We start from the raw sequence: 47,075 nt of genomic DNA, 5'->3' as shown, positions 1-47,075 counted from the left end.
TTCGGCCGTAGGCTCAAGACCCTCAAGGGCCTCACGCCCTACGAGTTCATCTGCAAAGCATGGGCTTCACAACCCCAACGTTTCACCCTCAATCCGCTCCAGCAAATGCCGGGACTAAACATCTAGTACACCGACGTCAGATATTGGTAACAAAATGCGGGATCTTCGCGCAAATGCTTGCTATCGCACCGCGTTATTGAGTGAGATCCGCCTGACGCAAAGCCCGCCAGGGTTGACATTCTCTCGATGTCGCTTTGCCGCATTGGCCGCATACCCCGTCACCTGATTGTAGCAAACCGTTGCACAATGGATCGTTGTCGCTTGGCATTTAACGGGATTCTTCCTCAATTTCTGTGGTTAACAGAGTGTTAGCGCCACGACCGCTATCTGCGGCGATGCGAGCGCATGAACTGCCCCCACTCTCGACCGGACAGATCGGCATAAGCAGAAAGGCTCAAGCACAGGCTTGAGGACATGTGTGGACGCCTCCGGGCGCGCAGGCAGTGTCTCGTCCAAAAACGATATGGCTGAAGGGGCCAAGCACCATCGGGCGTACGTTGCCCCGCGCCCGACCGCTTTTCCCGTGAGCCCTGTCTGTCGAGACCATACGATTGCGAGCCGGCCGAGCCAGGTTATCGATGCTCTGTTGTGAATACGCTTTGAAATTTGAAATAAATTCGAAACACCCAAGAATGGTCAATGGCGCCGCTCCTGGTGCGTGTTACTTCGCCGATATGCAAAACGTCGGAGACTCAATCAAAATCTGCTGAGAAAATACGATCCGCTAGAGAGCGCAGCCCCCTCCATCTCGGGGAGGATGATCTATGCTGGGTTGAATTCCTTGCTCCGGATTGGCGCACTTGTCATCTTCTGCCGCGGTAGGCAGCGGTCATTACGCTATCGTGCGCTTGTGTCGGACACCCGTTAACTGTGATGGTTAGCCATTTGTTAAAAAAGGGATCTGAGCCAAGTGACAGTAGTCCGAATCCATGGCAATAGGCTTTGTGTGGAGTTGCTAAATAAGGATCGTCAATATCATCTGTAAGCTGCATAAGCAGATCTCGATTGAATAGGCGAAATTGGCAATCCGATACGGCACGTGAGCAGCGTTAAGCGACGTTCGCGTAGAGATTTAGAGGAAATGGGGGCCTTCAACATTGTCGACTTTTGATTACGCACACGAACTCAGTACGCCGGTTAACTCTAGCCAGTCTATTCAGGGCACGCTGTCTTCGAAATACACCACCTGGGCACAGAACCAGGTTCACGACGCCGCAGATGCGATCGCCTATCAGTGGTTTCAGGCGCATGGGGACCTCGACGCGGCCATTGCGATCCGTGACGCGCTGCAGGGCGGGCAGTTTTCTGTCGAGGACCTTTTCCTGTCCGCAAACGGTAAGTCCAGCCTCGGTTCCAACTTGGCAGGCGATCCGCATCCAAAGCTCGTGGTTGCCGGACAGGTCATCGACCTCACCTCTTTCTTCAGCGGCACGCATGTGACGGAGTGGACGTCGGGCAACGCTAAAAACGTGCAGTACCACGCCCGCGAATATTACACGGACTTCCATGCGGACAACGCGCCGGCCAACTGGGATCACCCGGTAACAGAGAACCATCAGCCCACGGCCACAGCGATCCATGTGGACGTGACTGAGACGCTGTCGGTCTATGATACCGCCCATCAGATCACCAACCTCGCCCCCGATGTCGAGACCGTCCAACTCATCAACGGCGTCGCCAACGATGTGGACGGAGATGTGCTGCACGTCGTTGACGGTAGCGTGAGCTTGGACGGCGGCGGAAACCTGCCCTCCTATATCACGGTGGTTGGGGATACGATCGAGATCGATAAGAACAGCCGTGCGCTCGACGAGCTCCTGAATGGTGGCGTCAAGGAGATCAAGCTCTCCTACCAGATTACCGACGGCCATACCGATCCGATCACCAACACGGTAACGATCGACATTACCGGCACGGCAGATCAATATCACGTGCTTGGCGAAGGCTCCGTTTCCGCTACTCATTACCGCTCAGATTCGACCACCGGCGGCGGAAATATCAATGGAAACGTCCTGTCCTTCGCCAATCCGCTTCCGAGTGACGCCTTCGATTTCCACTTCGGTGGAACGGTGACGGCGCAGGCGTCTGGTCTGGGTGACGGGCAAAAGGCCGGCGTGGCGGACGGCGATCCACTTGATTGGGGCACCAAAATAAATCTGACTTCGAGCCACACATCGGAGACGGTCAACCTGACCTCGACGGCGTTGGACGACCACCAGGTGAACTACAACGTGACCTTTACCCAGGCCGATTCCGCCGACTCGGTAAAAGTGACGCTCGATTATCAATACGATTACTGGCACTTGGCCTGAGCGAGGTCTTCAGCGGGCTTTGACAAGGGGCGCGTCTGCGCCCCTTGTTGCAAGTCCCGAAAATCAGCCAGCGGGGGCGGCCTGGGCCGGGCGAAGCGTGAGCGTCAAACCAAAATCCGAGGAATTGAACGCGGCCTTTTCGGCCTGCCGGCGCTATTTCGCAACGGCGGCGCTGTTCAGCCTTGCCATCAACATCCTGTATCTGGCCTCGCCGCTCTACATGCTGCAGGTCTACGACCGGGTCATCAATAGCGGCAGCGAAGTCACGCTGGCGATGCTGACGCTGGTTCTGCTTGTGGCGCTGGGCGCGCTTGCTTCACTCGACATGGTGCGCGCGCGCATTTTGTCGCGCGCCGGGGTTCGCCTGGACAGCCTGCTGGCGGGGCGCATTGTCGGCGCCACCTTCGACGGCATATTGCGGCGCGGGCGCGCAGCGCATCCGCCGCTGCGCGATTTCGACACCTTCCGGCAGTTCGTTACCGGGCCGGGCATCCACGCCCTGTTCGATCTTCCCTGGGCGCCGATCTACATCTTCGTCATCTTTCTGCTTCACCCATATCTGGGTGCCTTTGCCCTGTGCTGCGCTCTCATCCTGGTCGGCATGACGGTTGCCAACGAATGGCTGGTGCGCCAACCAATGGTCGATGCCAACGAGGCTGCCTCGCGCAGCTACAATTTCACCGAAGCCAGCCTGCGCAACGCGGAGGTAATCCAGGCCATGGGCATGTTGCCCGGCCTTCTCGTGCGTTGGCGGCGCGATCGCAACAGGATGATTGATCGCCAGCAGCTCGCCAGCGACCGCTCTGCGGCAGCGTCGGGTCTGATACGGTTCCTGCGGTTGACGATGCAGTCCCTCATTTTGGGCGTCGGCGCCTATCTGGTCATCGAGCGCATGGCAACCAGCGGCGCGATGTTCGCGGCCTCCATCATGCTGGGGCGTGCCTTGCAGCCGGTGGAACAGATGGTCGGCTCCTGGCGCAACCTCGTGGCGGCGCGCAGCGCCTATGAGCGCATCAAGCTCATGCTCCTCGACAACCCGGTGCAGGAACAGAATTTGAGCCTGCCGCGCCCGGAAGGGCATCTGGCGCTGGAAGCGGTGGGTTTCGCGTTGCCGGGCAACGGCAAGCCCATCCTGCGTGGCATCAGCTTCGGCATCGGCGCCGGCGAGGTGCTGGGTATCGTCGGCCCCTCGGGCGCTGGCAAGTCGACACTGGCCCGCCTCGTCATCGGGGTCACGGCGCCCTCCGCAGGCGTTGTCCGATTGGACGGCGCCGACGTTTCCGTTTGGCCGCGCGCCACGCTCGGCCGCTATCTCGGCTATCTTCCGCAGGATATCGAACTGTTCGCCGACACGGTTGCCGCCAACATCAGCCGCTTCCGCCGCGAGGGGGACATGCGCGTGATCGAAGCCGCCAAGCTGGCCGGCGTGCATGACATCATCCTGCGCCTACCGAAGGGCTACGATACCAATCTGGGGGAGGGTGGAGCTGTGCTTTCCGGGGGTGTGCGCCAGCGCATTGCCCTGGCGCGGGCCGTTTACGGCGATCCTAGCCTCGTCCTTCTCGATGAGCCGAGTTCGAACCTGGACGCGGACGGCGACGCCGCACTTCTTGCCTGCATCGCGGAGTTGAAGCGGCGCGGGACGACCGTTGTCATGGTTACCCACCGCCCCAATACCTTGTCGGTGGTGGACACACTGCTGGTGCTGAAAGACGGCATGGTGGAGGCCATGGGGCCGCGGCAGGAGGTGATGGCCCGGCTGGTGCGCCCGACCGTGCCCAATGCCTTGCAGGACGGCAACAGGCGGGGGGCATGAAGTGACGCCGACCAATATGAGCAATTTGAAGTCGCTTCTGGAACGCCTTGACAGCCGGCTGCGGCCGGCTGTGGTGGATTGCGTGCCTGCAGCGCCTGTGCAGGAGATGGCGGAGCAAGCCGGAGTGGACCGGGCGATAGCGGTGGTGCGGGCGGCCACTTCGCTGCCGGATACTCACCGCAAGAGCGTCCCGCAAATGGACCCCGGCGTGGTGGGCGACGACGGCCAAGACGGGAACGAACCGCCGCCGTCCGACTCCATCCGCCAGTTGTCGCTGTTCGGCTGGGCCGTCATCTTCCTGTTCTTCGGTGTGCTTGGTGGCTGGGCCCTATTCGCTCCGCTGCGTGGCGCGGTGGTGGCCAACGGCGTCGTTAAGGTGGAGGGGAACCGAAAGAGCGTCCAGCATCTGGACGGTGGCATCGTCAAGAGACTCTCGGTGAAGGAAGGCGACCACGTCAAGGCGGGCGACCTTCTGTTAGCGCTGGACGATAGCCAGGCGCGCGCCGAGTTCAAGGTGCTGCTGCAACAGCTCTACGCGCTGCGGGCCGCCAGTGCGCGCCTTAAGGCGGAACTGGCGCGCGCTTCCAGCCTTGTCATGCCCGCGGATCTGAAGGCCGCGCAGAATAAGGACGCGCAAGTCACCGATATCTGGAACGGCCAAGTGCAGCAGTTCGAAAGCCGGCAGGCGGCGCTGGAAGGGCAGCGCAGCGTCCTGCGGGCGCGGATCGCGCAATATGAAGCCCAGATCGACGGCAGCGAGGCGCAGGTCAACGCCTTGCGGGCGCAGCTGCAATCCGTTCGCGAGGAGCTGAAAAGCATCGACCCGCTCGTCAAGAAGGGATTGACCTCGAAGCCCCGCCAGCTCCAACTCGAACGCACCGGCGCCCAGCTCGAAGGCGAGGTGGCGGATATGATTTCCGCGACGGCAAAAGCGCGTCAGGCTATTGCCGAGCAAAATCAGCAGATCGCGCAACTGGACAACGAACGGCTTTCCGACGCTTCGAAGGAGTTGGAAGCCGCACAGGCCAAGGAGCTCGAAGTCTTGTCGCGCCTGGACAATGCCAGGGCCGTGTTTGCGCGAACCGAAATCCGGGCGCCCTATTCTGGGCAGGTGGTCGGGCTGACTGTGTTTTCGGTCGGCGGCGTGATCATGCGCGGAGAGAAGATCCTGGATCTGGTACCAGACCGGGATTCGCTGGTGATCGACGCACAGATCGCGGTTGACGAAATCAGCGATGTTCATCCCGATATGCTGGCCGAGGTTCACCTGACGGCATACAAGCAGCGCATAACGCCCATGGTGCAGGGCCGCGTCGTCAACGTTTCGGCCGACAGGCTGGTGGATAACCGAACAAACGCGCCATACTATGTGGCCGAGATCAGAATAGACCAGAACCAGCTTGCCGAACTTCCGCAGGTGAAACTGTATCCGGGCATGCCGGCGAATGTCATCATCCCGACTGTCGAGCGCACTGCGTTCGAATATATCGTCGGCCCGTTGACCATGACGTTCAACAAGGCGTTCAGGCAGAAATAGGTTTCAGGCTAGGGGCGCGCTCTGGACCACAAGCGTCAATGATGGTGGGGTCAAATCTAATGCCGTTGACGCGTGTCTACAAATGGCTTGCCGTTTCCGATCCGGCAAACGCAAATGCCCCTCCTCTTAGGCGGTAAGAGGAAGGGCCGGCGTCTGAGCGTTCCACTTCACAGACATTTCATCTGTGGCTGAAGTAACCAAGATATCAACCCCTTCACGAAATAATTAGCCAGCACAGGGTTTTGGGGACAGGTTTGGCTACTGATACACCAATGAAAGGTGAGGGCGTCGCATGGAGCGTGGTATGGTGGGCCCGGGCCGATAAGATCGCACAATGTATCGACTGGAGCGCATGGGCAGATCAAACCGCTCTCTTACGTCTCGTCGCATCCAGTTGCGTCGACCGCGCAGCTGCAGGCGGAGCTTTACGCCAGCGAGTACCACGATAACGAGACCTGAAGGCGCATGGTGCCCACCTTCTGGGACTAGGATCAAACGTCATTGAGACCGTTTCCGGTAAGCAGCTCGAGCAGCCGAGGATTGATGTAGAGGTTTTCACGACCAGATTTGACCTCTGCGAGAATATCGGCATCGACCAGCGCTTTTAGGTAGACTGCGGCGGCTTGCCGTTTTGCGATGCCTGCCGATACAACGTCTGAGATCCGGCAATAAGGGTTGACGAAAATGACTTCCGCGAGCTCGCGGGAATAGATTTTTGGCAATTCGCGACGCATCCGAGCGCCCGTATCGTCGAGAAGATCGCGGATCGCATGGATTTTTCTGTTTGACCATTCCGCAGTTTCGCGGATGCCGGCGAGCATGTAGAGGATCCAGTCCTCCCAGGCACCTTCCGTCGTCACCCGCTGGAGATGGTCGTAGTAAGCTCGCTTGTTACCGATAATATACCGGCTCAGATAAAGCACGGGAATGTTGAGCAACCCCTTGTCAACGAGATAGAGGAGATTGAGAACGCGGCCTGTTCTTCCATTGCCATCGGTGAAGGGGTGGATCGCTTCAAACTGGTAGTGCATGACTGCAAGCCGGATCAGCGGATCGATGTCTTCGGCCTCATGGATGTAGCGTTCCCAATTTGACAGCTTGCCCCTTAATAGATCGCGACCTTCAGGAGGCGTGTAGATGACCTTTCCCGTCGCCTCGTTGTAGAGCGCGGTCCCCGGGGTGGCGCGTATGTCGAGGTCAATACCCTTTATTGTCCGGCAGATTTCGATCGCCATTGCTGTTGAAACTGGTCGCTCTTTGAGCAGTTGGAAGCCTTGGTGCAGCGCGGTGCGGTAGCGTAGAGCTTCCTTTGTTGCAGGGTCCGGCGAATGCCCCACATCTCCAGCAAAGCGGAACATTCGGTCGGTCGTCGTAACGATGTTTTCGATCTCTGAGCTCGCCTGTGCTTCCAACAAAGGGATGGAGTTGATCAGCACAGACTGATTTGGAATGAGTTCTCCGGATACTTTGAGTTCTGCCAGCGCTGCGCGCGCTGTAATGCACGCTTTGAGAACTGCCTTCGTCTCAAGGTCCTGGTTGGGTGGTAGTGTTGGCAGATCGTTGTAGGGGCAGTCAGGCCGAAACGGCATTCTAGTTTCCTTGCTCCGGTCGAAACTGTGTCCGGATATGTCGCTGGCGGCGACATGTTGCATAAACGTGTCGATGGAATCGGATTTTATCGACATATGCCGTTTGATCAATCGAGAACTTGACCGCCCTTAATACGGTCCCGTAGTAGATTTCGCACCTTCCTCGAGAACTCATCGAGCGTCGCTCCAACGCGGTTCACCTGCCAGAGCGCGGGCGTGAGGTCGGGAACATACCTGGTCACGCATACTCTTTACCGTACGCTTGCGCAGGACAAGACCTGCATCCACCGCCATTCGGGCCCGCTCGCCAAGATCGTGCTTGAGGTCATGGATCGTGGCGGCGCCGGCGTTCGCTTCTCCAAACCGAAAGACTAACCTAATGACAGGGCGAGCCAGCAGGTACTCGTCTTTCAATAAATCTAGCGTGCACCGTGAATGCTGGTCGCCGGCGCCTCAGATAGGCGGCGCGTCGCATGCACCGCATGAGCCGCATGATTAGTATAGTGCCTGGGCGAGCCTTCCAGGTGCCGGACGACGGTCGCGACGGGTGAGCAGCGCGGCTACCGAAGCATTGGACTGACTCGAGGAGCTCCAGGCGTTCATCGCCTCACGTCTGGAGCTGTTCCCGGGATGTTCACGGTCTAGGCCATGCAGATCGCATAATGTATCGAGTGGAACCAAGGCGCCCGCCACCGCATGCCAGCGTCGTCCAATACGAGAGCGCAAGCGGAGTGGGTGCCCGGTGCGACCGTCGTCTCAATCAGCTGCGATTAGGTCGGCAAATCCGGCGCAATCAATGTCAATGTCGGGAAATAGGTTCGATAGCGACCAACATCACGCGTGAGCAACGGCAACCCGCTGACGGCTGCATGCGCACCGATGAAGAAGTCTGGGAGAACGCCGGTTCTCGTTCCCCCTGCTTTGCGGTATCGCGTGAAAACCTTGCTTGCTAGAAAGAGAGCCGCCCGCGGGACTGGCGCGAGTTCTAACCCGGCTTGATCAAGGAGCGCGTCGACTTCTTCGATCCGATCGTAGCGAACGGCCAGTTCTGCATAGACAATATCGTTGATCCATAGTGTCCCCCCAAGACTTGCGTTTTCGAGTTGCGCTATGGACCAATCGGCCCATGTCGGATCATCGGTTACGATGTCGAGAAGAACATTCGTGTCTACGAATATCACGGTTCGCCACGCGTGAGGGCCATGATCGCGTCAGTATCCAGCCCTTTGCCGGCGTGCCCCCGCAGTTGTGCGAAGCGGCTGGGTTGCTGTTTCTTAGCGGCATGGACGAGCACTATGCTTCCATCCGGTGCGCGACGGAAATCAACCTTGCTCCCAGGCACTATACCCAAGAGGTCGCGCACTGGTTTGGGGATCGTAATCTGCCCCTTCGCTGTAACAGTCGTCGTCATTGTCGAACCGATGTAAGGATTGATTTTTCGAAGGTATTACTTCGCGGCTCGGTTTTCAAGAGAATTGGATGACGAACAATCGCCAGGAAGCGCTCCGGCGCCAAAGTTAGATATTCGCGCAGGATCCAAAGATGCCGACCAGGCGATTCCGCGACCGCGATCTTAGCGCTTTTGCCGGCCGCGCTCAGACAGCCCAGCAGGCCAGTAATTGCAATTGGCGGATTCGGCAGGGAGGTGGCAAAAAGGCCTTGATGCGTTCACCAGCCAGCGGTTTCAATAAAGCGCCCCATGCGCCCACAATTGTCGCTGCTGACCGTAGCCTTCCCGTCAATTGCTGCTTCGCCGCGCGCTCCGGCGTTCTGGTTGCCTATTCCTGTCGAGGTCAAAATAATATGATAAGACGCCAATTTGATGAGCCGGTCGGAGGGACGCGAGGGCATGGCAACGAGCGAGACGATTATGCAGCAACGCGACCTGCGCGAGGAAACCGCGCCCCTTCGGGCGCGGATTCTCGGCATGCTCTCGCAACTGCCATGGGACGGCGTTCGCTATGGCCACCTTGTTCCGGGACTTTCGCTCTATCGCATCATCGAGCCAGCCGGCCCGTTTTCCAGCGTCTCCGAACCAAGCGTGGCGCTCATCATCAAGGGAAGCAAGCGTATCCATGTCGGAAACGAAATGCTCGTTTACGATGAATCCTGCTTCTTCATGACCGCCATCGGCCTGCCGATGACCGGCCAGATCTGCGAGGCGAGCGAGAGTGAGCCCTATGTGGCAGCCACGCTGCGCCTCGATCTCGAAAAGCTGCGTCGAATCATCTCCGATTACGACATACAGCCGCCGGATGCACCCGAACGCGATCTCGGCGTCGCGGTTGGCGCTGCCACACCGGAACTGTTCGACGCCTTATTGCGACTGATTTCGCTCGCGAACAGGCCAGCGGACATCCCGTTCCTGGCCAGTCAAATCCAGAGTGAGATCCTCTATCGGCTGCTGACCGGCGAGCAAGGCGCGCGGCTGCGGCGTTTCGCGCTCGCTGGCACGAACAGTAACCGGGTGGCGAAGGCCGTCGCGTGGCTGAAACAAAACTATGCGCGGCCGCTTCGTGTCGAAGAACTCGCGGAGATTGCGAACATGGGGATGTCCACGTTGCACCACCATTTCCGCGCGATGACAGCCATGAGCCCGCTGCAGTTCCAAAAGCACCTGCGGCTGCATCATGCGCGGGAACTGATGCTTTCGGAATCTCTCGACGCCGCAACCGCCGCGCTGCGCGTCGGCTACGAAAGCCAGACACAGTTCAACAGGGAATATCGGCGCGCCTTCGGTCATCCGCCGCTCCGAGACATCAAGGCAATCCTCAGCGCCAGCGACTCGAAAAGACGCGACTCCGTCGGTTGACGTGCTGCCGAGCATAAGTGGAGCGCCCGTTGGTGCGCTTGCGCATCTTTTGTCATGATCACAATTTCGTCAGGCCAAGAGGAATGGGCAATAATCTGACAGGATCGAACCTACCAGCGTGCAGGATGGTCTTCTAAGCTGCAGCCGTGGTCTGGCGAATGGGGTTTCCGGATAAGTATCCCGAGACCACGCGCCCGAACGCGAGGAGAGCATCATGGCAATTGTAACGATCAACGGCGTCGAACACACGGTCGAGGCCGAGGCGGATATGCCGCTTCTTTGGGTGATCCGCGATCTGGTTGGACTAACAGGGACGAAGTTCGGCTGTGGCATGGCGCAGTGCGGTGCCTGCACGGTCTATGTCGACGGTTCGCCGGTTCGGTCTTGTCAGACCTTGGTCGGTGACATCGAAGGCGCAAAGGTCACGACCATCGAGGGCCTCACGGGAAAGGTCGCGGAAACGGTTCAGGCAGTCTGGGCCGATCTCGACGTCCCGCAGTGCGGCTACTGCCAGTCGGGGCAGATCATGTCGGCGACAGACCTCCTGGCGAACAATCCGAAGCCGAGCGATGAGGACATCGACACGGCCATGTCGGGCAATCTCTGTCGTTGCGCCACCTATCACCGAATCCGAGCCGGCATTCACGAAGCCGCTAAGCGTCTGGAGGGTTGAAGCCATGCTGCCCAAACTCATGCAATCGGTTTTCCTTCCGGCCGCGAAAGCGCAGGCATCGCGGCGACAGTTCCTCATTGGTGCCCTTGCTGCAGGTACTGGCATAGCCGTCGGCTTTCGCCTTCTGTCCGCGTCCCCGGCGGTAGCGGGCGAGGCAGCGACGACCGGCGCTTCACATGCCTTTTCCCCCTACGTCACGATCGACGGCGACGGAAAAGTGACCGTCCTTTCGTCACAGTTTGAGATGGGCCAGGGCTCTTATAACGGCATTGCCACACTGGTGGCGGAAGAACTCGATGCCGACTGGTCCACGATCGAAGTGAAGGGGGCCGCCGGCGACGTGAAGGCCTATGGCAACCTCGCCTTTGGCGGCGCCTTCCAGGGCACCGGCGGATCCACGTCGATGGCGTCCTCGTGGGAGCGCTATCGCAAGGCGGGTGCCGCGGCCCGCTCCATGCTGGTCGCCGCCGCTGCCTCCGAATGGGGTGTTTCCGCGGCAGAGATCACCGTCGAGAACGGCACTCTTGCCCATCCATCCGGCAAGAGCGGCGGCTTCGGCGTCTTCGCCGCAAAGGCGGCGACAATGCCGGTGCCCACGGACGTGGCACTCAAGCAGCCGAGCGACTGGAAGCTGATCGGCAATGCCGGGCTGAAGCGTTTCGACAGCGCCCGCAAGGCAAACGGGACGGAGCAGTACACGATCGACATCAAGCTTCCCGGCATGTTGACCGCCGTGATGATCCATCCGCCGCTGTTCGGCGCCAAGGCAAAGTCCTTCGACGCCTCAGCCGCGCGCGCCGTCAAGGGAGTGGTCGACGTCGTCGAAACGCCTCGGGGCATTGCCGTCGTCGGTGAAAACATGTGGGCGGCAATCAAAGGCCGCGAGGCGGTCACCGCCAATTGGGACGAAACGGCGGCGGAGAAGCGCGGCACGGCTGAGCTGATGTCTGCGTATAGGGACCTTGCGAAGAAGACGCCGGCCGCGCTTGCGCGCAACGAGGGCGACGTCGAAACAGCCTTCGCGGGCGCAACGAAGGTAATCGAGGCAAATTTCGAGTTCCCTTATCTCGCGCATGCCGCCATGGAACCGCTGAATGCGGTGGCGCGCATGAACGAGGACGGCACGCTCGAGATTTGGGGTGGGCATCAGTTCCCGGACGTATACCAGATGCTTGCCGGACAAGTGGCTGGGATTGGCCCCGAAAAGGTACGGCTCAACGTCATGAAGACTGGCGGCAGCTTTGGCCGGCGGGCCGTGTTCGACGGAGACGTCGTCGTCGAGGCGGTGCATGTGGCCAAGGCCCTCGGCTTCCGAGCGCCGGTAAAGGTGCAATGGACTCGGGAGGATGACATGCGGGCCGGTCGCTATCGACCCGCCTATGTGCATAGTCTCAAGGCTGGCATCGATGCGGACGGAAAGCTCGTTGCGTGGAGCGACCACATCGTCGGCCAATCCATCATGGCGAAGACTGCATTCGACGGAATGGTCAAGAATGGCGTTGACCCGACCTCGGTCGAAGGGGCCAACAATCTGCCTTATGCCATTCCGAACCAAACGGTGGGCTTGACCACAACTGAGGTCGGCGTTCCGGTTCTATGGTGGCGCTCCGTCGGCTCAACCCACACCGCCTTCGCAGCCGAAACCTTCTTGGATGAGGTCGCCGAGACGGCGGGACGAGATCCGATAGAATTTCGTCTTTCGATGCTTGAGCCGCAGTCCCGTCACGCGACCGTCCTCAAGCTGGCGGCGGAAAAGGCGGAATGGCAGAAGCCCTTGCCCGAGGGGCGCTTCCGAGGGGTTGCCATCGCCGAGAGCTTCGGCTCCGTTGTGGCCGAGATCGCCGAGGTCTCGACTGACGGCAATGGCCAGATCCAGGTCAAGCGGGTCGTAGCCGCTGTCGATTGCGGTCTGGCGATCAATCCGGACCAGGTCCGCGCCCAGGTGGAGGGCGGAATCGGCTTTGGGCTGGGTGCGATACTCGGCGAGGAGATCACGCTGACGGACGGCAAGGTCGACCAAAGCAATTTCGACCTTTACACGCCCCTAAGGATCGATGCGATGCCAAAGGTCGAAGTTCACATCGTCGCCTCCGCCAATCCGCCCTCCGGCATCGGCGAGCCCGGCGTTCCGCCCATCGGCCCCGCAGTCGCCAACGCCGCCTACAGGGCGCTCGGCAAGCGGATCCGCGTCATGCCATTCGTGAGATCGCTCAACACGTGATCTCGCATGCCCGGCCGGCCGCATGGCCGGTTAGGCATGAGGCCAGACCTTCGGCGGTTTCAGCGCCTGCTCCCCGAAAGCAGTCCGCCGGCTAACGCTCCACAGGGGTCATTCCAACAAGCCAAGTTCAAGCGACGCCTTACAGAATCCAGCTGAAATGGGGAATTGGAACAACAGGTCGTTGGTTCGACCCCCTTCAAGGCAAGGATAGGATCGACATCCCCGGTAAGATTCCAGGCTCTTCGAACGGTTGCGTGACGGTGGTGATTCCGCCAAGCGTCCAAGGGCCTCGAGACACCCATGGAGCGTTACTTGAGAGAGGTTCGGTCGGTCCCGCCAGAGGTCCAGCCTCAGAAACTTCATCCCGTCTTCCTACGGCGGGAGACGCGACGATCCGTGACGATGACCGAGCCTTCGGGAATGTCGCCGGAGACGCGGGGCCGGCCGCGCAAGGGGTTTGCTTCCGCATAGATTGAGGCGAGCCTTATCTTTTCCGCGTCCAGGTTAGGCCAGGCTTCCATGATGCGCTCAACCGAATGACCAGCAGCTACGGATGCGGCAATATCGTAGACCGGTACGCGGGTGCCGCGGATAACAGGCGTACCGCCCGGTATGTCGGGCGAGGCTGTGACGATCTCTCGCGCTGCGACAAGGTCATCCAGCCGTTCGCTAGCACCTCTCATAAAGGGCATAAGATCGATCGTCAGAAAGTCGTGATGCACGGTCCAGTCCTGGCGCAACAGGGCCGCCCAGGAGAGGGGGCGCGCTTTTGCCAGTCGGGCCTCTGCTGTGCGAATGGCAAACAATCGCTCTTCCGACGTGAGGCGGCGCGCGCTCTCAAAATAGAAGGCGATGAGTGAACAGGCCGCCGCCAGGACGTGACGGCCATTGTCGAGCGAGACGAAGGCGTCTGGCAGAATGTGCTCGTCGATGACGCGATTGATGTCGCGCAGGCTCACGCGTGAGACGACGGCAGCCTCGCTCGCCTTCAGCATTTCTGCAACTGCTGCCATGTGAGCCTCCATATTAAGTCTTCCGATGTGTCGGAATATATAGCTGGCGAACGATGATATCAAAGCCTTATGATCTCTGAGTCTCCCAAAGACGAGAGCCGGCCTTGACGGCGGCCGTTCCGCTCCTGTTTTGTGCTTGGAAAGTCGCATAATGTATCGTCGGGAACCTGCGTCATTGCCATGCTGCGGATTCGGCATTGCGGCGCGGTTTCGTGGTTGAAGGGAAGCGAGCGGTCTTGCCAATTTTTGCCAAGGCCGGTATGGTCACTTGCATGAGCACAATGAACATTTCCCTGCCGGACCATCTTAAGAGCTTCGTCGATGAGCAAGTCGCCGGACGAGGTTATGGGACAAGTAGTGAGTATATTCGGGAGTTGATACGTCGAGATCAGGATCGTCTCGCGTTACGCAGGCTGTTACTTGACGGAGCCTCATCCGCACCAACTGAGCCGGTCAACGCGGAGTATTTCACCAGTCTGCGCGATCGAGTTCGTGGTCAGCACAGCAAGTGAATAATAAGACTATTATCCCGCGGCAGTTGGCGCGCAGCGACGTCGAGGCGGCCATTGACTATTATGCACGCGAAGCAGGAACCGAGGTCGCCCTCGGATTTATTGACGCACTTCAAGCGGCGTACGCTTTGATCGCAAGCCATCCGGAGGCCGGATCGTTGCGGTATGCATACGAATTGGGATTGCCTGACCTGCGGAGCGTCTCTTTGAAGGGATATCCCTATCTCGTTTTCTATCGCGACCAGCCACATCATGTCGATGTGTGGCGCGTGCTACATGCCAAGCAAGACATTCCGCAATGGATGCTGGAGCCGAACAATCACTGACCGCTTGGACATTCCCGCCGAAGCTATTGGTGGCCCGTGGTTCTGAGATTTGGGTGAAGGTTGTGGAGGCAGAGTTCGTGGGCAACGTCCTTCTAAGACAGCATCTCGATACCGTGTTTCCGGACGATCGAGATGCTTCCCATACCTGATTCAAAATCCTGGCAGCAAGCGCCGCCTTGTCCTGCGGGAAGAAGCGGCCGTAGTGATTGGCGACCATCTCCGGTGTGTGCTGGATGGCGTAGCTTGCTTGCTCGTAAGACCCGGTTTGCTTCAGGATATGAGTGGCAAGGACGTCTCGGACGTTATGCGGATCATGCGGAAGCAAGCCCTTGATGGCGCCGCGACCGGTGTACGGGTTGTAGATGCCATAGCGTTGGATCGCGGTCCGCCAAGCCTCGTAGAAGGTCGTCTGGTCGTAAGACGCATCCTTGGTCTTGGTTTTGACCGTCTTCACGAAAAGGGTGCCCGGATCTTCGCCGCCAGCAAGTAGCACGGCGCGATGACGCTCGATATACGCGTTCAGATGGGGATAGAGGTCCTGCAGGTTCGGAAGCACCGGACGGAAAAGCTTCGAACCGAAAAATGACGAGTTCGCATTCTTGAAGGCGTTAGAGGGGATCAGAACTTCCCAACCGCCATCGCGGTCGCTCCAGCGGATCTCACCACGCTTCATGTCTTCAAGACGACGCTCCGACGTCGGAAAATGTCCCCGAGGGCAAACAAGTAGTTGCCTGAGGTTCTTCTGGCGCAGTCCGAGATGGAGGCCAAGGCGCAGCATGAGGAAGGATCGAACGGATTCCGCCGCCGACCGCGGATAGCGATCCTCGTCCGGCATGCGCCGTATGATTTCGTCGGTGATCTTGCGATACTCGGCGAGCGGACTGTCAGCCTCGAGCACGCACATGATTGGCTCGAAAGGGTCGCGGTGAATGCGCGCGACCCGCTGGATCTCTCTCGAACGTTGCGACGCATGCTTGAAGACGATGTCGCACGACACATGCCAGTCCTTTTGCGCCGCAGCGATCTCGGCAGATGTCACCAGGCCGGGGATTGGTCTCGTGTTCTGGACGAGCTCCGGATGCTGCCACATCCAACCCGTTTCGGGCCGGACCATGCCAAGAAGTATGCTCAACATGTCTTCTTCCCATTTGGTGTAGAAGCCACGGCGCTTCTCTCGCCAATGCAGGTACCAATCCCAGATTCCGGGGAAGACAAGCAGACCAAAGGTCAGCTGGCTGAGCGGCACACCATAGCCTTTGACCGCGCTCTTTGGTGAAGCTGCCAAGGCGCCGAACATGAGGCCCAGATGCTCAATCTTCTGTGCTGCCGTCTCCTCTCCCCAGACGCCATTACGCTGGAACCCGAGCGTCGTCAGGGTCGCGGTCTTGAAGCGTACGAGATTAACCATCTCCATAGCGAGCCGGGGAGGGGCATCGACCACGCCAGCAAGCAGATCCGGATCTTCGATCGCCGCATGATCGGGTTCTCCACCCCACTCCGGATCGTTCGATGCAAGCCGCGGCGAAAGCGAGCTTCCATAAGGGATGCCAGGAAAGCGAATGGCATATCGCTGTCGGATCGCCGCTGCCAAGCGCTAACGGGAGGCCACAGGTTATGGCAGTCACATAGACGCTGTTGTCTGTGCCGAAGAAATGATCGATGGCCTTCGGCTAGGTTTGGTGGGCCCGACCGGACTCGAACTGCAACCAGTCGGTTATGAGCCGGCGGCTATTACCATTGAGCCGCAGGCCCCACCAGAAAGGTTTCATAGCGCCGAGACACGAGTTGGAAGAACAGGTGAGCGGCGTTGGCCTCAAAGGGAAGATAGCCTAGTTCGTCGATAATCAGCAGCTTCGGCCGCGACAGGATCGTTAGCTGCCTGTCGAATGTGCCGTCGCTGTGGGCCTCGGCCAGCATTGCCACCAGCGTCGCCGCCGTGACGAACTGCACGTTGTAATTCTGCCGGATCTCTTCCGCCGGCGCTGCAATTGCTGCAAATCTTTCGCGCCGCGACCGGCCGTCAACTGCGCAGAAGTCCGGACGGTGGCATCAACGCAAATCAGCAGTCGCTGTCTTTGGTTGATAAGGGCCATGTATCGTCAGGAACGAACCAATCGAACAAAGCCACCGACAAGGTGTTCCCCGCACTTTAAAGGCTCGGTTAAGCAGGCGATTGACGGACTGGATAACGGAAGTCAGACCGGCGGTCCGCCAGCTATTGTCTGCGATCGGGTGGTCTTGAGGAATTGTTTTCACCTTGTTGCTCGAAACAAGCGCCTTTCAAGCAATGACTGCATGTCTCGGCGTCCGTCGGCGACGCAGTAAATGATCACGTCCGATCCGAGGATGCGGTAGATCATTCGCCATGGTTTGTGATGTAGCTCGCGATATTCGGTGATTCCGATGGGTGCAAGTTCCTTTGGTACGTTCTCTCGAGCTGGCAGGTCTTTTAGGCTGGAGGCGGCGGCCTCGAGTTCGCCAAGTATCCGCTCGGCCGTCTCGACTCCGTCGCGGCCGGCAATGAAACTGTAGAGATCCTCAATATCTTGTTCCGCGTCTTCGGAGAGTAAAACGGTGTAAGGCATCAGGAGCGGGCAACGCGTTGCCGGATCCGCTTGAATGCTTCCGATGCGCGATCGACCTTGCCCGCTTCGACTTGCTTGTTGGTAAGCGCCAGCACCTTTAACAAAGCGATGGTCTCTTGGGTTTCCTCGTACACGGTAACGTCTTGGAGCACGGCTCTTGCTTCGCCGTGCACCGTAAGTACCACAGGCTCGCGATTTTCAGCCAGCGAACGAACGACCTCGGGCGCATGCGCCTTGAGATAGCTAATGGGTCTTACCTGCTGCGAGAGCTTCATGCATCGATCTCCAATTTGACCAAAATATAGACCTTTAAATGGTCGAAGGTAATCTCAGGCTGAGCTACCACCCAGCAACTGCCGCGCGACGATCGCGATACTCCTGCGCGTGTAAGTTAAAAAGCTCGTGCGCTAGCGCGGGTAGGGAGCTATCTGCCGCAATGCGCTCGAACAGATAACGCATCATCTGAAATTGTTGATCGACCGGCATTTGGTTTTCCAACCCTCGCGCAAGGGAGTGGACGGCCCGCGAACTCACCGACCTTCCAAAACCCGGCGAACTACGTCATTCGTTACTACTCCTTGGCTCACATCGACTGCTGTGCTCTGAGCCGACTCGGTGTTTGTCCGAAGGTCTTGGCAAACATCCTGGAGAAATGCCCCGCGCTCTCGAAGCCGACTTCGAGGGCGATTTCAATGAGCGGGGCATCGGTCTGGGTGAGAAGGTGCTTGGCGCGTTCCAGCCGGAACTTCCTGTAGACATGCGCCGGCGACATCTTCGCCTTTTCCATGAACAGGCGCTCGAGTTGCCGCCGCGACAGGCCGACGGAGGCCGCCAGCTCCGGGATCGAGATCGTGTTCTCGGTATTCTGCTCCATGATGATGAGGGCAGCGTTCAGGCGGGGATCGTTGCTCTCGATCGCGAGCGGCTTTCTCGGTTGCACATGAAGATGCGAGCGGGCCTTGTCGATCTGCAGGACTTCCAGCGCATTGCGCTCTGCCTCCCTGCTGATGTGGAGGCGCACGATATGGGCTGCCATGTCGGCTGCGCTGCTGCCGCCGGCGCAGGACCCGCGGGTGCGGTCGAGATTGAAGAGGCGGTCCGAGCGAACCTTCAGATCCGGGAAGCGCTCGCGGAACGCCTGATAGTGGAGCCAGCTGACGCAAACGACGTGCCCCGCCATCAGTCCTGCTTCCGCTAGTATGAAGGTTCCGGTGCACAGGCCGATCAAAGGAACCTTCTTCGCGGCTGCCTTCTTGAGGAAAGCGATCGTCTCGTCGTCGATCGGATGTTCGTTCTTGAGAAGGCCGCCGACCATCACGATGTAGTCGAACTGGCCGGGGTCGACGAGGCCAGACGTCGGCGCCACCTGAACCCCGCAACTGGATGCGATCAGATGGCGGGTGTTGCCGAGGACCTGCCAGTCGGCACGCACGCGGCCCGATTTGTCGAGCTCGTCGCTGGCCAGCCGAAGCGTGTCGATGAAGAGAGCGAAGGCCGAGAGCGTGAACGACCGCGCCAGTACGAAGCCGATCTTGAGACGGTTCGTCGCCGCTGCGTTGGATCTCATGGTCGTCGTCATAGCAAACCTATCTCGCCGCGCACGTGTTCACCGGCGTGCGCGAGCAGCGCATCGCGGTGGAGAAACGTCCAAAGCAGACGGTTCTTGCCTCCGTGTCGCCGGCGGTCCGCGCCGTGAAGCGACACAGGCATACACCTGCGTCGATTGGGACGGAAGTTACGAACACAAATGCGGGTATTAGCGGTGCGCATGCGAACCTCACTCAGATCTCTTATGGCCGCATTGGAACTTCTAATTTTGCTGCGACCGAGAACGTTCTTACCCTGCGCTTGTCAAACAGTGCGGCTGGCCGCCGGGAAGGAGATTTCACATGAACATGTATGCACGAGGGATGCCGAACCAGCTTCTGCGGCTGCAGGAGATGCACAATGGCGAAAAGGTGAAGCCGACATTCTCGGTGGGCGAAATGGAGCGGCGGCAGAACGCCATGCGCCGGATTCTTGAGGAGCTGAAGGTCGACGCGGCAATACTCACCTCCTACCACAACATCTGCTACTTCTCCGATTTCCTTTACTGCTCCTTCGGTCGTCGCTACGCTTTTGTCATCACACCGGAAAAGGCGACGTCGATTTCTGCGGGCATCGATGCAGGACAGCCGTGGCGCCGCACCTTTGGCGACAACATCACCTACACTGATTGGCAGCGTGACAACTTCTTTCATGCGCTGCAAACGCTGTTGCCGAAGGTTTCCCGCATCGGCATTGAGTTCGATCAGGTGAACCTCGATCTGCGCCGGCTTTTGGAGGATGCGTTTCCGCGCGTTGAGTTTGTCGATATCGGTGCGCCGACCATGTGGCTGCGCACGATCAAGTCTGCCGAAGAGATCGCCCTGATAAAGGAGGGGGCGGCAACAGCCGATATCGGCGGGGAGGCCGTGGCGCAGGCGGTCCGCGAAAATATTCCGGAATATGAAGTGGCGCTTGCCGGCACGCAGGCGATGGTACGCCATATCGCCAACCGTTTCCCCCATGCCGAGCTCATGGATACCTGGGTCTGGTTCCAGTCTGGCATCAACACCGATGGTGCCCACAATCCGGTCACGTCGCGCCGCGTTCAAAAGGGGGACATACTCTCGCTCAACTGCTTCCCGATGATCTCGGGCTATTACACGGCGCTAGAGCGCACGCTCTTCCTCGACCATGCCAGCGACGAGCACCTGCGCATATGGGAGATCAACTGCGCCGTGCATCGCCGCGGTCTCGAACTATTGAAGCCCGGCGCGCGCTGCGGTGACGTGGCGACAGAGCTCAATGAGATCTACCGCGAGCATGGCCTGCTCGGTTACCGTTCCTTCGGCTATGGCCACTCGTTCGGGGTGCTCTCGCACTATTACGGCCGCGAAGCGGGCGTCGAGCTGCGCGAGGACATCAACACCGTGCTTCAGCCTGGCATGGTCGTTTCCATGGAGCCAATGCTGACCATTCCCGACGGCATGCCGGGTGCAGGCGGCTACCGCGAGCACGACATCCTGGTGATGACGGAGACCGGCAGCGAGAACATTACCGGCTTCCCCTTCGGTCCGCAGCATAATATTCTTCCCGCCTGACCCGTCCGCGGGCAACTTGAAACGGGCCGTCTGATCGGCCCGTTTCCTTTTGGAAGCGATGCCACCGACGTGAGAAATATACCGACCGACCTTCTTCGCACGTTCCTCGCGGTTATCGACCTGCGCAGTCATACGCGCGCTGCCGAACAGCTGGGTCGCACTCAACCGGCCATCAGCCTGCAGATGAAGAAACTGCAGGAGCTGCTCAACGTTTCTCTTTTCGCCAAAGACGCGAGCGCCCAGCCGACCGAGGCCGGTGAGCTTGTCGCAAGCTATGCACGCCAGATGCTGGCACTGAACGACGAAATGATGCTGCGCCTCTCACGGCGTGACCAGCACGGAAAGATCCGCCTCGGCATCCCGAACGACTATGCAGACCATTTCCTGCCGAAGTTGATGCCCCGCCTTGCCAGCAGCGGCCATGACTTTCGCTTCGAGGTGGTCTGTGACCTGTCGCATGTTCTTTTGCAGGGACTGCGCAACGGCCTTTACGACATCGTCGTCGCGATGACGCCCGATGGACCGGCAGAAGGTGCATTCATGACCTGGAAGGAGCCGCTTGCATGGGTGGGCGACCGGGCGAGCTCAGTGGTCACGGATGAGAACGCCAACCTGCGCATTGTTTGTTATCCGGAGGGGTGCCTTTACAGACGAGCGATGCTAACTGCCCTGCAGCGTGACGGGCGCGGCTACGATCTCGTCTATACCAGCCCCAGCCTTTCAGGCCTCGAGGCGGCCGTCGGGTCCGGCTTCGGCAATACGGTGCTCGCTCGCCGTATCGTCCCGCCCAAGCTGGTCCGTCTTGACGATACCCTTGGTCTTCCGAGGCTGGCAGACGTCGTCGTCGGCATTTATCTGAGTTCTGACCGCAAGCGTTCTCCCGTTGCAGAGAGCTTCGCGGCGCATTTCGCCGACGCCTTTCTCGCTGATACGCGCGCGGAATAGTGCACTTGTTCTTTCTCTCGAAACGCTTCAGCGGGCGCCAATCCTGACGCCCGCTAGCACTGCAGGGAAACGGCTGCATTCAGGCCCGCCGCACCCGGCGGGCAAGATTCAGCGCCAGAAACAATGCGATGGAGACGGTGGTGAGCAGGCTCGCCGCCGCCATGATCGTCGGGTTTATCTGGTCGCGGATGCCGGAAAACATTTGCACGGGCAGCGTGCGTTGCTCAGCGCCTGTCAGGAATAGTGCGACGATCACTTCGTCGAAGGAGACGGCGAAGGCAAGCAATGCGCCCGATACGATGCCAGGCAGGATGAGCGGCAGCGTGACGGCGAAGAAGACACTGACCGGTCCCGCGCCGAGGCTCGAGCCTGCCCGCGTGAGATTGGCATCGTAGGTTGAAAGCGCCGAAAGCACTGTTACAACCACGAACGGAACCGAAAGAGCCGCATGGGCAAGAACCAGCCCTGTGCGCGTGTTGGTGAGCCCCAGCGCGCCGAAGAACATGTAGGCACCGACGGCGACGATGACGACTGGCATGATCATCGGCGAGATCATCAGCGCCATGACCGCCTTTCGGGCGGGGAAACCCGGCCGGCTGATGCCAAGTGCTGCAAGCGTGCCGAGAACGGTGGCAAGCGTCGTACTGAAAAGCGCTGCCACAAGGCTGTTGAGCAGGCTCTGCGTCCAGCGCGAATTCTCGAAGAAATCGGCGTACCAGCGCCACGAATATTCGTGGATCGGAAAGGTGAAGAACGGATCCTTCGCAAGGGAGAGCGGAAAGACGACGAAGAGTGGCCCGATCAGGAAGGCGAGCACGGCGAGGGCGAAGGTGACGGCAACGAAGCGACAAATCCGTTCGCTGCGGGTCGCGTAAGCGGGAAGCCACATGGTTTTCATCCGAGCTTGATGCGCTCCGCGCCGACGAGACGCAGGAACACGAGGTAAATGGAAAGCGTCATGACGAGGAGCAGACAGGCGAGCGCAGCAGCCATCCCCCAGTTCAGGTCGCGATTGATGTAGTTGGCGATAAAGTTCGATATCATCTGGTCGCGTGGGCCGCCGACCAGTGCAGGTGTAATGTAGTAGCCGAGCGACAGGATGAAGGTCATCAGGCAGCCGGCGGCAACGCCCGGCAAGGTCTGCGGCGCATAAACCCGCCAGAACGCACGGAGCGGCGGCGCACCAAGCGACCGTGCGGCCCGCATCTGTCCTTCCGGAATCGCCTTCATCACGCTGAGGATCGGAAGGATCGTGAAAGGCAGCTGGATATGCGTCATCGCGGTCACCGTGCCGAAGCGAGTGAGGATGAGCTGGAGCTTTTGCGTGGTGATGCCGAGCGCCAGGAGCGCCTGGTTGATCACGCCATCCGTCTGCAGCAGCACGACCCAGGCGGTGGTGCGCACCAGCAGTGAGGTCCAGAGCGGCAGTAGCACCAGCAGAAGCAGGAAGCTGGCTGTCCGTGCCGGTGCCAGCGAGATGATATAGGCCGTGGGAAAACCGAGAGCCAGCGTTGCAACGGTCACAAGCCCGGCAATCCAGAGCGTGCGACCGAGGATGTCGAGAAAGACCGCCTGGCTTTCTTCCACCCGTCCCACACCGCCTGAAGCGTCTTGCCCAAGGTCGACCGACGTCAGAAGATAGTAGGCTGTCAGAGGGCTCGCATTGCGCTTGATGATTGTCCAGAGATCGGGGCTTGCCCAGACGGGGTCGAGGGCCGCGAACTGCGGAGCGAGGGCACCGTCCTTGAAATTGCCGAGGTGGCGGACCACCGACATGATGCGGCTGCGCATGCCGGCGCTTTCGTAGTTCAGTCGCTTGCCGAGCGCGGCAGCCGTATTGTCTTTCTTGGCACGGGCAAGGTCGGCCGCTAGCGCAATGAAGGCCTCCTCGCCGGGTGTCGAACGCCCGTTCCAGCCTTCAAGAGCGACGAGGGTCTGCGGCAGCACGGCGCGAACCTCCGGATTGAACACGGCCGCGGTGAGGAAGAGACCGATCGGCGCGGCGAAGGTAACGATGAGGAAGATCAGAGCCGGCAGAGCCAGGGCGAATGCCCGCAGGCGGCTAGGCCGCTCGGCGCGGCGTAGCGCCGCGTCGAGGCTGGCGTGTGCAGCAGGAGCGGCGAGGGACAGGGTCTGTGTCATGGCTACCTCGTCAGTGTTCGGCAATCGGCGGCAAAACAGGCTATGCGAATGTGGCCTCCCGGTAGGATCGCCGCACCCTCGGCCGCCGGCACGGAGGCGACGAGACGTTCGCTGCCGAAGGCCTCCAACGTCAGCCGCATCCGGTCGCCGAGGAAGATCTTGTCGACAACCCGCGCGGTGATATGGTTTTCGGCACCCTTGCTGCCGGGGCTTTCCAGGTTCAATCGTTCAGGGCGAATGGATACGGAGAGGTTCGAGCGGACCTGGCCCAAAGGTCCGGTCGTGAAGAGCCGCGTTCCATCTGCCATCCGAACCACGCAGATGTCGTTTTCCGTGCCGGCGAATTCGCAGCAAAGCGTATTGTTGTCGCCGATGAAGCCGGCGACGAAGCGGTTTTCCGGCCGGTTGTAGAGCGTCACCGGATCGGAGAGCTGCTGGATGCGGCCCTCGTGAAAAACGGCAATGCGGTCAGACATCGTGAGGGCTTCGGACTGGTCGTGCGTTACATAGACCATGGTGATGCCGAGGCTCTGCTGAATCCGTCGGATCTCGACCTGCATGTGTTCGCGCAACTGCTTGTCGAGCGCGCCAAGCGGCTCATCCATCAGGATGAGTTTAGGGTTGAAAACCATGGCGCGGGCAAGTGCCACGCGCTGCTGCTGGCCGCCGGAAAGTTGTGCCGGACGGCGTTCGCCGAAACCGGAAAGCCTGACCATGGAAAGCGCATCCTCAACCCGACGCTTGGCTTCCACACCCCTGACGCCGCGATAGCGCAACGGAAAACCCACATTCTCGGCGACCGTCATGTGCGGAAACAGCGCATAGTTCTGGAAGACGAATCCGATGTCGCGGCGTTCGGGCGGCAGGCGCTCCACCGCTTGTCCCTCGAGCAGAATGCGCCCGGCAGTCGGCTGCTCGAAGCCACCGAGCATCATCAGCGTCGTCGTTTTGCCAGAACCGGAAGGCCCCAGCATCGTGAGGAATTCGCCGCGTCGCACCGTGAGGTTCAGGTCCTCGACAACAAGTGTGCGCCCGTCATAGGTCTTTTGCACGCGCTCGAACGCGACCATGGCCTGCGTGGCGGATGTGGTTGGCGGCGCCCCGTCGAGGCGCCCCCTCTCCAATGTGACGGTATTCATTTGCGCGCCCCTCAGTTGGAAAGCCAGGTGGTGAAGCGCTTGCGGATCTCATCGCCGTGATCTGCCCAGAAGGCGTTGTCGAGCGTCAGAGAGGTCGTCAGGTTCTCGGGGCTCGTTGGCAGGTTCTTGGCGTCTTCCGGCGCCACTTCCGCCGCCGCGCTCGTGCGAACCGGGCCGTAGGGGATGTATTTGGCGATGCCGGCCAGTACCTTTGGTTCAACGGCGAAGCGAATGAAGGCCAGCGAGCTTTCCAGGTCCTTGGCGCCTTTGGGAATGACCCAGTAGTTGGAATCAAGGATCTGGTTGTCCCAGACGATGCCGAAATGACGGCCCTCCTTGTTGGCGTTAAAAATGCGGCCGTTCCACGCCGTCGTCATGGTCACCTCGCCCGAGGCAAGCAGCTGCGGCGCCTGTGCCCCCGCTTCCCACCAGACGATCTCCTTCTTGATGGTGTCGAGCTTGGCGAAGGCTCGATCCAGGCCTTCGGGTGTTGCGAGCGTCGCATAGACGTCTTGAGGCTGCACTCCGTCGGCCAGCAGCGCAAACTCAAGATTGGTCGCCGGGTTCTTCCACAGCCCGCGTTTTCCGGGGTAGCTGGAAAGATCGAACAGGTCGGCAAGCTTCGTCGGCGGCTTTGCCAGCTTGTCCCCGTCATAGGAAAGGATCGTCGCATAAACGATCGTCCCAACACCGCAGTCCGACGTCGTGCCGGAAAGCCAATCCGATTTCGCTCCGATCTTCTCCCAGTCGATGATTTCGAAAATGCCCTCGTCGCAGCCCTGGAGCAGGGTCGGCGCGTCCACGTCAACCACATCGATCGTCGTGTTGCCGCTGTCGATCATGGCCTTGATCTTGGCGATCTCGCCACCGTATTCCTGCTCGGAGACCTGCCGGCCGGTTTCTTGCGCATAAGCGCCGAAAACGGCCTTGCGCTGAGCATCCTGATAGGCGCCACCGAAACTCATCACGGAAAGTGGTTCGGCAGCGAATGCCGGTAGGAACGCCAAACCATAGGCAAGCGTCGTCGCTGCCAGAACAATGCGTTTTCTGAACATGGAAATTCCTCTCTGGAGACAGATTTGACGTACCCGTCGCAGTGCCCGTCTTGCTTGCGGGCTATAAGGAAAGCCTATGTTGCGGCATGCCGTGGCGCAAATAAGTAGGTATCATGCGTGCATGAGCGGCGCTTATCAGGACGAGAGACGTGTTTGGCGCGCCCACGAGCCCAACAAGAATCTACCAAAATGATATCTCCGTCGCAGCGGCCTACTGCGACTCATCAGATGACGAAGAACCCGATCTTATCTTCACCACCACCGGCGGCATTCCGGACCCGGGCCGGTTGCAGGCAGCGAGTTCTGCGCGAGCGTCTTCGATGTGCTCGGCAATCCGGCAGAGATTGTCGATGACGTGCTGATCTACGACGCGACCGGCCGCCGCAGAAATCGCTGCAATGGGAAAGAGGGCGACACTCGTCGCCCGCGACCCCTCCATCGCGCCGGAAATAGAGCATCACCTAGGTGGTGTTGCGCCACTTGCTGACTGACCGGGAAATTCGCGAGTTCCCCGCACAGGTTATTGTCGAGCATGGGACGATCCCGGTGAACGACCTCTTTCGATAAATTGCGGCCTCAGCGAATGATGGCGTCACGGAGATCGAAAGACTGGTCGGTTCAACGCCTCTGCGGGCCCGGCCCGCCCTCCGGTATTGACTGCACAAGATCGGCGCCGCGGTAAGTAGCCGATGGGTTCATGCGGCCATGCTGGATGCCCTGCGGCTTGGGGTACAGTACTGACGACGCCGAATGTCTATGTGGGCGCGGCGGCCACGGAGGCGCGCTCGACGACTTCCGTCTTCAGGACGACGCGCGTCGCCTCCGCGCTGTTTCCGTTAAGCCGCTCGACCAATAGCTTGGCCGCCGCTTCGCCAAGGCCGTAGACGGGCTGGCGCACGACCGTGACGGGTGGTGTTGTGACGGATGTCCAGTCCGCGTCGTGAAACGACACCAGCGACAGGTCGTCTGGAATGGTGAGGCCAAGTTCGCGACAGACCTTGAAGACTTCGAGGCCGATCACACTGTCAGATGCGATGATCGCTGTCGGACGCTGCGAGGATTTGAGCATGACGGTGGCGATACGGTGAGTGTATTCCGATGTCACGGCGCCCACATGCACCCAGTCTTCCATTCGCTCGAGCCCGGCCTTCTGGCAGACATCGAGAAAGCCCTCGATCCGCCGGCGCACCGAGCCGGTATTGATGTCGGCCGGTTTGCCGAAGCGGTGGTCGGGGGTGTCACAGGCAGTGAGGTAGGCGATACGCCTATGGCCGAGCGCGATGAGCCGGCGTGTGATGTCTTCCGCAGCATGTCGGTCGTCGGCGATCACGGTATCGACGTCGAGCGTCTCGCTGCCGCGGTCGAGGAGAACAAGTGGCCGACCGGAGCGGGCGGCTTCACGCAAGTGGTCGGTGTCGCTCTCTTTGGCCGGTGAGACGATGAGGCCGTCCACCCGCTTTGCGAGCAGGGTGCGAATTGCCGCTCTTTCCGTGTCGGCGTCTTCGCCAGAATTGATCAGCACAACGGTGAAACCGGCCTGCCGGGCGACATCGGTGATACCTCGCATCGCCAAGCTGAAGAAGGGGTTCTCGATATCGCCCACGACCACACCGATCGTGCCGGAGCGCCCCGTCGTCATACTACGGGCCAGTTCGTTCGGCTGGTAGTTGAGGGCGCGGGCGGCCGCGGTCACGGCATCCCGCACATGGTCGCTCACGGTTCCATACCCCCCTAAGACACGCGCGGCGGTTGCCTTCGAGACACCTGCCTTGCGGGCAACATCGGCGACCGTGGCGGAGGGTGATCTGGGTGGGCTTTGGTCCATGGAAGTTAGCCATACAAGAGATATTGACGACTGGCAAATGCGAAGATAACAATTGAAAAAAGTCAAAGAGACCGGTCTCTTTTATATTTGAGACCGGTCTCAATACAAGAATAGCGAAATCCCGGCATGCGATGGCATGGGCCGGACGAGCGGTTCGTGCCGTCGTCCGGGTGGGACCCGTGCGGCTCGAAAACATCGCAGACAACACCACCAGAGGAGACGAAATCGATGAGACTATCAGAAGCCATCACTTCCCCCCTTGCCCGCATGCGGGCCATAGCCGTCGCAATCGCCTCGGCGTCGTGGCAGGCGTAACGGCACCGGCCCTAGCGGAGGATAATTCCCTCGGCCTGATCGATCCGGCGGTGATTAGCGTCGGCACGATGGGGGATGCGAAGCCCTATGCCTTCACCACCGCTGACGGCAGTTTCAGCGGCTTCGACGTCGAACTCTTCCTCAACGTCGCCGAGCGCCTGGGCTTCAAGAAGGAGCAGGTGATCTTCACCGGACAGGAATTCTCCGCCCTGATGCCGTCGGTGGCCAACAGCCGCTTTGACGTCGCCGCCGCCGCGATCGGCACGACGGACAAGCGCAAGGAGACCGTCGATTTTTCGGACGGCTATCTCGCCGGCTTTCTCACCGTGCTGACGCCGGATGCCGGCATCACCGATGCGGCCGGCCTCAAGGGCAAGCGTCTTGGGGTGGTGCAGGGTACGCTGCAGGAAATCTATGCCGAGAAGAATTTCACGGGTGCGGACCTGGTGAAGTTCCCGGACAACAACTCCGCCATCTCCGCGCTCAACAATGGCACTGTCGATGCGCATTTCCTCGATTACGAGGCGGCAAAGGATTATTCGGCGCGCTACCCCGAACTGAAGGTCGCCGTCAACATCCCGAGCTTCGACGCGCCGGCCGGATTCGTCGTCCGCAAAGGCAATGACGCGCTGCGCGAGGCACTGAACAAGGGCCTCCAGGCCGCCATGCAGGACGGTACCTGGAAAACCCTGCACGAAAAGTGGTTCCCCGGCACGCCGATGCCGGACGCCTATCTTCCCAAGCAGTGATGCCACCTTGCCGGTCCGGCCTCGCCGGTCGGACCGGTCTTTCTTCCAAGGGACCTCCTGATGAACTGGCTTGAAAACCTGCGCCGCAGCTTCCTCGACTGGAGCGCGATGGCCGAAGTGCTGCCGACGATGATCACGGTCGGCCTCAAGAATACGCTGATCCTTGCGGCGGCCTCGACGGTGCTCGGTGTCGTCATCGGCATGGTGCTCGCCATCATGGGCATTTCTCGTTCGCCCTGGCTACGCATTCCGGCCCGCGTGTATACGGACATCTTTCGCGGTCTGCCGGCCATCGTCACGATCCTGTTGATCGGCCAGGGCTTTGCGCGCATCGGCCGCGAACTGTTCGGCCCCTCACCCTATCCGCTCGGCATACTGGCGCTCAGCCTCATTGCCGGCGCCTATATCGGCGAGATCTTTCGTTCGGGCATTCAGAGCGTCGATCGCGGTCAGATGGAAGCCTGCCGAGCATTATCCATGAGCTATGGCCAGGGAATGCGGCTGATCGTCGTGCCCCAGGGCGTGCGGCGCGTGCTGCCGGCGCTGGTCAACCAGTTCATTGGCAATGTGAAGGATTCGAGCCTCGTCTATTTCCTCGGTCTGCTTGCTGCCGAACGCGAGATCTTTCGCGTCGGCCAGGATCAGGCGGTTGTGACCGGCAATCTTTCGCCGCTGCTTCTTGCCGGTGTCTTCTATCTCGTCATCACTGTGCCGCTCACCCATGTCGTCAACGCGATCGACAACCGGCTCAGGATTGGCAAGCAGCGTCCGGCCACCATCTCCAGCGGGCTGGAGGAGGTCAGTGAACTCGATGGAGCGAGCCGCGCTTCGCAGGTCGAATTCAAGGGTGGCAGCCTCGACATTCGCAATCTCGGCATGGCCTATGGTGAGCTCGACGTGCTGAAGGGGGTCAACCTTTCGGTCAGGCCCGGCAGTGTCACCTGCATCATCGGGCCGTCGGGCTCCGGAAAATCGACACTGCTGCGCTGTATCAACCGGCTGGTCGAGCCGAAGAGCGGCGACATACTTCTCGACGGCGACAGCATCCTTGGCATGAAGCCGGAGCGCCTTCGCCGACGGGTGGGCATGGTCTTCCAGCACTTCAATCTCTTCCCCGATCACACTGCGCTTGAGAATGTCATGCTGTCGCTGACGAAGATCAAGGGACTGCCAACGGACAAGGCAGAGCATACAGCCAAGGCGAGGCTTGCCGATGTTGGCCTTGCCAGCCGGCAGCATCACCGTCCGGGTGGCCTTTCGGGTGGTCAGCAGCAGCGCGTCGCCATTGCCCGCGCACTCGCCATGGAGCCGGAAGTCATCCTGTTCGACGAGGTAACGAGTGCGCTCGACCCGGAACTAGTCAAGGGCGTGCTCAATTTGATGGCCGACCTCGGCAAGCGCGGCATGACGATGGTCGTCGTCACCCATGAGATGGGCTTTGCCCGCCGCGTCGCCGATCAGGTCGTCTTTATGGACGAGGGACGCGTGGTCGAGGCCGGCACGCCGGCAGCGATCTTCGACAACCCGCAGAGCCCGCGTCTTCAGCGCTTCCTTGCGGAAGTGCTTTGAGGGGGACAGGAGAAAAAGATGACACGAACGATACGATGGGGCGTGCTCGGCTGCGCGGGCATCGCCGCCAAGGCCGTCATTCCCGCCATTCAATCCAGCCGCCTGGGACGGGTCGAGGCCATCGCCTCGCGTGATCCAGGCAGGGCGGGGGAGATGGCGGCGCGCTTCGGCATCGCCAGAGCCCATGGTAGCTACGAGGCGCTGCTGGCCGACACGGAGATCGACGCGATCTACAACCCGCTGCCCAACCACCTGCATGTGTCGATGACGATCATGGCGCTGGAGCACGGCAAGCCGGTCCTTTGCGAAAAGCCGATCGCGCTTAATGCTGACGAGGTAATAAGGCTAGCAGCCGCGCAGGAAGCAGCGCGCCTGCCCGTCGCCGAGGCCTTCATGGTCCGTCACCATCCGCAGTGGAAAAGGGCGCGGGCGCTAGTCGCTGAAGGGCGGATCGGCGAGGCTCGGGCCATACAGACGATCTTTTCCTACTATCTCGACGATCCCCAGAACGTACGCAACCAGGCCAGTATCGGCGGCGGGGGCCTTTACGACGTCGGATGCTATGCCATTAACACGGCGCGCTTTCTCTTCGGTTCCGAGCCGCTGCGGGCCATCGCGCTTCTGGAACGCGACCCGGCCTTCGATACGGACCGCCTGACCAGTGGCCTCATGGAGTTCCCGGAAGGCCGGCAGCTCGTCTTCACCTGTTCCACGCAGTTGGCCCTTACGCAGGCGGTCACGGTGCTCGGAACGTGCGGGCGTCTGGAAATTCCCATCCCCTTCAATGCGCCGGCCGACGCACCAACCCGGCTCGTGCTTGACGACGGCCGCGACCTCGCCGGTGGCGGGCGCCAGGAGATCGCCATCGAGCCGGTTGACCAGTACCGCGAGCAGGCCGATGCCTTCGCCGAAGCCATTCTCTTCGGCACCCCACTCGAGATAGGGCTGGAGGATGCAGTCGCCAACATGAAGGTCATCGACGCTCTCTTCCGCTCCGCCGCCAGCGGCCACTGGGAAGTGCCCTGACCATTTTATCCATCCGCATGATCAACCGACTGAAAGACATCCCATGACCGACAACATTATCTCATCGGCCGTCATCATTGGCGCCGGCATATTCGGGGTTTCCACAGGCCTTCAGCTTGCGCGGCGCGGCATGCGCGTCACGATCCTCAATGATGGCCCGCCGGCCAATGGCGCTTCCGGTCGCTCGCTTTCCTGGCTGAACTCGGCGCGCATGCGCTCGGACCCCTATCATCGACTTCGGATGGCGGGCATCGATCGCTACCGCACGCTTTTCGCGCGACACCCCGAAACGGATTGGCTTCGTTTTGACGGAGGCCTGACCTGGGATGCCGACGACAAGGGCAACGAGATTGACGCTACATTCCGCCACGAGGTTTCGCTCGGTTATGATGCCCGGCATGTTTTGGCCGCTGATGTCGCGACAGTGACGCCAGGCCTTGATGCGAAGGCGATCACGCCACAGGGGGCAATCTTCAACCCGGGCGAGGGCTGGGTCGACCTGCCGATCCTCATCGATCTGCTTCTCGAAGAGTTTGCCGAACTCGGCGGCTCGCTCGTCACCGATCAGGGCAAAGCAAGGATCATGGTCGAAGACGGCCGCGCTGTCGGTGCCGAGACGGCAACGGGTGGCCGCATCCTGGCCGATGCCGTCGTTCTTGCCACTGGTCCGGCTGTACCGAAAATGGCGGCGGACGCGGGACAGTCAATCGGTGATGGAACGCCGATCGCGCTGCTGGTGCAGACCAAGCCACTCGCCCATCCCTTATGCGCTGTTCTCAATACGCCGCGCGTTGCCGTCCGCCCGGCACCGGGCGGCACGTTCTCGTTGGATGCCGACTGGGCTGCGGACGAAGGGGTGAAGATGCGCGAGGACGGCGGGTACGAGATCGACGATGCCGTCGTCGACGCCCTGCTTGCGGAGGCTTCAAGGGTGATGGAAGGCAATCCCCGGCTCGAGATCGCCTCCATTGGCGTCGGCGGTAAGCCGATCCCGGGTGATGGCGAGCCCGTAGTTGGCGCCCTCAAAGCCATTCCCGGCGCCTACGTCGTCTTCAGCCACAGCGGCGCGACGCTCGGTCTCATCATGGGTGAGTTGTTGGGCTACGAGATCGCGACCGGTGCGGAGCATCCGATGCTCGCAACGTTCCGACCTGAACGCTTCGCATCACAGTAAGGGGGTAGTCATTCCGGTCCGGCCCGTCCGCTCAGGGCCAGGACCGGCGGTTGCAGACGGCATGTCGCTTTCCGCAGCGGCATGCCTATGCGAACCGACGCTACAAGGAGGAACGTGGTGGATCCTGCATGTGCGATGGCGAAGGGTGAAACCGGCGACCTTGAAAGATGTGGCGGCTTTGGCGAACGTGTCGCGTGCAACGGCTGCCCGCGCCCTGAACAGTTATGGCTATGTCGGCGACGAAACCGCGCAGAAGGTTCACGCTGCCGCGGAAAAGATCGGCTATCGCGGCAACCGCCTGGTACAGGCGTTGCGCAGTGGGCAGTTGCCGATCGTCGGCTGCATCCTCGGTGATATACAGAACCCGTTTTTCGCCCGCATCGCGCTCGACATCGAGGTTCTTGTCCGCGAATGTGGGCACAACCTCATCATCGGCAGCAGCGAGGAGGAGCTTGGGCAAGAGGTCTCCCTGCTTGCGAGCCTCCAGTCGCTGAGTGTCCGCGGCTTCATCGTCGCGCCGACGTCGGCCGACAGCAACGTCCATCTCCAGTGTTTGACCGCTGAAAACGTACCGTTGGTGCTCATAGACCGCGTTGCCGAGGGTGTCGACTACGACAGCGTCGTCGTCGACACCGAGGGTAGAGGCGCGCAAGGCTGTCGATGTGGGAGAGCCCGCTAGGCTGACCCCGGAAAGAAGCAAAACCCCGCGATGGAATCTTTACGGCTGAGAAGGAGCTCGGAGACGCTTGACCTCGACCCGCCGAAGAGAGAAGCGTGAAGGCTAACTGGGCAACTAGCGACGACCGACGCGGTTGACTGGACCACCTTGATTGATAGCTGTTCCGTGTGTCACTGTTCCGCGCGCTGCACGAGCGACCGGGCGCGGCCTAAGCACGACGCCGGGTCTTACGACGCAGCCCGCCGGATAACTGATATATTGACAATAAACAACGGCATTTGCGGTATCCATGGGCGGCGCTGTAAACCCGATCGTCAGAAAGGCAAATGACGCAGCGGCAATTTTTTTCATGCTCTCCTCCTATCGAGAGATCAGCAAGCGCGAACAACGGTGTTGATGTTGATCCTGACTCGATCAATTTGCAATGGTATTGAAAGCGCCGCGAGTTCAAGCCAGGTACGGAGGCTGCATTCCTCGATGCCCATCGACACATCTCGGGAAGTTGGTCGGGTTTACGTCACGCCAAGGGGAGAGAGGCGTTACTGCATCATCGCAGAATGGGAAAGTATCGAGGCGATAGCGGCGAACCGTCCGCAGATGATCGCCACTCTCGACAGTTTTCGATAGACCCTGGAGGATCTAGGCGGTGGATTGGGGGTCACCGACCCCGCCGCCGGCCCGGTGGTTCTGTTTGCGAAATAGCGCCCTCGGCGGAAACCTTGTAATTCTGAACAACGGGTGCGCATCATTGCATCTCTGCGCGGACGTCACTCGGCTGCGCCTCTAAGCCACGCGCGCGCGAGCAGGACCGACAGAACTGTGTGCAGGACGACTGCGGGCCAAAGCAGCACGCCCATCAGCCCACCGCCGAGGCCGAGGTAGGCAAGATAGAGGGCCACAACTGTGCTGTAGAACAGCATCCCTTCGAGGGGCCGACTGCGCCAGCAGGCGACCCCCAGTCCGATTAGCGCGATGCCGGCTACACGCGCGGCCGCAGCCGCCACGCCCACCAATGCTTCCCCAAGCAGTAACTCACCGACGAGCGCGGGAATCGCGACCAACGCGAGGCCGGTCACGATTTCACCGATGGCAGTGACAGCCAATGTTTTGTTCATGACGCCCGAACCTCTCTTTGACACTCAGGTCAAGACGACGCTTGGCAATACATGGTTTTCAAATTTACACGAAGACGGCGCCAAATCGAGTGCTTGGCCTCCACACCATAGTTTGTACACCAGCGCCTCATTATCAGGCGCTACAGCGCGCGGAATGGGCGGCGTGGCGGAGCACTATGAGCGGACCGGCGTAAGTCGACGCAACAGGCTCTCAGAAGCCCAAAGCAAATCTCTTCGCCTTCTTGTCACCGCGACGCCGTTTCCGTGGGTGTCTTGAATAGGCCCGGCGGAGCCTTTTCCCAGGAATGACCATTGCGGGCCTTCTGATAACCGTAATCAAACAGCGACTGCATATAGTTCTGATCGAACATTCCCGGATATGGCTCCGCGAAATCAGTACCAATGTAGGTCAAGTTGTAGTCGACATGGTCCCGCTGCGTGTTCGCGTACATCCGGTACATATCACCGATCCCGCTGGCGCTGATGAGCAGCGATATGGCCCGGCCGGCGATCGAGATGGTCTGCTTGTCCACTTTCTCCGGCGTCGGTGAAAGCCGCGAATTGCGGATGATATAGGCGACGCGCTTGCGGCCATTCTGCTTGAGATGGACTCCCGGCGTGTAAAGGAATGATTGAGCCATAGCGCCGCCATCCACATGCAGTTCCTGGTACGGTTTTCCATTATACTCGACGTTGAACATGACAGGTGGGAAGGCGGCCGGTATCGCGGCTGATGCCAGCAGGACTTTTCTGATGGTTTCGATCGCCTGTGGTCCGCCATGCTTCGCAATGGCCCCGATATTCCAGATGACCGACTTCGCGGCATCGAGATCGGTCGTCATGATCAGCAGCAGGCGACCCTTGTCATACTCGGCTGCGATGCGTGACATCATCTGTTCGTTCAGGTGCTTCGAGATCAGTGCAAAAAGCGGTGCGGTATTAGCAAGTGCGTCGTCGGTTAGCGCAGCCGTGATGAACCGTTTCTTAAACACGGAATCGGCATTGATCGTGGTGAAGACCTCTTTCAATTCCGCATCGTAGTTCGGCCCCAGGAAGGCGAAAGGCGCAATCAGGGCGCCGGTGCTGATACCCGTCACCAGCTTGAATTCAGGCCGTGTCCCTGCTTCCGTCCAGCCGTTCAGGAAGCCGGCGCCATAAGCGCCGTCGTCGGCTCCGCCTGACAGAGCCAGGAAATAAGCTGTCGGCAAATCGCGGTGCGCGGTTTTCTTGTAATATTCGAGCTCGCGAACAGCGGAACGATCGTATTCTGCAGCCAGACGCTCGGAGTCACCTGGCACGAAATAGCGGGCCTCGGCGATGCCAGGAATGACGGCTTGTGTTGCGACCTCCTCCGGAACCGGATCGACCCGAGTAGTCTCGCAGCCAACCAGTAGCGTCGAAAAGACGAGCAAGATCGACAACAAGGATTTTGACACGCTAGATCCCCGGCCAGAAGGGCGCGTTCCACATAATGATTTTAACGAGTTTGTCGCGCACGGCGCGGATTCTGCTGCAATGCAGTTGCGTCTCAAGCTAGCCTCCAAACATTACGTTGCCGGCGGCGTGTGTCCCCTAACGCATCCGCAATACTCAATGCCACACAGGATCAGCATTCAGCGTTCTGCCCAGTTCTGTCTGGAATTCCTGCAAGGACGACGTCCCGCTGTAACATGCAGCAGCGAGCTTGGCGGCGTATCATACCGTATAGAACGTCGTAAGGAGGCATCATCGTCACATTCCGGTACTCGGTCAGCGGTCGCACCGGTTCCTCGGGCTCTCCTGTTGTCGCTGTGGTAGCTAGAACAGGAGAGTCCCGACGCAACCCATTCACGCCAGCCTAGGCTTTCAGCGAAGGCTTCAAAATGTACGACAGCAATCCTCAAGGCATCGATCTCTTGGCTCACGGGGTGTACCAGATGGGTGACGTGTAGGCGCGCTCCGTGACCGTCATGGTGGCCCCCTGCGGCGGCTCGACCCCAAACCGTTTGGCATCATACGCGGTCCACCGTGGCGTCGGAATTTCGATCACCCTGCCGTAATAGAACGCGGGCTGGCTCGGATCGAATTCCGGATCCTTCCATACCTTGATCAGTTCTGGAGCGCCGATGGTATTGGTCCAGGTCGCGTTCGACACATCCACGGTGCTGCCCACGGAGGGAAGCTTGCCGTCGGCCCCCGGCTTGCGGTCGCCCGACCAGGCAACGTCGTAGATCTTCTCGTGCAGACCGCCTTCTTTGTCGAGCCACCCCTTGATGATCTGGTAACGGTCGAGGTTGGCGCCGATCGGGTCTTTCAATGCAGCTACGAGGAAGGTCGGCACCTTGCCTTGTGGTGCTGCGTGCAAGTCGCCGCCCATCGGCACCCCCTTGGCATAGCCGATCTGGGCGGGCAGGCGGTTGCCCGCGTCATCGTCGGCGAAGTCCCAACCGCCGAAGAAGCGCACGATCATGCGGGGTCCGGTCGTGGCATATGTCTCTTTGCGCTGCATTGCGTCCCAAAGGGATTGGCGCGTGTTCTCATTGGCCCATACGGCGGCATAGCCGGATGAGGAAACCTCCCAGTCCATGATCTTCACGCCGGTCTGCTTGTTGTCGATGAATGCTTCCTGCATGCGATGCGGACTGGGTTCCTGGGGGACAGTCTTGCCGAAGAAGTTGTCCTCCTCAACCGCAGTCAGGCCGGTATGCGCGTCGGTGCTACCGACCAGCCCGAACTTATACGGGTTCGTACCGAGCGTCTTTTCGAGCTTCAGGCCGTTCTTGTAGGCCGAACGAGTGTACTCGAACTCCAGCATTTCCTTCTTCTTGGGGACGCTGCCGTCGAGGTTGCCCTTGTCCCAGATTTCAAAATTGGCGAATTCGTCGGTCGGAGACAGCAACGGATGCGCCTCGCCGGTTCCCTTGGTCTGGGTCGTCTCGTAAAGGCGTTCCCATTTCGCGCGTGTCTGTGCGTACTCGCTGTCGAGCTTCTTGCCGAAGGCTTCGACTACCGGGAACATCAGCCCGTTGCTGAGATTGCCGTTATGGGCGATGGCGAGCACCCTTCCACCAGTCTTCTTCTCGTAACCATCCATCCATTTCCACAGATCGGCCGGGTTGTCGCTGCCATAGGGCGGATAGACCGTGAAGGGATCGACCTGGCTGGCCTTGTCGCCGTTGTCGCGGAAGATGACATTGCGGTGCAGATTGTTGCCACCGGTGTTCGACGTCCACTCGTAGCCGATAAACGCGGTGAAGCGGCCCGGCTCATTGTACTGCTCGGCCGCGGCAATCGTCTCTTGCCACGCCCCGCGATAGGCCGGCGTCCCCGGGAAATACATGAGGTCCTCGGGGAATTTGTTGTGCGAGAACGAGACGATGATGTCGATCGCGGCATCCGCTCCCTTGCCGGCCTGGATATCGTCGTACCATTGACGGCCCTTGGGATCTGCGAGCAGCTCGGGCTTGCCCGCAAAGAGATCCGGGAAGAAGCCCATATTGTCGGAGTGATCGCTGACGACCAGGAAGTCCAGCGGCCGCGACAGTTTCGCCGGCTGCCCCGTGTTGGACATCACCTGCTCGCCCCGCGCGAAGCGGTAAGCGTCCTTTGGACCAAGTTGCGCCCCGAAAGCGCCGGCATCCATGGAGAATGACGTGTGCAGATGGGTGTCACCAAAGAACGGCCGTGTCGGATATTCGCGATTGGCATAGGGCGAGTATGCGGGTTTTTGGAGGGTCTTCGCCAGATCGTCCGCCGAAGGTACTCCCGCGTCCTGCGCCACCGTGGGCGAAGTGAGACCGGCTATCATCAAGCCCGCAAGGGCTGTTCCCTGCAGCAAGGTTCTGTTCATCGATTTTCCTCCCGACACATGATTGTTTGCTCGCCTTCAGAACATCGCGATACGTTGAATGGTCCAGAACATCGCAAGGCTGCCTATCGCATAGGCAGGGATGCGAACCGTCCACGTCGGCAGCGAGAGATGAGCGCGTCGAACGATGGCCAGGATCGACAGCACCGCGCCGACGAAAATAAGCTGACCGGCCTCGACGCCGAGATTAAAGAATAGCAGCGCCAACGGAATATGGCCCTCCGGCAAGCCGATCTCGCTGAGCGCACCCGCAAACCCGAGGCCGTGCAGCAGACCGAAGCAGAAAGCCACCACCCATGGTGCCTGCGCCGCAATTCCTAGTTTGCCCTGGTCCCGGCGGATGATCTCGGCGGCAACGAACACGATGGACAGTGCAATTGTCGCCTCGACGGGTGCCTGCGGCACATGGACGAAGCCCAGCGTCGCGAGCGCCAGCGTGATCGAATGCGCGATCGTGAAGGCCGTGATGGTCTTGACCAGAAGCCATGTCCCGTGCGTGATGATGAGGAGCGCGAGCACGAACGACAGGTGATCGACACCGAAGAGAATGTGCTCGATGCCCAGGCTAAGATATACGCCGGCCACACTCGATGCCGTGTCCGCCGCAGGGATCACGGCAGCAGGCGCGCGGGGGGTGAACCGTCCCGTCCATGTCGTGCCATCCATGTATTCCACTTGCACCAGCGCATCGGTCATGGTGGCTTCAAGCCCGCCAATCGTGAGCGTCTGACCGCGCAGCGCCGGGGCACGCATGGTCCAGGTTCTGATCCGCGCGCCATTGACGTCCTGGTTGACTGCCGTCGAGGCCTCCTCCGTCTTGCCGGAGAATTGCGGCTCCAGGGCCAGCTTCATGTTGCCCTGCATCGGCACCTTCCACAGAACGCGGAATTCTCCCGGCCGCTCCTCATGCAGTTGCAGGTAGGCCGGGCGAACCTCGTGCGCGAAGGCTGTCGACATCGACAGCATCGTCAGCCACCCCAGAAGATTGAACGCGACCACGGCTAGACGGACGCTCTTCATCGCCTACTCCAGGTCGGTTTCTGGCGTGCCGACAAGCGCCTTGGCACTATCGTCTATGACAATCTGGTATTTTTTGAAGAGGTCATCAAAGTACCGCTTGCTGGCCTCCTGCCGTCGGACCTCGCGCCAGCGTTCGAGCACTCGATCCCTGACCTCGGCAAAGGGCTTCTGCTCCGCGGGTATGAACTCCTCGACGCGGACCAGATGCAGCCCGTAGCTCGACTCGATGGGACCGTTCCATGTCCCCGGTGAGAATGCGAATACCGCGTGGGCAAAGTCCTTCCCGAATTGCGCCGCGACGGAGGCCTCATCAGCGTCGCGGACCTCGGGCTCGATCAACAGTTGGTCTCCCTTGTCAGCGACAGGCGTCACATCGTCACCGCCGGCGAACTCGACCAGGGCTCGCCGCGCTCTGGCATCGGCTCCGGGCTGCGCGCGATCGAAAAAGACCTGCGTGAACGAAAGCCGGGCCTCGTTTCGGAATTCCTGGTCATGAGCCTGGTAGAATCGCTGCAGTTCCTCGTCGGTCGGCTCCGCCGATCCAGAGGTGTCCTCGATCAGGAAGGTCATTTTCTGCGCGAGGCGACGCCGAACCACGGCGTCGTCCTTGTCGAGCCCAAGCTGGTAAGCCTCGCGAGCAAGCACTTCTTCCCTGATCAGGTCCCGCACCAGCCCGCGAAGTTCTTCCGGAGACGGGCTTCTTTGCCACTGTCGCGTCCAGGTTTCCGCGGCCCAACGCACATCCGCCTGACCGATGCGCACCTGATGCTGGCTGGGCGTTGGCTGAGACGGTGCGCGATCAATCAACGCGTAGGCTGCGAACAACGCAGCGCCCGCGAGGAGGAAGTGAACAAGAGGCTCCCTCAGCAACTTCATTGGCAGTTCCCCTCTGGCCGCAGGCGAGCGGCCTGCAAGGCCAGCGAACCATCGGACAGCGCGAAATCTAGCAGCTAAAACAACCCTGCGGAAGTAAATTAGCTTGTCGAGAGATACTATTATTGGCTCGCCGCGGACAGGGTGAGAGCTCCGGGTCTTCTGCGACTGCAAGTTAATGGTTGCCAACCTCCGATAGAAACCCAGACGGGGCGAACCTGTCTGCGCGAATCTCGAAACATATCCCCTCTGCTCGACAGGAATTGCCATTCGCACAGCGCTCAAAACACTGTTAGCGTGCGCAGAATGCAAGCGCAGAGGCAACGGGCATGGACATGGAAAGAGAACGCATCGAGCGGCGACTGGCCGCCATACTGGCAGCCGATGTTGTAGGCTACAGCCGCCTGATGAGTACAAACGAGGTCGGAACCCTTCTGGCGTTGAAGACCCACCGCAAGGAACTGATTGATGTCCAAGTGGCTGAGCATGGCGGTCGCATCGTAAAGCTACTCGGCGACGGAATTCTGGTCGAGTTCCCCAGTGTGGTGAAAGCTGTCGAATGCGCAACGAATATCCAGCGCGATATGCTCGTCCGCAATTTGCAGGTGCCGGAAGACCGACGTATCGAGTTTCGTATCGGCATAAACCTCGGGGATGTCATCCTTGACCAAGACGACATATATGGTGACGGCGTCAATGTCGCCGCGCGCATTGAGAGCATCGCCAGGCCAGGAGGCGTCTCGGTGTCTGCCGTCGTCCGCGACAGCGTGCAAGGGCAGCCAGATTTGCTGTTTGAGGATGCCGGCGAGCAAAAGCTGAAGAACATCGATCGTCCGGTACGAGTATTCAACGTCTATTTCGGCGCTCCGACCGCACCGGTCGATGCCGCGCTGGCGGCTGATCAAGCATCGATCTCTGCGGTGGCTCCAGCATCTGGCAAACCGTCCATCGCTGTTCTGCCGTTTCTCAATATAAGCAACGATCCGGAGCAGGAGTTTTTTGCCGACGGGATCACGGAAGACATCATTACCGACCTCTCCAAGATTTCCGCGCTTTTCGTGGTCGGCCGCAATTCAGTATTCACCTACAAGGGAAAGGCAGTGAAACTGCAGGAAGCTGCGCGAGAGCTCGGAGTGAGATTTCTGCTTGAAGGCAGTGTGCGCAGGGCGGGGCAGCGGGTGAGAGTCACGGCGCAACTCATCGATGGCCGCGATGGTGGCCACCTGTGGGCCGACCGATATGACCGCGACCTGACCGACATTTTCGACGTCCAGGACGAAATCACCCATACGATAGTCGACCAGCTCAAAGTCAAGCTTCTGCCCGTGGAGAAGGACGAGATCGACAAGGCACCTACCCGTAACGTCGAGGCCTACACCCACTATCTGCAGGGTCGTCAACGCTTCCATGTCGGGACGAAGACATCCCTTACTTTGGCGCGGGCGCTGTTTGCCAAAGCGATCGAGCTTGATCCTCTCTACGCCCAGGCATATGCCGGCCTGGCGGACTGTGATTCTCGCCTCAGGTCAAAGCACGGCGGTACGGCTTCAATCGAGCAGATACTGGCTACTCTGGACAAGGCATTGTCGATCAATCCGAATCTGGCTGAAGCACATGCCGCGCGCGGTTTTGCCTTGATGGTTGCAGATCGGCGCGCCGAGGCGCAGTCGAGTTTCGAGACTGCGCTTTTGCTCGATGACGAGTGTCATGAGGCGCACTACCACTACGCCGATTACTGCCTCACGGGCAGCGACTTTGCCGGCGCGGCTCGACACTACGTGCGGTGTCTTGAGCTCAAGCCCGACGATTACCTTTCGCCCATGCTGCTGTTGAACGTGCTGCGCACGCTTGGGCGGCAACAGGAGGCAAAAGAATACGCCCGTCTCGGCGCAAGGCGAGCTGAGGAGGCCCTGAAACTGCATCCAGAAGACTCCAAGCCGGCGCAAATGGTTGCGGGAGCACTGGCAACGCTGGGCGAGCGGGATCAGGCATTGGAATGGTTGAACCGGGCCTTGTCGATTGATCCCGATGACAACGGTGCCCGCTACAACGCCGCCTGCGTCTATTCCCTGCTTGGCGAGCTCGACAAAGCGATAGACCTGCTGGCGGTTTATCTACGTCAGGTTGGACCAGACTTGAAGCGATGGTTCAAAAACGATTCCGATCTCGATCCAATTCGAGGACATCCTCGATATCAGGAACTGCTTGAGCTTGCCTGATCTGAAACCTTCAAACAGGCCACGCCGAGATTCTAATCACCGGATGAAACTTCGGTGGTCAAAACTATAGGCCCAGGATCGCTCTCTTCTTCTGATCGAATTCGTCGGCGCTGATGATGCCTCGATCTCGCAATACTGCGAATTTTGCAAGTTCATCTGCAGGAGGGAACGTCGCTGACAGTTGCAACAGCGGCAGTTCGAGCATCGCGTGAGTAATCACCGTCCCGACGATGCCACCGGCGATCTGCGCAAGGACGTAGAGCGCCGCGGCAGGTGCTTCGATCTCCCGTCGAGCCGCAAACGCCAGGGTGACTGCCGGATTGAAGTGCACACTTGTAGTTCAGCCCTTGAGACCTGGAGCGCCGGATCGCAGCCGAACGGAGAAGTGCACCCGCGGCGGGTCTTTCCCCATGCGGGCCGCCGTCCCTGACGCGAGCCTAGCGGCAATTAATATCGACTAGGGTGAAGACGGCCGCGAGACTTGGGATCTCCGCCCCATCTCGAAGCGAAGGTCGTTCTTTCCGCCAGGCAAGCATTCGGGCGACAATAGAGCGCGGTTCGGTAATGCTTGCTGGGGGTGCAGTAAGAAGCGGAGCACCGCAAGGGACTTGCGGGGTCACGTGTTCGGCGAAAATCTATGAGACATCTGCCTGCTTCACGTGCTCTTGGCGCGGCGGGCAGATCGATCACGATTGGGGGCGGGAATGGGCGATACTGTAGCGGATGGAGTGCCGCTGTGCCTGGTTTGTGCGCCTGGGATCGCATAATGTATCGACTGGAAAGGTGTGTCGAGTTGGCAGAAATCGCAGTGTGGCAGCCATAGCCAGCTGCGAGCGGTCGAAAACCAGAAATGGAAAAGCCCGGATCCTCAGCCAGGTTGCATCGGATTGGCGTTCAGTACTTGTTGAAGACCAGCAGCTTTGGCCTTTGGATCACCTTCGGCGACCTTGACCGTTGGGTGGGCGAATTCGATTCCATGGTCGTCGAAAGCTCTCTTCATCAGCGGATAGGCTCGCTTGCGCACCATGCTTTGGAAACCTGGCTTCGTTGTCGCTTTGAGCTTGAGTTGAATGCCGTAAGCCCCGAATTCACCAACTGCATTCATCTTCAAAGGTTCAATGATCATCGGTGCGAGCTCGGGATCTTCCATCATTTGCTGGCCGATCCGGTCGATCAGCTTACGCGCCTTTTCAAGATCGGTGTCATAAGCGACCGTGACGAGAAGTTTGTCGATGGCATAGTCGCGACTACTGTTCTGCACCGCGCCCAATGCACTGAAAGGAACTGTGAATACAGGGCCGTTTTGATGCCGCAGACGAACGGAACGCAGGCTGAACGACTCTACGGTCCCACTGTAGTTGCCTGACTGGATGTACTCGCCCACGCGAAAGGCGTCATCCAGGAGATAAAAGACCCCACTGATGATGTCCTTCACCAGGGTCTGTGCTCCAAAGCCAACTGCCAAACCGACGACCCCGGCGCTCGCAATCAGCGGTCCGATTTCGACCCCGAGCGTAGACAGTGTCATCAACACAGCGAGGGTCGCGCATATTACCATGGCGAAATTCCGCGCGACCGGGAGCAGCGTTCGCAATCTCGCTTGCTTCGCATTCACCTCGGCGCCCGCTGAACCGGCCTTATCAACCCGCGCAATCTTTGTATCTATCGCAAGGCGTGCGAATTGCCACAACGCATCAAAACTAAAAAGGATGGCGAGAACAATCACACACACGCGGGTCAATCTGAAGATCGCATCGTCGCTTGTCGCCAACTGCGGGAATCCGATGCCCCACACTCTGGCAAGCACCCACAAGGCGAGGCCGATCAAGAGTGCCCGTGTCAGCGTGTCCATCAGCACCATGGAAGTGGATAACTCTTGATCGTCTGCCTGACCTCGCTCGTCCACAAAAAGGTATCCCGTGAGCGTCCGGACGAAGCGAAGCGAAATCGGGGTCAACAATCCAATCGCAAGTGACCAGAAGAGATGCACCGCCCCCGCGACCCATATCAACCAAAGGCCGACGACAAGGAACGTCGCGGCCCACCGACCTAACAGGCCGCTCTTTGCGTTGAGACCGCTTGCGGATTCCAGCGATGGCGTTTGCCAGATGACGGTGATACCGATCGCCACCAAACCGAACCCCACGACGTAGGAGATTAGCTCCGTAGCCAAGGGGTCCATGCCGCTCAGCCGTGATGTTTCGGTGAGTGCTGTTCCAAAGAAGAACCACCCGGCCGCTGTGAGCGGCCAGGAAGGATTGCGATTGCGCCAAGCCCAATCCTGGGGGGCGGGTACCAACAGGCATTCTCTTTGCTCTCCTCTCACTGAGAAAAGCACTCGTAAGGCCCCCCGCAGGAGCATCCATGCCGTGACCGCTGCCAAAAGGGTCAAAAGGATCGGATCAGCCAATGGCGCCCGTTCGTAGAAGAGAAGCGGACCGAAACAGGCGACGCAGAATGCGATGACTCCGGCTACCTCTTGCACGAGGGAGAGGCCCATTACGCGGCGGCGATGGGCCGGAGACGCTTCACCTTCTCCTTCATCGCCCGGATAGCCGGTGCTTAGCCGGCTCTTGACGAGGAACAAGGCTGCAAGTCCCGAACCCACCAGCACGCCGGCCGTAGCAAAGATTGTGATAAAGCCCGCGCCGCCGCTCGCGATCCGCAGTCGCCGCGTTGCCGTCTCCACCTCGGCATTCATACGTGGCACAACTTGCCAAAGGGCGTTGAGATGCACCCGTATCGCCATTAGACGTTCCGAGAGAGCTTTTCCGAAGGAACCATCGGAGGGTAGCTCCTTGCGAATTTCGGCGCCGCCACTGGCTTGTTGTCGGGCGCGGAGCCAATCCTGAACGTCATTTTTGCCGAGGAGGTCCAGAAACTCTTCGACGTTGGGTGTTAACCCACCCGTGTGATTAGTTTCCGCCAGGACGGACTGCGGGATTGCGAAAAGGAGCAGGCCCATCACAGTTGCTACATGTAATAACACAGCGCTTCGCCCGACCGCTGTCCAAGAACGGATGTTCATTTGCACGGAAAGACATTCCTTCCTTCCGAAAAGTCGTGTCTTGATCGGCTCAGGTGTCTTTGGCGCGGTATTCCAAGCAGTTGCAAGCATCGTCAGAAGCGAATTGTGAAACCGACGATCGGGCCCTGTTGCACGACATCGAAGATGAAGCCGTTGTCACGGTAATCTACGCCGAGTGCTCTGTAACCAAGCGTCGCAGAAACCGTCTCGTTGATGTTGTAGCCAAGGCCTGCCATGACATCCCAATCGATGTTGGCACCGCCACCACCGACAAGGCCCCATCCAATGGCGTAGAAATTGGGCGTGAAATTGTAGGTGCCGCGCACCCCGGCCAGGCCATCGACCCACGTGGCGCTGTCGGTATAGCTGCGCCCACCGAGAATTCCGCCGTTGAAGGAAATCTCGGTCTCCACTGACCACACCCGCAGGCCGCCCACGATATCCAGGCGGCCCTCAGATCCTTCAAGGACCGAGTAACCCACGCCGAAAAGGCCGGCGAAAGTTTGAGTGTCGACGTCGACACTCGTCGCCAACAAACCGTGTGGTGTGGCATCGCCGGCGGAAAGCTTGGTGTAGATCAGGTCGCCGAAAACGCTGAATCGTCCGTTCCGCGCCTCTCCTATGACCATTCCGCCAAAATCAAGGTTGTCGAAAATGTCACTAAAGCTCGCGTCCATGTTGACCGTGGGAAGACCAAACTGTGCGGTCTCACCGGATAGACCTGCCGCCCAGAAGTAGGGCGTGATCGAATAGGACCATCCTTCCTCGATCGCAGAAATGTCGTTCGCTGCGCGGCTAGCATCAAGGTCGGCTGCCATCAGCGGCCCGCACATGAGGGCGCTCGCGACGCCGGCAGCCGTAATTAGTCTCTTCATAAAATGCTCCGTTTTTCGAGAAGTTCAATTCAGTGGTAAGCGGAATGGCCGTCAGGCGATGGCCGCAAACGGCGCGTTAGGGGCTTCTCCATTGAGGGATGCCGAAAGGCTGGGTCCGTTTTCACGGGCTGTCCCTCAATTCTGACGAGCGTCACAGATTGATTTAGGTTCCACCCGTTGTTTTGACCAGCAGTCCTTGACCGTGAACTCCTGCTCAGCGCCCGACCGGCCCGCCAATCCATTGAGGTGGTGAGCGTAGTTTTCGCGTGTCGTTTGATCGACAACAGCGACCGGTGCAGCGAGGATCAGGCCCGCAGCACTGCCTGCTGCTGCCGCAACCCCGGTCGTTCCAGCGATGAGATGATCCCCAAGGCCCATCTTGCTGTCGGTCAACGTCTGGCCCTCTGATATCCGGGCGCCGATTAGCTGGACCACCTGCGGCGATTCCGCGAACTTGCCATGGTGCATGCTATCCCCGGCCTTCACCTTGGTCAGATCAATGACGGTGATATCATGGTCCGCCAACTCTTGCTTATAAGGGGCCTGCTCCGGATCGATCGATCCCAGCCGGGGGATGTCCCCCCAGACCCTGCGCGAGAACGCCAGCGCCCGGTCGTCCTGCGATACGAAGAGGGTGAACCGCGGGTGCTGGTCGCCCATGTCCTCGATCTGCGAGCGGAACACATCGACGTCGACGTCGGGCGCCGCGAGCATCACGTTTTTGAACTTTGCCGGTAGGCGTCCGTTACGGATGGCCATTTGGCGAAGCGCTTCCAATGTCAGCCAGTTCCCCATGGAATGCGCAAGGATTGAGACGTCTTTCACCTGCTTATCCGCAGCCAGATATTGGAACAGCGATTCCAGCGCATTGCGGGTATAGTTGGTGCTTTCACGGTCAT

Annotated in this window: 38 protein-coding genes and 5 pseudogenes; 19 read left to right on the top strand and 24 right to left on the bottom strand. The window is 59.9% G+C overall.

Features of this window, described 5'->3' with window-relative positions:
• The 4 genes and pseudogenes from ACQ5BM_RS33970 to ACQ5BM_RS33955 all read left to right on the top strand — a co-directional run.
• Positions 1 to 126: pseudogene (locus tag ACQ5BM_RS33970) on the top strand (IS481 family transposase); the annotation flags it as partial.
• Between the two features lie 1,031 nt (positions 127 to 1,157).
• The gene (locus ACQ5BM_RS33965) at positions 1,158 to 2,372 is read left to right on the top strand and encodes a hypothetical protein (protein ID WP_429820628.1); all 1,215 of its coding nucleotides are present in this window, start codon (positions 1,158 to 1,160) and stop codon (positions 2,370 to 2,372) included.
• Between the two features lie 124 nt (positions 2,373 to 2,496).
• The gene (locus ACQ5BM_RS33960; RefSeq protein ID WP_429820626.1) at positions 2,497 to 4,188 is read left to right on the top strand and encodes a type I secretion system permease/ATPase; all 1,692 of its coding nucleotides are present in this window, start codon (positions 2,497 to 2,499) and stop codon (positions 4,186 to 4,188) included.
• A 1-nt stretch (position 4,189) separates the two neighbouring features.
• On the top strand, positions 4,190 to 5,725 hold the full coding sequence (locus ACQ5BM_RS33955; RefSeq protein ID WP_429820624.1) for an HlyD family type I secretion periplasmic adaptor subunit: 1,536 nt from the start codon (positions 4,190 to 4,192) through the stop codon (positions 5,723 to 5,725).
• Positions 5,726 to 6,216: 491 nt separating this feature from the next.
• On the opposite strand, the gene fic is transcribed toward ACQ5BM_RS33955, so the two are convergent.
• Positions 6,217 to 7,314: a protein adenylyltransferase Fic gene (fic, locus tag ACQ5BM_RS33950; RefSeq protein ID WP_429820622.1), complete on the bottom strand. Its 1,098-nt coding sequence runs from the start codon at positions 7,312 to 7,314 to the stop codon at positions 6,217 to 6,219.
• A gap of 216 nt (positions 7,315 to 7,530) precedes the next feature.
• Here fic and ACQ5BM_RS33945 point away from each other — a divergent pair, with 216 nt between their 5' ends.
• Entirely contained in the window at positions 7,531 to 7,689 is a 159-nt protein-coding gene (locus ACQ5BM_RS33945; protein ID WP_429820620.1) for a hypothetical protein, read from the top strand.
• A 395-nt stretch (positions 7,690 to 8,084) separates the two neighbouring features.
• Here the strand turns inward: ACQ5BM_RS33945 and ACQ5BM_RS33940 are convergent, their stop codons facing one another.
• Together ACQ5BM_RS33940 and ACQ5BM_RS33935 are read right to left on the bottom strand one after the other, a co-directional pair.
• Positions 8,085 to 8,495: a type II toxin-antitoxin system VapC family toxin gene (locus ACQ5BM_RS33940; protein ID WP_429820618.1), complete on the bottom strand. Its 411-nt coding sequence runs from the start codon at positions 8,493 to 8,495 to the stop codon at positions 8,085 to 8,087.
• Positions 8,492 to 8,725, bottom strand: coding sequence for an AbrB/MazE/SpoVT family DNA-binding domain-containing protein (locus ACQ5BM_RS33935; RefSeq protein WP_173519751.1), 234 nt, complete (start codon positions 8,723 to 8,725; stop codon positions 8,492 to 8,494). Before ACQ5BM_RS33935 ends, ACQ5BM_RS33940 begins: the two co-directional genes overlap by 4 nt.
• Positions 8,726 to 9,163: 438 nt before the next feature.
• Between ACQ5BM_RS33935 and ACQ5BM_RS33930 the strand changes: the two genes are divergently transcribed.
• The 3 genes from ACQ5BM_RS33930 (at position 9,164) to ACQ5BM_RS33920 (ending at position 13,020) form a co-directional block, all read left to right on the top strand.
• Entirely contained in the window at positions 9,164 to 10,126 is a 963-nt protein-coding gene (locus ACQ5BM_RS33930) for an AraC family transcriptional regulator N-terminal domain-containing protein (protein WP_429820615.1), read from the top strand.
• A gap of 214 nt (positions 10,127 to 10,340) precedes the next feature.
• On the top strand, positions 10,341 to 10,799 hold the full coding sequence (locus ACQ5BM_RS33925) for a (2Fe-2S)-binding protein (protein ID WP_429820613.1): 459 nt from the start codon (positions 10,341 to 10,343) through the stop codon (positions 10,797 to 10,799).
• 4 nt (positions 10,800 to 10,803) lie between these two features.
• A complete protein-coding gene (locus ACQ5BM_RS33920) occupies positions 10,804 to 13,020 on the top strand; it encodes a molybdopterin cofactor-binding domain-containing protein (RefSeq protein ID WP_429820611.1) in 2,217 nt (738 codons plus the stop codon).
• A 359-nt stretch (positions 13,021 to 13,379) separates the two neighbouring features.
• Here ACQ5BM_RS33920 and ACQ5BM_RS33915 read toward each other — a convergent pair whose 3' ends face one another.
• The gene (locus tag ACQ5BM_RS33915) at positions 13,380 to 14,045 is read right to left on the bottom strand and encodes a DUF433 domain-containing protein (protein ID WP_429820609.1); all 666 of its coding nucleotides are present in this window, start codon (positions 14,043 to 14,045) and stop codon (positions 13,380 to 13,382) included.
• A gap of 224 nt (positions 14,046 to 14,269) precedes the next feature.
• Between ACQ5BM_RS33915 and ACQ5BM_RS33910 the strand changes: the two genes are divergently transcribed.
• Positions 14,270 to 14,545 (top strand): type II toxin-antitoxin system ParD family antitoxin, encoded by a 276-nt coding sequence (locus tag ACQ5BM_RS33910; RefSeq protein WP_429820636.1) that lies wholly within the window; start codon positions 14,270 to 14,272, stop codon positions 14,543 to 14,545.
• A complete protein-coding gene (locus tag ACQ5BM_RS33905; RefSeq protein WP_429820607.1) occupies positions 14,542 to 14,871 on the top strand; it encodes a type II toxin-antitoxin system RelE/ParE family toxin in 330 nt (109 codons plus the stop codon). The genes ACQ5BM_RS33910 and ACQ5BM_RS33905 overlap by 4 nt, the downstream gene beginning before the upstream one ends.
• A 130-nt stretch (positions 14,872 to 15,001) precedes the next feature.
• On the opposite strand, the pseudogene ACQ5BM_RS33900 reads toward ACQ5BM_RS33905, so the two are convergent.
• Positions 15,002 to 16,459 (bottom strand): annotated as a pseudogene (locus ACQ5BM_RS33900) (hypothetical protein); the annotation flags it as partial.
• A 176-nt stretch (positions 16,460 to 16,635) separates the two neighbouring features.
• A pseudogene (locus ACQ5BM_RS33895) lies at positions 16,636 to 16,845 on the bottom strand (ATP-binding protein); the annotation flags it as partial.
• On the opposite strand from ACQ5BM_RS33895, the pseudogene ACQ5BM_RS33890 reads away from it, so the two are divergent.
• Positions 16,842 to 16,954 (top strand): annotated as a pseudogene (locus tag ACQ5BM_RS33890) (IS1595 family transposase); the annotation flags it as partial. The pseudogenes ACQ5BM_RS33895 and ACQ5BM_RS33890 sit on opposite strands and share 4 nt — an antisense overlap.
• Before the next feature lie 169 nt (positions 16,955 to 17,123).
• On the opposite strand, the gene ACQ5BM_RS33885 reads toward ACQ5BM_RS33890, so the two are convergent.
• From ACQ5BM_RS33885 to ACQ5BM_RS33875, 3 genes are all read right to left on the bottom strand, one after another.
• A complete protein-coding gene (locus ACQ5BM_RS33885) occupies positions 17,124 to 17,456 on the bottom strand; it encodes a type II toxin-antitoxin system RelE/ParE family toxin (RefSeq protein ID WP_429820604.1) in 333 nt (110 codons plus the stop codon).
• Positions 17,456 to 17,731, bottom strand: a complete 276-nt coding sequence (locus ACQ5BM_RS33880; protein WP_429820602.1) for a type II toxin-antitoxin system Phd/YefM family antitoxin — start codon at positions 17,729 to 17,731, stop codon at positions 17,456 to 17,458. The genes ACQ5BM_RS33885 and ACQ5BM_RS33880 overlap by 1 nt, the downstream gene beginning before the upstream one ends.
• 308 nt (positions 17,732 to 18,039) lie before the next feature.
• Complete coding sequence (locus ACQ5BM_RS33875; RefSeq protein ID WP_429820599.1) at positions 18,040 to 19,023, bottom strand: GlxA family transcriptional regulator; 984 nt, start codon at positions 19,021 to 19,023, stop codon at positions 18,040 to 18,042.
• A 343-nt stretch (positions 19,024 to 19,366) separates the two neighbouring features.
• Between ACQ5BM_RS33875 and ACQ5BM_RS33870 the strand changes: the two genes are divergently transcribed.
• Together ACQ5BM_RS33870 and ACQ5BM_RS33865 are read left to right on the top strand one after the other, a co-directional pair.
• Positions 19,367 to 20,581 carry a M24 family metallopeptidase gene (locus tag ACQ5BM_RS33870; protein WP_429820634.1) on the top strand — a complete coding sequence of 405 codons (1,215 nt, stop codon included), beginning with the start codon at positions 19,367 to 19,369 and terminating at the stop codon, positions 20,579 to 20,581.
• Positions 20,582 to 20,650: 69 nt separating this feature from the next.
• A complete protein-coding gene (locus tag ACQ5BM_RS33865) occupies positions 20,651 to 21,526 on the top strand; it encodes a LysR family transcriptional regulator (protein ID WP_247960525.1) in 876 nt (291 codons plus the stop codon).
• A 79-nt stretch (positions 21,527 to 21,605) separates the two neighbouring features.
• Here ACQ5BM_RS33865 and ACQ5BM_RS33860 read toward each other — a convergent pair whose 3' ends face one another.
• The 5 genes from ACQ5BM_RS33860 to ACQ5BM_RS33840 all read right to left on the bottom strand — a co-directional run bounded on the left by ACQ5BM_RS33860 (position 21,606) and on the right by ACQ5BM_RS33840 (position 27,687).
• Positions 21,606 to 22,415, bottom strand: coding sequence for an ABC transporter permease (locus ACQ5BM_RS33860; RefSeq protein WP_429820596.1), 810 nt, complete (start codon positions 22,413 to 22,415; stop codon positions 21,606 to 21,608).
• 5 nt (positions 22,416 to 22,420) lie between these two features.
• Positions 22,421 to 23,668, bottom strand: a complete 1,248-nt coding sequence (locus ACQ5BM_RS33855; RefSeq protein WP_429820593.1) for an ABC transporter permease — start codon at positions 23,666 to 23,668, stop codon at positions 22,421 to 22,423.
• Positions 23,669 to 23,670: 2 nt separating this feature from the next.
• The gene (locus ACQ5BM_RS33850; RefSeq protein ID WP_429820591.1) at positions 23,671 to 24,807 is read right to left on the bottom strand and encodes an ABC transporter ATP-binding protein; all 1,137 of its coding nucleotides are present in this window, start codon (positions 24,805 to 24,807) and stop codon (positions 23,671 to 23,673) included.
• An 11-nt stretch (positions 24,808 to 24,818) separates the two neighbouring features.
• Positions 24,819 to 25,862, bottom strand: coding sequence for an ABC transporter substrate-binding protein (locus ACQ5BM_RS33845; RefSeq protein WP_429820589.1), 1,044 nt, complete (start codon positions 25,860 to 25,862; stop codon positions 24,819 to 24,821).
• Positions 25,863 to 26,616: 754 nt separating this feature from the next.
• Positions 26,617 to 27,687 (bottom strand): LacI family DNA-binding transcriptional regulator, encoded by a 1,071-nt coding sequence (locus tag ACQ5BM_RS33840; protein WP_429820587.1) that lies wholly within the window; start codon positions 27,685 to 27,687, stop codon positions 26,617 to 26,619.
• Positions 27,688 to 27,915: 228 nt separating this feature from the next.
• Between ACQ5BM_RS33840 and ACQ5BM_RS33835 the strand changes: the two are divergent.
• The 5 genes and pseudogenes from ACQ5BM_RS33835 (at position 27,916) to ACQ5BM_RS33815 (ending at position 33,199) form a co-directional block, all read left to right on the top strand.
• A pseudogene (locus tag ACQ5BM_RS33835) lies at positions 27,916 to 28,751 on the top strand (ABC transporter substrate-binding protein).
• A 60-nt stretch (positions 28,752 to 28,811) separates the two neighbouring features.
• Positions 28,812 to 30,320: an amino acid ABC transporter permease/ATP-binding protein gene (locus tag ACQ5BM_RS33830; protein WP_429820585.1), complete on the top strand. Its 1,509-nt coding sequence runs from the start codon at positions 28,812 to 28,814 to the stop codon at positions 30,318 to 30,320.
• 18 nt (positions 30,321 to 30,338) lie between these two features.
• Complete coding sequence (locus ACQ5BM_RS33825; RefSeq protein ID WP_429820582.1) at positions 30,339 to 31,346, top strand: Gfo/Idh/MocA family protein; 1,008 nt, start codon at positions 30,339 to 30,341, stop codon at positions 31,344 to 31,346.
• A gap of 43 nt (positions 31,347 to 31,389) precedes the next feature.
• Positions 31,390 to 32,520: an NAD(P)/FAD-dependent oxidoreductase gene (locus ACQ5BM_RS33820; protein WP_429820580.1), complete on the top strand. Its 1,131-nt coding sequence runs from the start codon at positions 31,390 to 31,392 to the stop codon at positions 32,518 to 32,520.
• Between the two features lie 61 nt (positions 32,521 to 32,581).
• Positions 32,582 to 33,199 (top strand): LacI family DNA-binding transcriptional regulator, encoded by a 618-nt coding sequence (locus tag ACQ5BM_RS33815; protein WP_429820577.1) that lies wholly within the window; start codon positions 32,582 to 32,584, stop codon positions 33,197 to 33,199.
• A gap of 114 nt (positions 33,200 to 33,313) precedes the next feature.
• Here ACQ5BM_RS33815 and ACQ5BM_RS33810 read toward each other — a convergent pair whose 3' ends face one another.
• The 6 genes from ACQ5BM_RS33810 to ACQ5BM_RS33785 all read right to left on the bottom strand — a co-directional run bounded on the left by ACQ5BM_RS33810 (position 33,314) and on the right by ACQ5BM_RS33785 (position 40,057).
• Positions 33,314 to 33,550, bottom strand: a complete 237-nt coding sequence (locus ACQ5BM_RS33810; protein WP_429820574.1) for a hypothetical protein — start codon at positions 33,548 to 33,550, stop codon at positions 33,314 to 33,316.
• A gap of 416 nt (positions 33,551 to 33,966) precedes the next feature.
• Positions 33,967 to 34,314, bottom strand: coding sequence for a hypothetical protein (locus tag ACQ5BM_RS33805; RefSeq protein ID WP_429820572.1), 348 nt, complete (start codon positions 34,312 to 34,314; stop codon positions 33,967 to 33,969).
• A 245-nt stretch (positions 34,315 to 34,559) separates the two neighbouring features.
• Entirely contained in the window at positions 34,560 to 35,750 is a 1,191-nt protein-coding gene (locus ACQ5BM_RS33800; RefSeq protein ID WP_429820570.1) for a patatin-like phospholipase family protein, read from the bottom strand.
• Positions 35,751 to 36,214: 464 nt separating this feature from the next.
• On the bottom strand, positions 36,215 to 38,143 hold the full coding sequence (locus ACQ5BM_RS33795) for a DUF3604 domain-containing protein (protein ID WP_429820568.1): 1,929 nt from the start codon (positions 38,141 to 38,143) through the stop codon (positions 36,215 to 36,217).
• 36 nt (positions 38,144 to 38,179) lie between these two features.
• Positions 38,180 to 39,181: a HupE/UreJ family protein gene (locus tag ACQ5BM_RS33790; protein WP_429820565.1), complete on the bottom strand. Its 1,002-nt coding sequence runs from the start codon at positions 39,179 to 39,181 to the stop codon at positions 38,180 to 38,182.
• Between the two features lie 3 nt (positions 39,182 to 39,184).
• A complete protein-coding gene (locus ACQ5BM_RS33785) occupies positions 39,185 to 40,057 on the bottom strand; it encodes a peptidyl-prolyl cis-trans isomerase (RefSeq protein WP_429820562.1) in 873 nt (290 codons plus the stop codon).
• A gap of 332 nt (positions 40,058 to 40,389) precedes the next feature.
• On the opposite strand from ACQ5BM_RS33785, the gene ACQ5BM_RS33780 reads away from it, so the two are divergent.
• Positions 40,390 to 42,273 carry a TPR end-of-group domain-containing protein gene (locus tag ACQ5BM_RS33780; RefSeq protein WP_429820632.1) on the top strand — a complete coding sequence of 628 codons (1,884 nt, stop codon included), beginning with the start codon at positions 40,390 to 40,392 and terminating at the stop codon, positions 42,271 to 42,273.
• Between the two features lie 64 nt (positions 42,274 to 42,337).
• On the opposite strand, the gene ACQ5BM_RS33775 is transcribed toward ACQ5BM_RS33780, so the two are convergent.
• The 4 genes from ACQ5BM_RS33775 to ACQ5BM_RS33760 all read right to left on the bottom strand — a co-directional run.
• Positions 42,338 to 42,604: an aquaporin gene (locus ACQ5BM_RS33775; RefSeq protein WP_429820560.1), complete on the bottom strand. Its 267-nt coding sequence runs from the start codon at positions 42,602 to 42,604 to the stop codon at positions 42,338 to 42,340.
• Positions 42,605 to 43,141: 537 nt separating this feature from the next.
• Entirely contained in the window at positions 43,142 to 45,301 is a 2,160-nt protein-coding gene (locus ACQ5BM_RS33770; RefSeq protein ID WP_429820630.1) for a mechanosensitive ion channel family protein, read from the bottom strand.
• 92 nt (positions 45,302 to 45,393) lie between these two features.
• On the bottom strand, positions 45,394 to 46,176 hold the full coding sequence (locus ACQ5BM_RS33765; RefSeq protein WP_429820558.1) for a hypothetical protein: 783 nt from the start codon (positions 46,174 to 46,176) through the stop codon (positions 45,394 to 45,396).
• Between the two features lie 135 nt (positions 46,177 to 46,311).
• The coding region (locus tag ACQ5BM_RS33760; protein ID WP_429820556.1) for an alpha/beta hydrolase at positions 46,312 to 47,075 on the bottom strand (764 nt) is incomplete at its 5' end.

Origin of the sequence: Ensifer sp. B1-9, from assembly GCF_050474445.1 — a bacterium.
GTDB lineage: Bacteria > Pseudomonadota > Alphaproteobacteria > Rhizobiales > Rhizobiaceae > Ensifer.
Note: the sequence above shows the minus strand (reverse complement) of the source record. Positions and strands in the feature narration are given on the sequence as shown.

Coding starts and splice junctions, on each gene's coding strand:
- fic (WP_429820622.1), bottom strand. CDS start 7,314: ATGCCGTTTCGGCCTGACTGCCCCTACAACGATCTGCCAACACTACCA.
- ACQ5BM_RS33935 (WP_173519751.1), bottom strand. CDS start 8,725: ATGACGACGACTGTTACAGCGAAGGGGCAGATTACGATCCCCAAACCA.
- ACQ5BM_RS33930 (WP_429820615.1), top strand. CDS start 9,164: ATGGCAACGAGCGAGACGATTATGCAGCAACGCGACCTGCGCGAGGAA.
- ACQ5BM_RS33925 (WP_429820613.1), top strand. CDS start 10,341: ATGGCAATTGTAACGATCAACGGCGTCGAACACACGGTCGAGGCCGAG.
- ACQ5BM_RS33920 (WP_429820611.1), top strand. CDS start 10,804: ATGCTGCCCAAACTCATGCAATCGGTTTTCCTTCCGGCCGCGAAAGCG.
- ACQ5BM_RS33915 (WP_429820609.1), bottom strand. CDS start 14,045: ATGGAGGCTCACATGGCAGCAGTTGCAGAAATGCTGAAGGCGAGCGAG.
- ACQ5BM_RS33885 (WP_429820604.1), bottom strand. CDS start 17,456: ATGCCTTACACCGTTTTACTCTCCGAAGACGCGGAACAAGATATTGAG.
- ACQ5BM_RS33880 (WP_429820602.1), bottom strand. CDS start 17,731: ATGAAGCTCTCGCAGCAGGTAAGACCCATTAGCTATCTCAAGGCGCAT.
- ACQ5BM_RS33875 (WP_429820599.1), bottom strand. CDS start 19,023: ATGAGATCCAACGCAGCGGCGACGAACCGTCTCAAGATCGGCTTCGTA.
- ACQ5BM_RS33870 (WP_429820634.1), top strand. CDS start 19,367: ATGCCGAACCAGCTTCTGCGGCTGCAGGAGATGCACAATGGCGAAAAG.
- ACQ5BM_RS33860 (WP_429820596.1), bottom strand. CDS start 22,415: ATGTGGCTTCCCGCTTACGCGACCCGCAGCGAACGGATTTGTCGCTTC.
- ACQ5BM_RS33855 (WP_429820593.1), bottom strand. CDS start 23,668: ATGACACAGACCCTGTCCCTCGCCGCTCCTGCTGCACACGCCAGCCTC.
- ACQ5BM_RS33850 (WP_429820591.1), bottom strand. CDS start 24,807: ATGAATACCGTCACATTGGAGAGGGGGCGCCTCGACGGGGCGCCGCCA.
- ACQ5BM_RS33845 (WP_429820589.1), bottom strand. CDS start 25,862: ATGTTCAGAAAACGCATTGTTCTGGCAGCGACGACGCTTGCCTATGGT.
- ACQ5BM_RS33840 (WP_429820587.1), bottom strand. CDS start 27,687: ATGGACCAAAGCCCACCCAGATCACCCTCCGCCACGGTCGCCGATGTT.
- ACQ5BM_RS33830 (WP_429820585.1), top strand. CDS start 28,812: ATGAACTGGCTTGAAAACCTGCGCCGCAGCTTCCTCGACTGGAGCGCG.
- ACQ5BM_RS33825 (WP_429820582.1), top strand. CDS start 30,339: ATGACACGAACGATACGATGGGGCGTGCTCGGCTGCGCGGGCATCGCC.
- ACQ5BM_RS33820 (WP_429820580.1), top strand. CDS start 31,390: ATGACCGACAACATTATCTCATCGGCCGTCATCATTGGCGCCGGCATA.
- ACQ5BM_RS33815 (WP_429820577.1), top strand. CDS start 32,582: ATGTCGCTTTCCGCAGCGGCATGCCTATGCGAACCGACGCTACAAGGA.
- ACQ5BM_RS33810 (WP_429820574.1), bottom strand. CDS start 33,550: ATGAAAAAAATTGCCGCTGCGTCATTTGCCTTTCTGACGATCGGGTTT.
- ACQ5BM_RS33805 (WP_429820572.1), bottom strand. CDS start 34,314: ATGAACAAAACATTGGCTGTCACTGCCATCGGTGAAATCGTGACCGGC.
- ACQ5BM_RS33795 (WP_429820568.1), bottom strand. CDS start 38,143: ATGAACAGAACCTTGCTGCAGGGAACAGCCCTTGCGGGCTTGATGATA.
- ACQ5BM_RS33790 (WP_429820565.1), bottom strand. CDS start 39,181: ATGAAGAGCGTCCGTCTAGCCGTGGTCGCGTTCAATCTTCTGGGGTGG.
- ACQ5BM_RS33785 (WP_429820562.1), bottom strand. CDS start 40,057: ATGAAGTTGCTGAGGGAGCCTCTTGTTCACTTCCTCCTCGCGGGCGCT.
- ACQ5BM_RS33780 (WP_429820632.1), top strand. CDS start 40,390: ATGGAAAGAGAACGCATCGAGCGGCGACTGGCCGCCATACTGGCAGCC.
- ACQ5BM_RS33770 (WP_429820630.1), bottom strand. CDS start 45,301: ATGAACATCCGTTCTTGGACAGCGGTCGGGCGAAGCGCTGTGTTATTA.
- ACQ5BM_RS33765 (WP_429820558.1), bottom strand. CDS start 46,176: ATGAAGAGACTAATTACGGCTGCCGGCGTCGCGAGCGCCCTCATGTGC.